The 57671-nt window shown below is 38.4% G+C and carries 56 protein-coding genes and 1 other annotated feature (1 of these 57 running past the window's edge); of the genes, 42 read left to right on the top strand and 14 right to left on the bottom strand.

Annotation, left to right across the window (positions count from 1 at the left end; translation table 11 throughout):
* Positions 1–193 carry the end of a hypothetical protein gene (locus tag ACTQ45_RS09740; protein WP_441752371.1) on the top strand. 917 nt of this gene lie to the left of the window's left edge, so the window shows 193 of its 1110 coding nt (coding positions 918–1110); the start codon falls outside the window, past its left edge; its stop codon occupies positions 191–193.
* A gap of 412 nt (positions 194–605) precedes the next feature.
* Here ACTQ45_RS09740 and ACTQ45_RS09735 read toward each other — a convergent pair whose 3' ends face one another.
* The gene (locus tag ACTQ45_RS09735; protein WP_441752370.1) at positions 606–986 is read right to left on the bottom strand and encodes a YbaN family protein; all 381 of its coding nucleotides are present in this window, start codon (positions 984–986) and stop codon (positions 606–608) included.
* Between the two features lie 190 nt (positions 987–1176).
* Between ACTQ45_RS09735 and ACTQ45_RS09730 the strand changes: the two genes are divergently transcribed.
* Complete coding sequence (locus tag ACTQ45_RS09730) at positions 1177–2343, top strand: hypothetical protein (protein ID WP_441752369.1); 1167 nt, start codon at positions 1177–1179, stop codon at positions 2341–2343.
* An 84-nt stretch (positions 2344–2427) separates the two neighbouring features.
* Here the strand turns inward: ACTQ45_RS09730 and ACTQ45_RS09725 are convergent, their stop codons facing one another.
* On the bottom strand, positions 2428–3123 hold the full coding sequence (locus ACTQ45_RS09725) for a YggS family pyridoxal phosphate-dependent enzyme (protein ID WP_441752368.1): 696 nt from the start codon (positions 3121–3123) through the stop codon (positions 2428–2430).
* Between the two features lie 213 nt (positions 3124–3336).
* Between ACTQ45_RS09725 and ACTQ45_RS09720 the strand changes: the two genes are divergently transcribed.
* A complete protein-coding gene (locus ACTQ45_RS09720; protein ID WP_441752367.1) occupies positions 3337–3783 on the top strand; it encodes a hypothetical protein in 447 nt (148 codons plus the stop codon).
* Between the two features lie 51 nt (positions 3784–3834).
* Here the strand turns inward: ACTQ45_RS09720 and ACTQ45_RS09715 are convergent, their stop codons facing one another.
* A complete protein-coding gene (locus ACTQ45_RS09715; RefSeq protein WP_441752366.1) occupies positions 3835–4509 on the bottom strand; it encodes a TMEM164-related integral membrane acyltransferase in 675 nt (224 codons plus the stop codon).
* A gap of 264 nt (positions 4510–4773) precedes the next feature.
* Between ACTQ45_RS09715 and ACTQ45_RS09710 the strand changes: the two genes are divergently transcribed.
* Complete coding sequence (locus ACTQ45_RS09710; protein ID WP_441752365.1) at positions 4774–5214, top strand: YtoQ family protein; 441 nt, start codon at positions 4774–4776, stop codon at positions 5212–5214.
* Between the two features lie 473 nt (positions 5215–5687).
* Here the strand turns inward: ACTQ45_RS09710 and ACTQ45_RS09705 are convergent, their stop codons facing one another.
* Positions 5688–5963, bottom strand: a complete 276-nt coding sequence (locus ACTQ45_RS09705) for a chorismate mutase (RefSeq protein ID WP_441752364.1) — start codon at positions 5961–5963, stop codon at positions 5688–5690.
* A 155-nt stretch (positions 5964–6118) separates the two neighbouring features.
* Here ACTQ45_RS09705 and ACTQ45_RS09700 point away from each other — a divergent pair, with 155 nt between their 5' ends.
* The 3 genes from ACTQ45_RS09700 (at position 6119) to ACTQ45_RS09690 (ending at position 9141) form a co-directional block, all read left to right on the top strand.
* The gene (locus ACTQ45_RS09700; RefSeq protein WP_441752363.1) at positions 6119–7525 is read left to right on the top strand and encodes an aldehyde dehydrogenase family protein; all 1407 of its coding nucleotides are present in this window, start codon (positions 6119–6121) and stop codon (positions 7523–7525) included.
* A gap of 30 nt (positions 7526–7555) precedes the next feature.
* On the top strand, positions 7556–8593 hold the full coding sequence (locus ACTQ45_RS09695) for a serine hydrolase domain-containing protein (protein WP_441763559.1): 1038 nt from the start codon (positions 7556–7558) through the stop codon (positions 8591–8593).
* Positions 8594–8655: 62 nt separating this feature from the next.
* Positions 8656–9141 carry a DUF1622 domain-containing protein gene (locus ACTQ45_RS09690; RefSeq protein WP_441763558.1) on the top strand — a complete coding sequence of 162 codons (486 nt, stop codon included), beginning with the start codon at positions 8656–8658 and terminating at the stop codon, positions 9139–9141.
* An 85-nt stretch (positions 9142–9226) separates the two neighbouring features.
* Here the strand turns inward: ACTQ45_RS09690 and ACTQ45_RS09685 are convergent, their stop codons facing one another.
* The gene (locus tag ACTQ45_RS09685; protein ID WP_441763557.1) at positions 9227–9424 is read right to left on the bottom strand and encodes a hypothetical protein; all 198 of its coding nucleotides are present in this window, start codon (positions 9422–9424) and stop codon (positions 9227–9229) included.
* A gap of 251 nt (positions 9425–9675) precedes the next feature.
* On the opposite strand from ACTQ45_RS09685, the gene ACTQ45_RS09680 reads away from it, so the two are divergent.
* From ACTQ45_RS09680 to ACTQ45_RS09665, 4 genes are all read left to right on the top strand, one after another.
* Positions 9676–10320 (top strand): DsbA family oxidoreductase, encoded by a 645-nt coding sequence (locus ACTQ45_RS09680; protein ID WP_441763556.1) that lies wholly within the window; start codon positions 9676–9678, stop codon positions 10318–10320.
* A gap of 26 nt (positions 10321–10346) precedes the next feature.
* The gene (locus tag ACTQ45_RS09675) at positions 10347–10940 is read left to right on the top strand and encodes an RDD family protein (RefSeq protein ID WP_441752358.1); all 594 of its coding nucleotides are present in this window, start codon (positions 10347–10349) and stop codon (positions 10938–10940) included.
* A 142-nt stretch (positions 10941–11082) separates the two neighbouring features.
* Positions 11083–11355 (top strand): hypothetical protein, encoded by a 273-nt coding sequence (locus ACTQ45_RS09670; protein ID WP_441752357.1) that lies wholly within the window; start codon positions 11083–11085, stop codon positions 11353–11355.
* 204 nt (positions 11356–11559) lie between these two features.
* The gene (locus tag ACTQ45_RS09665) at positions 11560–12960 is read left to right on the top strand and encodes a L,D-transpeptidase family protein (RefSeq protein WP_441763555.1); all 1401 of its coding nucleotides are present in this window, start codon (positions 11560–11562) and stop codon (positions 12958–12960) included.
* 104 nt (positions 12961–13064) lie between these two features.
* Here ACTQ45_RS09665 and ACTQ45_RS09660 read toward each other — a convergent pair whose 3' ends face one another.
* Positions 13065–14159: an FUSC family protein gene (locus tag ACTQ45_RS09660; protein ID WP_441763554.1), complete on the bottom strand. Its 1095-nt coding sequence runs from the start codon at positions 14157–14159 to the stop codon at positions 13065–13067.
* Positions 14160–14366: 207 nt separating this feature from the next.
* Between ACTQ45_RS09660 and ACTQ45_RS09655 the strand changes: the two genes are divergently transcribed.
* Positions 14367–14831 carry a Fur family transcriptional regulator gene (locus tag ACTQ45_RS09655; protein WP_441763553.1) on the top strand — a complete coding sequence of 155 codons (465 nt, stop codon included), beginning with the start codon at positions 14367–14369 and terminating at the stop codon, positions 14829–14831.
* Between the two features lie 143 nt (positions 14832–14974).
* Here the strand turns inward: ACTQ45_RS09655 and trpS are convergent, their stop codons facing one another.
* Positions 14975–15964, bottom strand: coding sequence for a tryptophan--tRNA ligase (trpS, locus tag ACTQ45_RS09650; RefSeq protein ID WP_441752353.1), 990 nt, complete (start codon positions 15962–15964; stop codon positions 14975–14977).
* Between the two features lie 450 nt (positions 15965–16414).
* On the opposite strand from trpS, the gene spxA reads away from it, so the two are divergent.
* From spxA to ACTQ45_RS09625, 5 genes are all read left to right on the top strand, one after another.
* Positions 16415–16813 carry a transcriptional regulator SpxA gene (spxA, locus tag ACTQ45_RS09645; protein ID WP_441752352.1) on the top strand — a complete coding sequence of 133 codons (399 nt, stop codon included), beginning with the start codon at positions 16415–16417 and terminating at the stop codon, positions 16811–16813.
* Positions 16814–17308: 495 nt separating this feature from the next.
* On the top strand, positions 17309–18052 hold the full coding sequence (locus ACTQ45_RS09640; protein ID WP_441763552.1) for an adaptor protein MecA: 744 nt from the start codon (positions 17309–17311) through the stop codon (positions 18050–18052).
* An 84-nt stretch (positions 18053–18136) separates the two neighbouring features.
* Entirely contained in the window at positions 18137–19252 is a 1116-nt protein-coding gene (locus ACTQ45_RS09635) for a competence protein CoiA (RefSeq protein ID WP_441763551.1), read from the top strand.
* 77 nt (positions 19253–19329) lie between these two features.
* Positions 19330–21138: an oligoendopeptidase F gene (pepF, locus tag ACTQ45_RS09630; RefSeq protein WP_441752349.1), complete on the top strand. Its 1809-nt coding sequence runs from the start codon at positions 19330–19332 to the stop codon at positions 21136–21138.
* 380 nt (positions 21139–21518) lie between these two features.
* Positions 21519–22847 (top strand): hypothetical protein, encoded by a 1329-nt coding sequence (locus ACTQ45_RS09625; RefSeq protein WP_441763550.1) that lies wholly within the window; start codon positions 21519–21521, stop codon positions 22845–22847.
* Positions 22848–22873: 26 nt separating this feature from the next.
* Here ACTQ45_RS09625 and trmB read toward each other — a convergent pair whose 3' ends face one another.
* The 3 genes from trmB to ACTQ45_RS09610 all read right to left on the bottom strand — a co-directional run bounded on the left by trmB (position 22874) and on the right by ACTQ45_RS09610 (position 24790).
* Positions 22874–23515, bottom strand: a complete 642-nt coding sequence (trmB, locus tag ACTQ45_RS09620; protein ID WP_441763549.1) for a tRNA (guanosine(46)-N7)-methyltransferase TrmB — start codon at positions 23513–23515, stop codon at positions 22874–22876.
* A gap of 29 nt (positions 23516–23544) precedes the next feature.
* Entirely contained in the window at positions 23545–24330 is a 786-nt protein-coding gene (locus tag ACTQ45_RS09615; RefSeq protein ID WP_441763548.1) for a phosphotransferase family protein, read from the bottom strand.
* A gap of 103 nt (positions 24331–24433) precedes the next feature.
* Positions 24434–24790, bottom strand: coding sequence for a hypothetical protein (locus ACTQ45_RS09610; protein ID WP_441752345.1), 357 nt, complete (start codon positions 24788–24790; stop codon positions 24434–24436).
* Positions 24791–25027: 237 nt separating this feature from the next.
* Here ACTQ45_RS09610 and pepA point away from each other — a divergent pair, with 237 nt between their 5' ends.
* From pepA to thrS, 12 genes are all read left to right on the top strand, one after another.
* Entirely contained in the window at positions 25028–26104 is a 1077-nt protein-coding gene (gene pepA, locus ACTQ45_RS09605) for a glutamyl aminopeptidase (RefSeq protein ID WP_441763547.1), read from the top strand.
* A gap of 67 nt (positions 26105–26171) precedes the next feature.
* Positions 26172–26798, top strand: a complete 627-nt coding sequence (gene ytpR, locus ACTQ45_RS09600; RefSeq protein ID WP_441763546.1) for a YtpR family tRNA-binding protein — start codon at positions 26172–26174, stop codon at positions 26796–26798.
* A 219-nt stretch (positions 26799–27017) separates the two neighbouring features.
* Positions 27018–27767, top strand: coding sequence for a hypothetical protein (locus tag ACTQ45_RS09595; protein ID WP_441763545.1), 750 nt, complete (start codon positions 27018–27020; stop codon positions 27765–27767).
* Between the two features lie 14 nt (positions 27768–27781).
* Positions 27782–29116 carry a UDP-N-acetylmuramate--L-alanine ligase gene (murC, locus tag ACTQ45_RS09590; protein ID WP_441752342.1) on the top strand — a complete coding sequence of 445 codons (1335 nt, stop codon included), beginning with the start codon at positions 27782–27784 and terminating at the stop codon, positions 29114–29116.
* Between the two features lie 81 nt (positions 29117–29197).
* Positions 29198–31864, top strand: a complete 2667-nt coding sequence (gene polA / locus ACTQ45_RS09585; RefSeq protein ID WP_441752341.1) for a DNA polymerase I — start codon at positions 29198–29200, stop codon at positions 31862–31864.
* A 126-nt stretch (positions 31865–31990) separates the two neighbouring features.
* Complete coding sequence (gene mutM / locus ACTQ45_RS09580) at positions 31991–32836, top strand: DNA-formamidopyrimidine glycosylase (protein WP_441752340.1); 846 nt, start codon at positions 31991–31993, stop codon at positions 32834–32836.
* Between the two features lie 11 nt (positions 32837–32847).
* On the top strand, positions 32848–33441 hold the full coding sequence (coaE, locus tag ACTQ45_RS09575) for a dephospho-CoA kinase (RefSeq protein WP_441752339.1): 594 nt from the start codon (positions 32848–32850) through the stop codon (positions 33439–33441).
* Positions 33442–33539: 98 nt separating this feature from the next.
* The gene (gene nrdR / locus ACTQ45_RS09570; RefSeq protein ID WP_441752337.1) at positions 33540–34106 is read left to right on the top strand and encodes a transcriptional regulator NrdR; all 567 of its coding nucleotides are present in this window, start codon (positions 33540–33542) and stop codon (positions 34104–34106) included.
* Positions 34090–35655 (top strand): hypothetical protein, encoded by a 1566-nt coding sequence (locus ACTQ45_RS09565; protein WP_441752335.1) that lies wholly within the window; start codon positions 34090–34092, stop codon positions 35653–35655. Before nrdR ends, ACTQ45_RS09565 begins: the two co-directional genes overlap by 17 nt.
* Complete coding sequence (dnaI, locus tag ACTQ45_RS09560; protein WP_441752333.1) at positions 35627–36544, top strand: primosomal protein DnaI; 918 nt, start codon at positions 35627–35629, stop codon at positions 36542–36544. The genes ACTQ45_RS09565 and dnaI overlap by 29 nt, the downstream gene beginning before the upstream one ends.
* A gap of 38 nt (positions 36545–36582) precedes the next feature.
* Positions 36583–36789 carry a hypothetical protein gene (locus tag ACTQ45_RS09555; protein ID WP_441752332.1) on the top strand — a complete coding sequence of 69 codons (207 nt, stop codon included), beginning with the start codon at positions 36583–36585 and terminating at the stop codon, positions 36787–36789.
* A gap of 373 nt (positions 36790–37162) precedes the next feature.
* On the top strand, positions 37163–39115 hold the full coding sequence (thrS, locus tag ACTQ45_RS09550) for a threonine--tRNA ligase (protein ID WP_441763544.1): 1953 nt from the start codon (positions 37163–37165) through the stop codon (positions 39113–39115).
* A 494-nt stretch (positions 39116–39609) separates the two neighbouring features.
* On the opposite strand, the gene ACTQ45_RS09545 is transcribed toward thrS, so the two are convergent.
* Positions 39610–40836: a D-alanyl-D-alanine carboxypeptidase family protein gene (locus tag ACTQ45_RS09545; RefSeq protein WP_441752328.1), complete on the bottom strand. Its 1227-nt coding sequence runs from the start codon at positions 40834–40836 to the stop codon at positions 39610–39612.
* A gap of 246 nt (positions 40837–41082) precedes the next feature.
* On the opposite strand from ACTQ45_RS09545, the gene ACTQ45_RS09540 reads away from it, so the two are divergent.
* From ACTQ45_RS09540 to ACTQ45_RS09510, 7 genes are all read left to right on the top strand, one after another.
* Positions 41083–42273, top strand: a complete 1191-nt coding sequence (locus ACTQ45_RS09540) for an O-antigen ligase family protein (RefSeq protein ID WP_441752326.1) — start codon at positions 41083–41085, stop codon at positions 42271–42273.
* 239 nt (positions 42274–42512) lie between these two features.
* Positions 42513–43037, top strand: a complete 525-nt coding sequence (infC, locus tag ACTQ45_RS09535; RefSeq protein ID WP_441752510.1) for a translation initiation factor IF-3 — start codon at positions 42513–42515, stop codon at positions 43035–43037.
* 61 nt (positions 43038–43098) lie between these two features.
* Positions 43099–43296: a 50S ribosomal protein L35 gene (gene rpmI, locus ACTQ45_RS09530; protein ID WP_441752325.1), complete on the top strand. Its 198-nt coding sequence runs from the start codon at positions 43099–43101 to the stop codon at positions 43294–43296.
* 30 nt (positions 43297–43326) lie between these two features.
* The gene (gene rplT / locus ACTQ45_RS09525; protein ID WP_441752324.1) at positions 43327–43683 is read left to right on the top strand and encodes a 50S ribosomal protein L20; all 357 of its coding nucleotides are present in this window, start codon (positions 43327–43329) and stop codon (positions 43681–43683) included.
* A gap of 181 nt (positions 43684–43864) precedes the next feature.
* Positions 43865–44551 carry an HD domain-containing protein gene (locus ACTQ45_RS09520; RefSeq protein ID WP_441752322.1) on the top strand — a complete coding sequence of 229 codons (687 nt, stop codon included), beginning with the start codon at positions 43865–43867 and terminating at the stop codon, positions 44549–44551.
* Between the two features lie 188 nt (positions 44552–44739).
* Entirely contained in the window at positions 44740–46473 is a 1734-nt protein-coding gene (locus tag ACTQ45_RS09515) for an ABC transporter ATP-binding protein (protein ID WP_441752320.1), read from the top strand.
* Between the two features lie 12 nt (positions 46474–46485).
* On the top strand, positions 46486–48252 hold the full coding sequence (locus ACTQ45_RS09510) for an ABC transporter ATP-binding protein (protein ID WP_441752318.1): 1767 nt from the start codon (positions 46486–46488) through the stop codon (positions 48250–48252).
* Between the two features lie 293 nt (positions 48253–48545).
* Here the strand turns inward: ACTQ45_RS09510 and ACTQ45_RS09505 are convergent, their stop codons facing one another.
* A complete protein-coding gene (locus tag ACTQ45_RS09505; protein ID WP_441752316.1) occupies positions 48546–49715 on the bottom strand; it encodes an aminotransferase class I/II-fold pyridoxal phosphate-dependent enzyme in 1170 nt (389 codons plus the stop codon).
* A 122-nt stretch (positions 49716–49837) separates the two neighbouring features.
* Positions 49838–50097, top strand: a binding site (T-box leader).
* 61 nt (positions 50098–50158) lie between these two features.
* Between ACTQ45_RS09505 and ACTQ45_RS09500 the strand changes: the two genes are divergently transcribed.
* Positions 50159–51052, top strand: a complete 894-nt coding sequence (locus ACTQ45_RS09500) for a MetQ/NlpA family ABC transporter substrate-binding protein (protein ID WP_441752314.1) — start codon at positions 50159–50161, stop codon at positions 51050–51052.
* Between the two features lie 99 nt (positions 51053–51151).
* Here the strand turns inward: ACTQ45_RS09500 and ACTQ45_RS09495 are convergent, their stop codons facing one another.
* Entirely contained in the window at positions 51152–51832 is a 681-nt protein-coding gene (locus tag ACTQ45_RS09495) for a DsbA family protein (protein WP_441752312.1), read from the bottom strand.
* A gap of 93 nt (positions 51833–51925) precedes the next feature.
* Positions 51926–52516, bottom strand: coding sequence for a CYTH domain-containing protein (locus ACTQ45_RS09490; protein ID WP_441752310.1), 591 nt, complete (start codon positions 52514–52516; stop codon positions 51926–51928).
* Between the two features lie 166 nt (positions 52517–52682).
* Here ACTQ45_RS09490 and ACTQ45_RS09485 point away from each other — a divergent pair, with 166 nt between their 5' ends.
* The 5 genes from ACTQ45_RS09485 (at position 52683) to mgtE (ending at position 57210) form a co-directional block, all read left to right on the top strand.
* The gene (locus ACTQ45_RS09485) at positions 52683–53318 is read left to right on the top strand and encodes a GTP pyrophosphokinase (protein ID WP_441752308.1); all 636 of its coding nucleotides are present in this window, start codon (positions 52683–52685) and stop codon (positions 53316–53318) included.
* 33 nt (positions 53319–53351) lie between these two features.
* Complete coding sequence (locus ACTQ45_RS09480; protein ID WP_441752306.1) at positions 53352–54209, top strand: NAD kinase; 858 nt, start codon at positions 53352–53354, stop codon at positions 54207–54209.
* Positions 54210–54284: 75 nt separating this feature from the next.
* Complete coding sequence (locus ACTQ45_RS09475; RefSeq protein ID WP_441752304.1) at positions 54285–54896, top strand: TlpA family protein disulfide reductase; 612 nt, start codon at positions 54285–54287, stop codon at positions 54894–54896.
* A 64-nt stretch (positions 54897–54960) separates the two neighbouring features.
* Positions 54961–55803, top strand: coding sequence for an RluA family pseudouridine synthase (locus ACTQ45_RS09470; RefSeq protein ID WP_441763543.1), 843 nt, complete (start codon positions 54961–54963; stop codon positions 55801–55803).
* Between the two features lie 39 nt (positions 55804–55842).
* On the top strand, positions 55843–57210 hold the full coding sequence (gene mgtE / locus ACTQ45_RS09465; RefSeq protein WP_441752300.1) for a magnesium transporter: 1368 nt from the start codon (positions 55843–55845) through the stop codon (positions 57208–57210).
* Positions 57211–57671 lie beyond the last annotated feature (461 nt).

The following is a 57671-nucleotide window of genomic DNA, read 5'->3' as shown; positions in this document are numbered from 1 at the left end:
CATGTATTTAGGCGTTGATGGTGATTATTTAGGTTTGGGCTCAGCTTTGTCCTACTTAATTTACGAGGCGATTGAAGCGCGTTCTGCCTATGCGGTGGCGGGATTGATTCATCAAGGCAAAGTGACTAAAAATTATGTATCGGATTTGCAGGCCTACCAACATCATTATGGTATTTATGAAAAGAAGATTTAGCGGTAGTTAGTTATAGGCGGATTCAGTTTGGAATGAGTCCGCTTTTAGCTTTTCTATTATTGGGAAGATGCAAGGAGATGGCTAGCAGTGCTTAGTAGTGACTAGCTAGAGACAAAACGTGTCACCACCCAACGATTGTTGGCACAAACAGTCATCAATTGTGCCAAGCAATCAGTGAGACACGTTCCAACTCTCGACTTATTGAACCAACCATACTGAACTGAGGCTGGTCGCTTGGGAGTGTCAAGCAAGTTACCTATTGGCAATAGTCGGTGGGATTGCAGGTCATCGCAAGTGGACACTTTTATCTTTCTTGCGAGAAATGCTGATTAAGCGCTTCAAATAAAAGGTTCAAACTTCCAAAAAAACAACCGGACTCACTTGATGTGAATCCGGTTGTTTTTGCTTATAGTTAGCTATGACTGTCTTCTTCTTTTTTATCGGGTATGACTGCAAATAACATGATTGTTAAGAAAATCATCAGGCCAAACACTAGCCATTTAACCCAAATAATCGGTGCGAGAAAGATGGACAGGCCCATTATTAAGTAAATTTGGATCATGATTTTGTACTTTTTAGCACGTGGAATCGCTCGGTGTTCTGCATAATCCCCCACGTAAAAATCGTAAATCTTCTGTTGCTTTAACCAGCCATAAAATTTATCAGAGCTACGGGCAAAGCAAAAGCCGGATAGTAATAGGAAGGGCGTGGTTGGTAGCACAGGAATTAAAGTCCCTATACTTCCTAATCCAAATGAAATAAAACCGAGTGACATAAATAATAGACGTTTCATTTTTACTTCCACACCTTTCTTTTTTTATCTTCTTGTTCATTATAGCACAAACCTTCGAGAAGATATATAAAATTTTATAAATGTTCTATTCTTTTTTGTATGTGTAAAGCCACCCACAACCGATATATGTGACAGAAACTAGTCAAAAGGTTATACTAATTGAAAAGACTAACTTTTACAGGAGGCAATAATGATAACTTATTTTCCGCAAAATAATTGGGAACCTTTTGTTTATCAACGTTTAAATGAGCTGATTGATACGTATCAGCAACCGCATGGCACGCCACATAATCAACAAGCTTACGTGGTGTTTGATTTCGACAATACGAGCGCAATCTCTGATGTTGAGGATAATCTGATGATTTATATGCTCAAGCATCTTCTTTACAAACTTTCGCCTCAAGATTTCTTGATGATTTTGACGAGTGGCCCCTTTGATTTTGATTTAGAGCTAGCACAAGGGCGTCCAGAATTGACACCGCGTAATCTAGCTTTGGATATTATCGAAAATTATCAGTGGCTCTATGACCATTATATTATGAATGAAGCCATGTCTTTAAATGAAGCCAAGGCAACGGATTACTACCGCGATTTTCAAGCAAAGCTTCGCTATTATTACAAGGCGGTGAATAAGCATTTCACACGTCAAGCGGGCGAACCCTGGGTTACTTACTGGTTCCAAGGCTACAGCCAAACTGAATTTATTGAGCTGTCTCGCCAAATGTTAGCCGAAGCACTTGAGCAACCTTTTGAACGTCACGTTTTCACAAGTAGTGAAGAACGACCTGGCCTGGCTGGCATGGTCGAGAGTCAATTTGTCTCAGGACTTGCCTTTCCTCAGGAACTTCGTGACTTATATAAGGCTCTACAAAGCCATCAGATTGCGATTTATGTGGTAAGTGCTAGTCCAATTGATTTAGTTCGCACAGCAGTTTTGGAGTTTGGCTTCAACGTTCCTTTCAACCAAATCATCGCCATGTGTTATGGCATTGATCATGACAGACACATTCGGGCTCAGATGGAAGCCGGTACGCACATCACCAAGGGAGCGGGCAAAACGGATGCGATTTTAAATCTGATCGCACCGCTACATGGCGACTCTCAACCGGTTGCTTTATTCGGTGACAGTATGGGCGATTACGATATGATGATGAACCTTAAAGGGGTGAGATTGAATGTGCTGTTTAACTGTCTGCTAGATGATGACACACGTTCAATCGTTGAACTTACTCACGGTCTGTACGGTCGACCTGATGCACAATTTGTTCTTCAAGGCCGTGATGAAAATGCTGGCCAATTACGACCTTCACCTAAAAGTATTGCTCTAGATAGCACACAAGAGCGCTTAATGTATTAATTTTTTGACACAATGCTCTTTAATACTAACTACACAATGTAAAAAAATCCTGTCACAGCCGATGGTCGGTGTGGCAGGATTTTTTTATAAGCCTTCGAAAAAGGCTGAACCGATTCTAACAATACTAGCGCCTTCAGCAATCGCGACTGGGAAGTCTTGGCTCATCCCCATACTCACTTCGTGACAAGGTGCATGGGCAAGTGATAAGTTTGCCATTTCTACTTGTAAACGTTTCAGTTCATTAAAGTAGATGTGCAAGTCTTCTTCTGAAGCGTCATAAGGCGCCATAGTCATTAATCCAACAACTTGAATTTTATCAAAGGTTGCAAGGGCTTCAAGTGTTTCTTTTAATGTCTCAGGTTCGAAACCCGCTTTACTTTCTTCACCACTCACATTGACTTGAACGAAACAGCGCACAGTTTCTTCTGCACGTTTTTGAATTTCTTTGGCAAGTGATAGGCGATCAAGCGAGTGTAAGTAATCAATCGTATTAATCATGGTCTTCACTTGGCGCGATTGTAGGCGACCGATGAAGTGCCATTCGATTGGCTCATTTAAGTCACTTAAGGCTGCTTGTTTTTCAATCAGTACATCGGATCGATTCTCACCAAAGGCTTTGACACCTAAATCAATTAAGTTCGCTATGATTTCAGGGGAAACTGTTTTGGTTACAGCAACAACTTTGATGTCATCTTTAGAACGTTTAGCAGCGTGTGTAGCTGCTTCAACTTGACTCATAATGGTTGCATGATTTTTTTGTAAGATGTTTTCTGTCGACATAAATTTCTCCTTCTTTAGATTCTATGACCTAGTATAGCATATTCCTCTTTTCTTGGGTTAGAAGGATTGGTATCCTATTTTGTGCAGAATAGACTATAAAACCAAATTTGTGACAATTGTAACAAAATAAATAAACTTTGTAGCTTTATTCACAATCATGTTCTATAATAAAGATGTAGTCAAGGGAGAACAGAAAATAAAGGAGAGATTATGATGGGAAGAAAAGTTACCGAATTTCGTTTTCACTTTCACAATGGTGGGGAATGGACAATCGCAATGGAACATATTGGAGATTTATGGATTAGACGTGTTTCAACAAGTATCGGCCGGATCAAAGGTGGCGATATTGTAGAAATTAATCCAGCTCAGGGTTTAAAAATTGAAATTTATCCCGATGCGGATACCTTCCAGTCTACCAGCATTAACCAAGGTGGTTTAGAAGCCGGGATGTTTGAAACGGTTGTGAAAAACGACGATATCGAATGGATGACCTTAGTTTGGGACGATGAAGAGAAAGAAGAAATTTATTTCCCATTTGAGCCTTCAACACCTGATAAGACAGATAACGTGTATATGACAGCTAAAGTAGGATCGAATGGTCACTTATACATTGTAATCCATCCAACTGACACTGTAGATGACGTTTACCCAGTTAAATAACTAAACGATACTGCAGCTAGACTCTTACGAGTGGGCTGCAGTTTTTTTAATTTACTGATTATACTGGCGGTCGACTCGGTTGAAAATTTGTTCGCCGATTTGAAATAACAAGAAGCTCACGACATAAACGCCGATTAAATATAACGGATCAGCCAGGTCTTTGAAAATTGGTTTATCTACGAGATAGAAATAATTCCCCTTAAGAATAGGATTTAAGAAAAAGACTATTATGACGTATAAGGATAACCAAGCATAGGCAATGTATTTATCTAGTGAGTGTAGTGTGACTTGATAGGCGATAATCATGTAAAAAGGCAATAGTAGGGTGATGACATGATTGGTTAAAAAGCTGACGCCTAATGGATGGTTAATTGGTTGAATATCCGTTGGAACCAGAAAACTTAACCAAGCAAATAAACTGAAATAGGCTATCACAGAAAATAATTTATGATTGTGAGTGATTAAGAAGATAATCCCTAGAATACTTGTAATCCTACTTAAGTGTAAAGGGAGGGAAGCTGAGAGCGAAAAAATGTCGAATACAATAAAGTATCCATAAAGTAAACATTGTTGTAAGAGGCTGATGAATAGGCTGATGGTCGTCAGTTTCCGTCTGTGTTGGCGGACTTTAATGGGATTTAAAAATAATAGTAAGCCGAAAAACGTTAAAATGCCTACATATAGTAAGTGATACTTTCCTAAGATGGTAATGGGAATATAATCCATAAGTTGCTCCTGTTAGTTTGATAATTATTTTTATCATATCAAAAAATGACAGAAAAAGGTAAGAAAGTAATTAACTTGGGTAAGAAGCTGGCTATGTTTGCAACTTAGTCGCAGGCTTGTTAACATTAGAAATGAGGTATAGTTGGCTTGAAGAGCGATTGATTTTAAGCCAATGTTTCTAGTGTTAGACAGTTTAGAGGTATTGTGGGTTAGCTTCGTAAAATAGTATCATTAATTTGAGAATAAAAATGGAGGAGATTGTATATGAAATTTGTTGTTTATTTAGCAGGTCAAATTCATGATAATTGGCGTGAAGAGTTGAAGGAACAAGTTATGAGAGCTGATTTACCATTTGAATTTGTTGCGCCTCAAACAAATCACGACTTATCAGATGCGATTGGTGAGCAAATTCTTGGGGAACAACCCGGTAAGTTCTACCGAGATGATGCGGCTTCAGCGATTAATAATTTCAGAACTGAAGTTCTAATGCAGAAGGCGGATATTGTGATCGCACTGTTTGGCGACAAATACCGTCAATGGAATACTGCGATGGATGCGTCGACGGCAATTAATTTAAATAAGCCACTCATTATAATTCGACCAGAAGAATTAATTCACTCATTAAAAGAATTATCGAATAAAGCTAACGTTACTGTTGAAACAATTGAACAAGCGGTAGCTGTGCTAAATTATTTAACTGAATAAGCCATTTAAAAAGCAAGAGCCTCACACCGAATTAAATAGTGTGAGGCTCTTTGCGTGGATTTTAATATCACTAGCTGCTCTTTAACCTCTGTCACGCATTAGTCCTTTGTCACAATTTATGGCGCAAGGATAACGCAACTTGTGGAAAGATAAAGGTGTCAGCCACTGCGTGTCTGACGATTTTATAAACACTCTGTCTCTACGAAATGTAGTGAGCTGGCGCGAACTCCCCTCTACCATCGTTATTGTCGGAGAGGGTAAGTGTTTGTCCCTGGTCGTGACGGCGATTTGCAGTTTTGCCCCTGGTCGTGACGGCGATTTGCAGTTTTGCCCCTGGTCGTGACGGCGAGGCGCAGTTTTGCCCCTGGTCGTGACGGCGAGTCGCAGTTTTACCCCTGGTCGTGACGGCGAGTCGCACTTTTCCTTGGCCGTAGAAACGAGCCCAGCCCCTCCATAACGAATCTTATCTAAGCTTAATCCTTTTTATTAGATAGCCATTCTTCTTGGTGTTGGCGAGAAAGACGCATAATTTCGGCATATAATGCTGCAACTTGGTCAGCTAGCAAAGGATCCTTAAGGTAACTTTGGACTTTTTCAATCACTAATTGTTCACGACTAGCATCAAGAACAGGTAATTGATTAGCTAGTTTTACACGGGCAACCTCCTCAACAGTACGTGTTCTTTTTTCAAATAAGCGGATAATTTCTCGATCAATTGCATCGATTTGTTGACGTTCTACTTCTAACATAAAATTAGCTCCCATCTTAAGTATTGGGGATAGTGTACCATAGTGTTATAGACTTAAGGAAGGCACAAGTCCCCTAATGTATTCTTCTATAAAAGAGAAGGCAGATTGATTGCGTCATTCTTTTGGATAAGAGATAATTAAAATGAGGTGATTTTATGAAACAATATCAAAATTATGTTAACGGGCAATGGCAGGATGCATTATCCAATGAATATAGCGAAGTGATTAATCCGGCAACTGAAGAAGTGATAGGAGAAGTTTCAAAGAGTAATCATGAGGATGTAGATCAAGCAGTCGAAGCAGCAAAACAGGCTTTCCCTGCTTGGAACCGTACGTCGATCGAAGAGCGTTCAGACTATGTTGAAAGAATTCTGTCAGGAATTGAAGCTCAACAACAACTACTAGCCGACACGATTGTTGCGGAATTAGGCTGTTCACAGACATTTTCGAACAATGTGCAAGTGCCATTGGCAATCAGTGAGATGCGAGCGACTTTAAATGATATCAAACATTATGACTTTGAAGAACAGCTTGATGATGCGACTGTTGTCAAAGAAGGAGCAGGAGTTGTGGCCTGCATTACCCCTTGGAACTATCCCTTAAATCAAATTCAACGTAAAATTACGCCGGCTCTATTGGCTGGCAATACAGTTGTTGTAAAACCAGCGAGTGATACCCCGATTACCGCTTTATTACTAGCGAGAATTGTTGATGCAGCCGGCTTACCGTCTGGAGTTTTTAACTTAATTACAGGAAGTGGAAGTGATGCCGGTGATTACTTAGCTGGTCATCCCGATGTGGCGATAGTTTCCTTTACAGGTTCAACAGATGTGGGGCAAGGACTCTATGCTAAAGCCAGTAGCACAATCAAGAAATTGGTACTGGAATTGGGCGGCAAGTCCGCTTTAATTTATTTACCAGGTGGTGATTTAAACTTAGCAGTAAAAAAATCCGTAGATACTGTGTTGAATAACCAAGGGCAAACCTGTGCGGCCTTGTCACGTCTGTTAGTGCCTGCCAATGAATATGATACAGTCATTAAAGCCTTGAAAACTTACTATGATGAAACAGTTGTTATTGGAGATCCAACTGATGATCGTACTATGGTTGGTCCGATGGTATCGAATCGCCAACGTCAAACAGTCCTCGATTATTTAGAAATTGCACATGAAGAAGGGGCTGAAGTATTAGTGGGCGGTCAAACGATTGAAAGAACAGGGTTTTACGTGGAGCCAACCATTCTCGTCAATGTAACCAACGATATGCGCATCGCGCGTGAAGAAATTTTCGGCCCAGTCTTAGTCGTGATTACTTACGACACTGTCGATGATGCGATTGAGATTGCCAATGATTCGCCTTATGGTTTATCTGGAGCTGTTGTAGGCCCGCCAGAACAGGCCCGCCGAGTTGCTAAGGAAATGAGAACCGGGAATGTTTACATTAATAATGGGGCACGCAATCCACGCGCGCCTTTTGGTGGCTATAAACAGTCAGGAATTGGCCGTGAAATCGGCTTGTACGGTGTTGAGGACTACGTTGAAATTAAAACCATTTTTGTTTAAAGTCCAAACAGAAAGGATGCCAAAATAGGAATGACAATACTTCGCCCAACACTTATCAATCAAATCTTTAAAAAATATTTAAAAAAAGCGCAAGTGCCCGAAGCAATATTATTTATAGAAGACTCAAAAGGCACTTTTACTCATCAAGCGAGGCAAGGTGAATTGACTATCGACCGTCCCTTCTTAGCGGCTAGCTTGACCAAAATGTTTGTAACTTGTCTGATATTACAGCTAGTTGAAGAGGAACGTCTCAATTTGACAGATGGATTAGTTTCTTATTTTGACCGGGGGACGTTAGAGGGTTTACATGTTTTCGAAGGTAAAGATTATAGTTTTGACTTGACGGTAGCGGATTTATTGTTTCAGACGAGTGGCTTGGCGGATAGCTATTTGGAGGGCCCGAGCAATTTTTCTAAGCGTTTAGTGAGCGAAGATTTTAGTGTGACGAATGAGGAAAGAATTCAATTAACGAAAAGCTTGAGTGCTCATTTCAAGCCAGGAACAACAGGCAAAGCGTTTTATGCCGACATTAATTTTAATTTGCTGGGTCAGCTGTTGGAAAACGTGTTGGAGCAACCATTAGCCATATTATTTAAGGAAAGAATTTGCCAGCCATTGGCTTTAAGTCAAACTTATTTAATAGAAAAAGATTCAGCTGAGTTGCCAAATGTTTACTTTGAACAGCAAGTATTGAATCGTCCGAGGTTTCTTGCCCAAGACGCTAGTAGTGGCTTAGTCACGACAGCCCGTGATTTAATGATTTTTCTTAAGGCTTTCTATACTGGTCAGCTATTTGACCCTAGAATTTTTAAAAGGCTTGAGAGTTACCATGAGTTGCAAGCGGATTGGGCTCCGATTCGTTATGGCGCCGGCTTTATGAAATTGCCATTAAGGAAACGGACGAAAGAGGGGCTTAAGCAAGTTGAGTTGTTGGGACATACGGGTTCGACTGGTGCTTTTGCTTTTTATTATCCGCAAGGCGACTTGTTTTTGGTTGGCACTTTACAACAAATGGCTCGTCCGGATTTATCGATCCGGATGTTGATGAATTTAGTGATGAAATTATAGTTGCATCTGTCTTTGTCACTTGGTATGCTTGCATCAAGAAAGAGTAAAGTAGGGTGATAAAGATGTTAGAATTATTGCGTTTTATCGAAGAGTCTTTCAGTCCAATTGTAGTACATGCGCTTGAACTTATCGGGATTTTTATGATTATCTTTGGTAGCGTCAAGGCCTTGATGATTTTCTTCAAAAGTGGAATGGATTTAAATAATTCACTTGTCAAGATTACACTTGGTGAAGCTTTAGCTTTGAGTTTAGAGTTTAAATTGGGCGCAGAGATTATTAAAACGGTCATTGTTCGCGATTTAAATGAATTAATCATACTTGCTTTTGTTGTCGTGCTGAGAATTGTTCTGACGCTCTTGATTCACTGGGAGGTTAAGCAAGCAATTATCACGGGGGATATTCAGCGCACTGATCAACCACTACAGAATGTTATCTACCGGAACAATGAAACGAAAGCTCCAGATCAAACATCCGCTGATACCAAGCCAAGGATTGCCCCTAATAACACAATAAGAAATAACACATCAAAAGAGACGCCAAAGGAATAATACTTCTGGCGTCTTTTCTTAATTCTTCATATATTTATGCCAGTAACGCGTGAGATTTTTCTTATCTTCAAGGTTAAAGTTTTAGTCAAGCTAAATCAATTGGAAAGTGGCATGGAAAGTTAATCGTCATTTTCCCATAGTTTAAACCAGATTGATCGAATGTGTCAGCAAACTGACGAACAGCTGACTCTTCAATAGAAGCAGCCAGATGTTTTCTCGTATGGTTAAAGCTGGTGCCATGAGCAACAAAGGCAAGGAAACTCCAAGCGATTCTTTCGCTCATATCCGGATAGTTAGTCTTTACCCCAATTAACACCTCTCGAGTAAATTGTTGAAGGTCGTTAAGTACTCTTCAACTGTTTCTATGGATACTATCCTTAGATTATAGTCAGTTCATTGTCTGCAATTTTGATGGTAAATTATAATGAAAGGATTAGTGCTCTTAGTCTGTCTGGTTGTACTTTCACTCAAATCTACATTATAATATTAGACAGGTTAATCATGGTGATAAATTTAAAGAACGGAAGTGTAAAAATGAACGTCACAATTTGGTCTGATTTCGTCTGTCCATTCTGCTATATTGGGGAAGCACATTTAGCGCAAGCCTTAGCGGAATTGGATTTTGGCGAACAAGTAGAAATTGACTATAAGAGTTTTTTATTAAATCCAGAAGCGAAATATGATGACAATAAAAGCTATCTACAATCATTAGCAGACGACAAAGGCATGCCGCTTGAACAAGCAAAGGAAATGACTCAGCGTGTAGTGGATATGGGACAAGCCGCTGGTTTGGCTATAGATTTTGAACAGGCTAAATATGCGCCAACTCAAGATGCTCACCGGGTCTTTCAATATGCTAAAGAAAACGGGAAAGGTAATGAGTATTTTGAGCGCTTTTACCAAGCTTACTTTACACAAGGTGAGAACTTAGGAGAAGCAGAAGTGATTGTAAAACTTTCGAAAGAAGTTGGTTTAGATGAAGAAGTTGTACGCTCAATCCTAGCATCCGAAGATTATCAAGACGCGTTTTATGCAGACATTCAACAAGCGCAAATGATTGGAGTCCAAGGTGTTCCGTTCTTTGTCTTAGCCAATAAATACGCCGTGTCAGGTGCACAACCCACTGAATTATTTAAAGAAGCTCTAACCCAAGCATGGCAAGAGCAAGCAGATGCCTAAATAAATGGAAAGTGAGGCGATGATTAATGAGCCATAAAGATACACTTGAAGCAGTGAGCGATCAAGTTGAAGATAGCCAAACACTTTTGGCACAAAATCCTATCAGCAAAAAGCAACGGTTGACAGAACTTTTAGTTGACTGGCTGATGATCTGTTTGTATTTGATTAGTCTTTTCCTAGTTATGTTAATTGTTAACTACTTTGTTTATGGTGAAGCTTTACCGGCTCAAGATGAACGGTATAGTCATTTAATCGCGACCTTTACGACGAGCGTACCCATCAGCTTAATTTTTGCTTGGTTAGATTATCGTTGGGCAGGCACACTAGGGAAGCGCTTCGCAGGCTTAACAGTTCGATTTAAAAAACTATCCTTCGGACGAAGCTTATTGCGAAATATTATTAAATTCTTACCGTGGCAGTTTGGACATATGGCTGTCATTCATTTTATGTTTGGAGAAATTGACGCCTTTGGCATCGTTAGTTATGGTCTGTCTGTGGGATTATTAGTCCTATTTTTGTATATGGGTTTGTACCGTTTGGATAAACGTCATCTTGCTGATTTAATCGCAGGTTCTCAAGTAGTTCAAGCGACGAATTCATCAGAGAAATCAGAGGGGTAATCTTGTTAGGACGGTGTTTGTTTACTGTTTGACAAGCAGGAATATCGATTGAAAATTAAGTTTTTTAAAAGCTAAACAATACTCTAGCTTTATCCTTTTGCAAGATGTATAATGCTTCTATTAATCTTATGAGGTGAATAGAATGAAACCGTGTAGAGTATTCGAGCCTAAAGAACCGATTAAAGCAATCAAGGACTTTTCTCGAGAGTTGCTTAAATATAAAAAACGCGAAGGACTGGATTTAACGATTATTAAAGAGTCGATGGAACCTGTTATCGAAATTGAAGGTAGACAATATGTCTGTCACTTAGGCGACGCTAATCTGGCTGAAACTGAAAATCCTTTTCAACGAGCATTTGGGATGATGAGTACAGTTAAAGAACGAAAGGTCGTCAAATTGAACTTAGTGAAATAGTTGAAAATTTTGAAAGAGTAGCTTAATTGCTACTCTTTTTATTCTCATAGGGGCTTTGTCATGGTAAAATGTGGTAAAATAGTGATTAACTTATGAATTAGACTGTTGATTTTCAAATAAGCCTTTCGAGTTTTGTGTGAAGGCGGTTGCTAATTAATGGAGTGATTTAATCGTGAGATTAGTGAGTATAAGGAGCAAGTGGATATGAACACAGAATTTATTAAAAAGCATATAAAATATGTTCTACCGGCAGTCGGTATCGGGATTTTCATTCTATTATATTTGCTTGGCATATGGTTTTTCCAATCGCACTTCGTCCCTAACACGAAGGTGGGTGCAATTAGCGTAAGCCAATTGACACTTGAAAATGCCCAAGCACATGTTCAAAAAGAATTAGAAGAACAGCAAGTGATGTTAACTGAAAATGAGCAAGAATTGGGGTATATTGAATTATCTCAACTCAATGTTCAATCAGATACAACAGCGATTTTACAGCAATTATTGGAGCAACAATCTGCAGCCAAATGGCCTGTTTATCTGTTTGCTTCACCACAATCGGTTGAGCAGTTGGATGAGTATGTAACGTTCGATTCGTCAATGATAGAAGGCTTGATGGCTAGTGTGGGTGTCAATAACAATGAGCGTACTGCCAGCGCTGATGCTTATATTGGGATTAGCGAAGCGGGCGTCTATCAAATTAAAGAAGAAGTATATGGTCAACAAATTTCTGCCACGTCATTTGAATCAGCATTAGAAAAGCAATTAGAAAATGGAAAGAATAGTCTCGATTTAGCTTCAGCTTACATTCAACCATTGGTGCGTCAGGATACAGCTGAGGTGACTGATTTACAAGCACGCTTGGATAAGATGCAAAATGTCGCTATAACGTTGAAATTAGATGGAGAATCGATTGTGATACCAAGTGATGAAATTGCGAGTTGGATTTTTGTTGATGAAAGTCAAGAACCACAAGTGAATGTAGAATTGATTGAAGATTATTTATACGGTTTAAATGAGACTTACGCTTCATTATTCAAAACACGTCAGTTTGAAAGTACATACCAAGGGACAGTCACATTGGAACCTGGGACTTATGGCTGGTATATTGATCGCTATACAGAAGCGGAGAATATAGCTGCCAATGTTTTAGCAGGTGAAGATGCGACACGTGAACCGGCGATTGGTGGAAGTGGTTATGGGGTAGATATCAGTGATGACATTGGTGCCTCATATGTTGAAGTGGATGTTTATCATCAGATGATGACCATTTATATTGAAGGCGAAGTTGCTTTGCAAACAGCTATTGTAACTGGAACGCCGGGCACCAATACAGTGCCAGGAACTTACCAAGTGTGGAACATGGAAGAAGAGAGTACTTTGGTCGGTTACAATCCACGAACTGAAATGGATTATGAACAGCCAGTTGATTACTGGATAGCATTTGATGATCAAGCACAAGGCATTCATGATGCGAACTGGCAATCTTCTTTTGGGGGCGAAGCATACTTGAGTAATGGTTCCCTAGGTTGTATCAATACACCGCCAGGTGTAATGCCAGATGTCTTTGAACTTGTTTATTATGGCATGCCTGTAGTTATTTTCTAAAGAATATAAGCACTAGCACATATGTTTTCATTTAATTATGAAAAAAGAAGCCAGTTTCGAGTGAACCGTTAGACGGTTGTACTCGAAACTGGCTTTTATTAGTATTAATTTCTTAGGTCATCGTGCGAGGTATCGTATTGCTGACCTTCGTTTTGCAATTTATAATTTCGGACCAGACGATTTAAGTTAGTCAATTTCTCTTCGTAAGTGAAACTAGCAGCCATGATATGAGTCACACCATTGGCTTCAAATTGATGATGTTCCTTCACTTCTTCTTGATGTTTTGCTTCAGAAAAGAACATATCTAAATAATCTTCTCGGTTTTCACGGTTCATTTCCATGTAGTTCACTGCTTCAGGGGGGACTTTACCATAGAATTTCATGATGATTTGTTCATGAGCAGTGAATAAGGTTTCGAGACGTTCACGGAAAATCGTACGAAATTCGTCAGGAAAGTCATGATAAATATGACTGTATTTGTGTAAGGTATCTAATAACTCGATGGCGCTTTGAGTCGTGCGTCCCATATGGCGGTAGATAACTAATTTACGTGCTCGAGCCACACGTTCTGATTTTGAAATAATCCATTCTTCACTAATCAGGCGGAATAATGTGTTGAATTGTCCCATTTGCTTTTTAGCCCATTGAAGATCACGATGTAAAATAGAAAAATCAGTATTCTTACGTAAGGTAGCTCGTAGTAAAAGTAGCACTTCGCTTGTTACTGATTCGAGTGTTTTGAAGAATTGAGCATCATGTTTAGGCGGATGGATGAGTAAGTTAATAACAAATGAAATCGAGACTCCGATGAATGTTTCCATTACACGAGCAAAGGCTGTCATGATATAATCAGGGTCTGTACTCAGCATAATAACAATAATTGTTACAATCGTTAATGGAATCACATCACTCAACTTTAAGCCATTCAGTACAGCGATTGCCAAAACGGCAGACACTCCGACGGCAATGGGGGAGTTACCAATTGCATAAATCAATAGGATGGCTAGCAAACCACCAATCGAGTTTGCTACTACACGACTGATAAATGTTTCAAAAGATTTTTTAACGGAAGGTTGAGTAGATAAACTTGCCGCAATACCGGCTAGGGCCCCACTACTGTCTGGAAACAATAAGATTGAGGCATAAATCGATAATGTTATGGCAAGACCGGTCTTAAGAACCCGTGCGCCAATTTTCATATGTATAAGCTCCTATGTCATTTAAATTTTATGGTTGCAAAAAAGAAAAATTCATTATACCTTATCATAAAACATCTACGAAAAAATTCAAGCATGTATCCTCAATTTAACATAAGTTTTATTCGATTAAGAGTTTGATTAGATATTGGAAATTTCGGATTGTTTGCTATAATGAAGATAAAGTAATTTGTGTAAGGAGGCGTTAGGATGACCAAGGAACATCCTCATAATCATGATTATTTGATAGAAGAAGTCATTCATGATTTAAAATTAAAAGGTATTCGAATAACACCACAACGTCATGCAATCTTGACCTACATGGTGAATAGTCATCGCCATCCGACAGTTGAAGAGATTTATCTAGATTTATTGCCAGATCATCCTGGAATGAGTCTAGCAACGGTTTACAATAACTTGCGAACTTTTGTTAATGAAGGTCTTGTCAAGGAGCTTAAGATATCTGGTTCAACCAGTCATTATGATTTCATTGCTCACGATCATCATCATGTGATTTGTGAGAATTGCGGTCGGATTACCGATTTTAATTTTGCAGAGATAAAGAAAGTTGAACAGGCTGCTCAATCACAAACAGGCTATCTCATTTATCATACAAACTTAGAGGTGCATGGACTCTGTCCAACTTGTCAATCGGCTATTCAATCGACACTTTAATATAGTTAATTGGTATAAAACTCTAAAACATCCTACAAGGTCTAGTAAAACTTACGATATTACTTTGAATCATATTCTGAAGGACGTTTTCCATCTAAAAAATCGCCTACTGCCATTAAGCAAGTAAGCGATTGGTTGATTTATTATGTGTAAGCTAGACCGATAGCTGTTTCCATACGAGCTAACGTGCGATTAGCTATTTCACTTGCCTTGGCAGCTCCTGTTGCCAAGATTTTATCTAATTCGTCACTTTCAAGTAATTCTGAATAACGTGTTTGAATTGGTTCGAGCACAGAAATCACTACTTCAGCTAAATCACCTTTAAACTTCCCGTATCCTTGCCCCTCGTAACGAGCCACAATGTCATCAATTGCTTCGTTGTTTAAAACAGAGTACATTTCTAATAAATTTGCGACGGCTGGTTGGTTGGCTTTGTCGTATTGAACGATGCCTAAAGAGTCAGTCACCGCACTTTTAATTTTCTTTGTAATTACGTTTGGTGTATCTAACATTGAAATATATGATTTAGGATTCGTGTCTGATTTACTCATTTTACTGGTTGGATCTTGTAAACTCATCACGCGACCGCCGGCTTTAGGAAAGATGCCTTCAGGTTTTACTAGTAGTTTTTTTCCGTAACGTGAGTTGAAACGGTCAACGAAATCACGTGTTAATTCAACGTGTTGTTTTTGGTCATCACCAACTGGAACGTATTGTGCATTATAGAGGACAATGTCTGCCACCATTAAAGGAGGGTAGACAAGTAAACCAGCACCGATGGATTCCTGTTTTGAAGACTTGTCTTTATATTGAGTCATCCTTTCTAATTCCCCAAGACCTGTATTGCACATTACAATCCATGCCGCTTGTGCATGTGCAGCAACATCAGATTGAACGAAAATCGTTGATTTCTCTGGATCGATCCCTAATGCAATATATAAGGCTGCTAGTTGACGCGTCATCAGTTTTAATTCTTTTGGATCTTGTTGAACTGTGATGGCATGTTGGTTGACGATACAATAAGTGGCATCGTAAGTGTCTTGCAATTCAGCAAAGCCACGCATTGCCCCAATATAATTGCCGATGGTTGGAATGCCAGAAGGCTGAACGCCTGAAAAAATAGTCGGTTTCATAAAATTACCTCGCTTCTAAATGATAAGAAATACTTAAGAATACATGAAATTTAATTCGAATTTTATATATTTTTAAAAGTTATTGATAATTCATTATAGCCTAAATTCGACTAAATGACAAAATAATTAGGCGTTTCTCATCATTTAAATATTTTATAATATACAAAAATTGACCTTCAATTAAATGATGGCAGAATTCAAATTATTGATTTGTTGTTGTCAAGACAAGTTGAACCTCTTGTGTGGCAATGCTATACTTTAAATCATAAAGCGAATAATATTGTGAAATGCTATACGGAGTGTACTGTTTAAGTTAGGATAGATTTTGAAAATTATTTTTATCCTTAAAGTCAGAATGCAACAATAAAGTAAGCAACACTTAGGAAAACGCACGTAATTTAGTTGAATAGAAGCTGGAAACATGTTCAAGAAAAGAAAGGAAGATCTTTTATGGTAACATTGTATATTACTCCTAGCTGCACGTCTTGTCGAAAAGCACGAGCGTGGTTGGAAGAACATTCCATTCCTTATGTAGAACGCAATATTTTCACTGAGCCATTATCTTTAACGGAAATCAAATCGATTTTACGAATGACCGAAGAAGGAACTGAGGATATTGTATCCACTCGTTCTAAGGCTTATTCTGAATTAGATGTTGAATTAAGTGAGCTGCCCCTTAATACTTTCTTTGAAATGGTTCAAACTCAACCAGGCCTATTACGCCGTCCGATTTTAATTGACGAGAAACGCCTTCAAATTGGTTTTAATGAAGATGAAATCCGTCGTTTCTTGCCACGTGAAGTACGTGCAAGAGAATTACAAAGAGCTCGCGCTTTAGTTAATGAGTAATTCTTAAGAGCTGACTTATATTGAATTTTATGAAGTGAGATTAAGCTTAGGCTTGGTCTCACTTCTTTGTGTATTTATAGGGTGCTGGCGATTGATGAAGGCGGGGATTGACGGTGGAAGCATGCGAACCGATTCATTACTAATAGCACGCTTCACGAGTCGCTAAACTTAAAGTCATTCAATATCGCAGCCTAGAACTGCGTAGATCAATTAATTAATTTAGTCTCTTTCCTGTAGGTTGAACTTAGCAACTTACAATCTTTTAGAATAACTAAAAATAAAAAAATAGGGTTTATTATAAAACAGAGGAAGTATTGTTTCTATCCCTTATAGCTTGCTTTCAGTCAGGATAGTCAAGTTAATATTAGAATTTGAAAGTAATCTGAATTACATCTTGAATTTATCTACCGAGAAGTGCTATGATAGGAAGACAATTAGTTTGTTTCTAGTCTGATTAGTTGTATAATAGATATAGAATCAATAGGGGGTGACGATATGGAAATGGAACGTATAAATGAAAATTTAATCAAGGTGATGATTGGCGTGGATGATTTAGAAGAGCGTGGAATTAATTTTCTCGATCTAATCGGAGATCAATCTAGCATCGAACAGTTCTTTTATTCAATTTTAGAAGAAGTAGATGTTGATAATCATTTCCACGAGTCAGAGGCGGTTACTTTTCAAGTAATGCCTAGTTCTGAAGGACTAGAGCTCTATATTAGCCGTACAAACCTAAACGAGATGGACGAATTCTGGGAAGATGAAGTGACAAAGCGTATTCGTAAACATAAAAACGAAAAGCGCAAACAAGCCCAAGAAGAGCAAAACAATGAGCAAGTTGAAAATGAAGAGCCTGAAGAAGTCAAAAGCAGCGATGAGGACAAACATATGACTCTATTAGACTTATTTAATCCTGAATATGCGAACAATGAAGATGATGCTGGAGAAATGATCTATGAAGACGAAGTAATTGTTTTCAATCAATTGGATGATTTTATCAAGATGGCGCGTGAATTGCCGACGGATAAGTTAGTTGCTAATTTATATCATATGAGTGAACGTTACTACTTAGTAGTGACCGAAGTGGATATGTCTATCAAAGAAGAAGCAGCTTACCATAAAGTATTAACAATGCTTGAATATGGCGAAACACACCATACTACTGAAGCTGTTTTAGCTGAACACGGAACGTTAATTCGAGATGGCGATGCTTTAGAATTTTTCGGGTTAAACTTCTAGTTTAAAAACTTATCAAAAATTTAACAATTAAAAAAGCATAATCCCCTCCTAAATGTGTATTTATACATAGGAGGGGATTTTTTTATGTACGCAGCCATTACAAGTGACGGTCAAATCATCTATGCCAATGAAATGAAAGAGACGGCTGAGCAGCCGACTTTTTATTGTCCGACTTGCCAACAAGTGCTCACTCACAAAATCAGTAGTACCGGCAAGGGTTACTTCAGTCATCTAACTAGTTGCCAGAATGATTTACCAGCAAGGCACACACAAGAGTCCGAAACCCATCTCACTGCCAAACGATTACTTCAAAACACTCTCGAAGCATCGGGCTATGCTGTCCAGATAGAACATCCAATCGAGATAGCTCAACAAATAGCAGATGTCTATTTATTAAATAGTCATTCTTTGACACCGCGCCAAGTGATTGAATTTCAAAGAGTCCCCATTGGGGCTGAGTTGATTCGTTCACGCACACAGAATTATCTTCAAGCTGTCGATAAGTGTACTTGGCTAATTGATGAAGAAGTATTTAAAGGAGGCTACCGTCAAACGTGGCTTCAAACGATGGTAGCCTATTCTAGTGTCCTAGGCTTTCACTGGCAAGCATTGAACGTTTCAAAACGAGAGTGGGTCATCAAATTTAAGATGCCGATCATTTATCAAGCGCATCGAATTCAATTGTCCGAGAAACGGTTAGACTTGGATGTTCCTTTATACAATGTCTGGGAGTTTCCTGAAAACTATGTGAATGACAAGGTTCACTATCCTTTATACCGACGACCACAGCGTCAATCGACCTATTATAGACAAATAAAGCAAATCATGACACAAAGCACCTACCAAAAAGCAATTCGTGATTTATACGCTAAAGGGGTTCTGTTACAAACTTTGCCTCAATGGATGGTGATGGAAAGATGGCAAATGCTTGTGTTTAAATCACCGGGCTGGCTTTGCCTGGCGTGGTGCTTCTATCTTATCAGTCAATGTGAACATGACTCATTTACCAAAACTGATTTAGAAAATGGCATCCATGCATTGGTTCAAGCAGGTCACTTAGTAATGGCGGACATGCCACTTATTGAAGAGGACCTTGTTTCTTTACTAGTACCAAGTCTCGTTAATCTGTTTCTTGAAAAAGAACTGATAGAAAGAGCTGGCTATCATCGCTGGAAATTACATACCAAAGTTCATAGCTAAAACGTTTTAAATTGGCTATCTGTGTGTTAAGATTATTTTGTAGTGAAAATTATGATAATTATCTTAGGAGGATGAGGATGTCTACTCAACAAATCATGACTCGTGACCAAGTCGAGGAAAAATACACTTGGGATTTAAGTGTGATGTACGCAGACGATGCAGCTTGGGAAGCTGATTTCGAATTATTACAAGAAAAATTACCTAAATTAAGTGCCGTTCAAGGCAGTTTGAGCGAAAGTTCGGATCAATTAGTTGGAGCAATTGAAGTGCTCTTGGATACGCAAAGAACCGTAAGTAACTTATATGTTTATGCTTCAATGAAAAATGACCAAGATCAAAACAACTCAACTTATCAAACACTGGATGCACGTGCTGGCCAATTGTATAGCCAATTTTCTCAAACAGTGTCTTTCTTTGAACCAGAATTACTTGCGATTGAGGAAGAAACACTTACTAAATGGTTAGAAGAAAACCCACGCTTAGCAGTTTATCGTCAGATGTTAGACGACAGAACGCGTTTTCGTGCCCATGTTTTATCAAAAGAAGAAGAGATGTTACTAGCCCAAGCAAGTGAAATTTTCGATGGAGCGACGAAAACTTTCGGTTTATTAAATAATGCAGATTTAGTTTTCCCATCGATTGAAGACGAGAAGGGTCAGAAAGTTCAATTAACCCATAGTTTATATGGGAAACTATTAGAAAGTTCAGATCGACGTGTGCGACGTGATACTTTCAAAGGTTTTTATCGTGTTTACGAACAATTCAAAAACACGATGGCTTCTGTTTTAAGTACTCAAATTAAAACAAATAACTATCAAGCAAAGGTGCGCCGCTTCGAATCAGCGCGTGCAGCAGCCTTATTCCAAAATAACATTCCAGAATCTGTTTACGATACATTGTTAGGAACGGTTGAAAATCGACTAGATTTATTACATCGCTATGTTAACTTACGTAAAGACTTATTGAATGTTGAAGACTTAGAAATGTACGATATGTACACACCGTTACTTGGTGAGGCACCGATTAACTTTACGTACGAAGAAGCCAAAGAAATCACACTGAAAGCTTTAGCGCCATTAGGTGAAGAATATGTCGGAATTATGCGAGAAGCCTTTGATGAGCGTTGGATTGATTTATTTGAAAACAAAGGCAAACGAAGCGGTGCCTATTCTTCAGGTACTTATGATAGCAAGCCATATATATTAATGAATTGGCAAGATAACGTTAATTGGTTATATACGCTTGTTCATGAATTGGGCCATAGTGCACATAGCTACTTAACGCATAAAAACCAAGAGTTTGTTTATGGTAACTATTCAATTTTCTTAGCAGAAATTGCGTCGACAACGAACGAAAACTTATTAACAAGCTATCTGTTAGAAACATACACTGAACCAAAGGTAAGATTGTATGTCTTGAATCATTTCTTAGATGGCTTAAAAGGAACGATGTTCCGTCAAACACAATTTGCTGAATTTGAGCACTTTATGTATGAATCTGATGCTAATGGTATTCCATTAACGCAACAATTTTTATCAGAAAATTATCAGAAAATGAATGCTAAATACTATGGTCCTGCTGTAAATTCAGACTCTGAGATTGCTTTAGAGTGGACGCGTATTCCGCATTTCTATTATAACTATTATGTATTCCAATATGCGACTGGTTTCGCTGCTGCGACAGCTTTCTCAGATAGAATTCTTGCTGGAGAAGAAGGCGCATTGGATAACTATTTAGGGTTCTTGAAGTCGGGTAATAGTCATTATGCCATTGACACAATGAAAATTGCTGGCCTTGATATGACACAAAGTGATTATATTGATGCTGCTTTAGATGTCTTTGCAGAGCGTCTAAATGAATTCGAAACATTATTAGCAAAACAATAAGCTTAATCGATTGAGTCTTTTCTCTCACATTAGCCAAACTATTGTTGCTTACAGTTTATATACTGTAAGTGAATGGACTGGTGATATGTGAGAGTTTTTATATTAAGTTGCAATCTTGGGTATTGAGATTAAATATGTCAACTAAATGATTGGGTCGATAGGTTTAAAAACAAAAATTGAAAGGATTCATTCAAGTTAACTCTCTTCTCTTATTCCACTGACCATTCCACATCTACCACTCATTTCAAGGTGACGATCCAAGAAATCGGAGGAGTTGGGAGAATATGTGAATTTTTTATGTTGAATTAAGCTCTAGCTTGAATCAAACGGTTAATCAGATATACTTATAGCTAACTACAAAATGATTAAGGGGTGATTGGATGAGAAATCGTTATGAGAATTTGAATTTGATTTTGCGTGGAATCTTATCGATTAGTCTCGCAATCGCCTTGTTTATCTTTCGCGAGCAAGTCATTATTTTCTTTACGCAAGTGATTATTGCTTTCCTATTTATCAATGGTGGTGCTAAATTTATGCAGGTGGTTATGTGGCAACGATCGAATAAGCAACTATCTCAAATTATTATGCAATTATTAGTGGCTTGTGCTCACTTAATGATAGCGTCTTGGCTACTGCTCGAACAAGATTTCACGACGGTATTCCTTGTAAAAGCCATTGGTTATTATCAATTATTGATGGCAGTAATCAATGTGATGTCTTATTTATTGATGGTAAATGATGGAGTGAAACACCACTTTGATATATTAATTAGAGCGACTATCCATTTATTCTTTGGTTTATCTAGTTTAGTTTTGCCGACCGCAGTGGATAGTACATTGATTAGGGTGGGGTGGTACTTCATTCTATTAGGCGTAGCGTCAATTATCGATGGCAGAGATGCAGCTAAACAAGCAGTTAGATCTGTCAGTCATAAGAGACGGTGGCGAATTGGGGCTCCGGTTATTTTTACCGTTCTTTTACCTGATACTTTGATTCGTAAATTTAATCAGTATTTTACCGTAGAAGGTGTGAGTCCGAATACTTCAGTAGCAATAGTTGAAGCGAATAGAAAGACTTATAATCAGTATAATGCCGAAGATTTAGAAGTGTTTATTCATGTAGGGAAAACTGGCTTTGACCGTGTAGGACATGTGGATATTAGTTATAAGAATCAGGTCTATTCTTATGGCAATCATGACATCGAGTCTCGAAAGGTCTTTGATTTGATTGGTGATGGGGTCTTATTCGTTGCAGATAAGTTTAAGTATATTGAATTCTGTATGAGTGAAGGATCGACGGTTTTTGTTTATGCGATTCGCTTATCAAGTCAACAGAAAATTGCATTAGAGGCAGAGTTAGAAAATTTAATGGCAGATACGCAAAGTTGGGAGTTAACTGAAGAGAGTCAAAGGCAAGATTACGTTGGGAAAATGCAGAAGGCAACTGAAGCGACGCTCTTTAAGTTTTCAAGAGGTAAGTTTAAGACTTATTTTGTCCTAGGGACGAATTGTGTTTTATTGGCAGATCAATTAATAGGCACTAGTGGTGTGGATATACTAGCTTTGAATGGGGTGTTGACTCCAGGGGCATATTTAGAATACTTTGAGCGTGAGTCTCAAAAGGAATGGTCCTTTATTTCGGCCAAGTTTATTATTAATGAAGGAATTTTTCGTGATAAGCAACAGAAAATAAAAAAAGAAGAGGCCTAGTGGCTTCTTCTTTTTTTTTTGATGATTTAATCTCGAAAAGCGGCTTCAAGACGGTAAATTCTTGACCCTCTGGATGAGAATTTTTCTTCGTATTCGGTCATGATGTTGCCTTCGTAACATGAGCGATGTAGGTCAAGCCATACTTGTTTGAAGAACATGCCGTATTCAGACATACTGGCGAGTGAAAATTCAAATAGGCCTTGGTTATCGGTCTTAAAGTGAATCTCACCTTTGGGTTTTAAAATGATTTGATATTGTTTTAAAAAATCAGAAGAGGTTAGGCGTCTTTTTTCATGACGTTTTTTAGGCCATGGGTCACTAAAGTTTAAGTAGACGCGGTCTAATTCACCTGGGCTGAAGTATTGAGATAAGTCTCGTCCGTCAGCATTCACAATTTGTAAGTTAGGTAATTGTGCTTCGATTTGTAATTCAAGCACAGAAATGATGACGCTAGTCTGTAATTCCATGCTGATGTAATTGATTTCTGGATGAGCTGCGGCCATTTCCACAATGAATTTACCTTTACCTGAACCTACTTCAAGATGAATCGGTTGCTCTTTAGCAAAGCGTGTTTGCCATTTGCCGATTAAGTCTTCCGGTTTTTCTGGAACGTATTGTGGGTATTCAGCTAATTTATCTTTTGCCCATGGTTTGTGTCTTAGACGCATTGTTCGGCTGACTCCTTGTCTATTGCTTGTTAATTTTGTTCGTAAATACTTTTTAGTAATAAGACGATCTCGTTCAATTTATGGTGACGATTTTCGTTGAAATATTGTTTGATTAAGAATAAACAGTTTAAAATACTATACCATCTCACACGTTTATAGAAACTTTCACTCATGTTAAAGTCATAAGCTTCGAACCATTCCATCCACTCGCTTGGTGTAAAGTATTGGACGAGTAGTAAAGTGATATCGCTTAATGGATCAGCTACACGGACGTTGTCCCAATCGACAAGATAAAGTTGTTCATCGGCTGAAACCAAAAAGTTGTTATGGTTTAAGTCGCCGTGACACACTACATAGTCTACTTGGTAAAAATCATCATCGATAGAGTCTTCAAGACTTTGGATAACTTGATTAAAATATTGATGGTTTTGAAGTGAGGGAGCTAAGTCGCTGAAATACAAATCAATTAAATCGAGTGGACGACACACTTTCCCATCTACAAAACGTAACATGTTCAATAAGTAAGTTGAATCATGGATATCTTTAATCAGTTTAATAACTGCTTCATCTGCCATATTGTCTTTTGTAAGTAATTCTCCTTCGGTCCAATCTTGAGCCGTTAGAATATCTCCAGAATAAGTTCTTTGTGTCCATCTTAATTTGGGAGTAATACCTGAAGCAGATAGTGCAGCGATGAAGGGAGAGGTATTACGTTTGAGAAAGACTTTCTCGTCACTTTTTACACCCATATATGCTCGGCCAGTATTCCCACCAATCGGGTGTAATTGCCAGTCTTCTTTCTCTTTAAATGCCATAATAGTGCTCCTTTCTTCATTTTTTAGAGTCTTGCCTTAATTAATCACGAAATTACATTGTATCACGCAAATGTGTAGGGTCAAGCCCTTTTGACATTAAAATTTAATGATATTGTTGTTTGACTGCATCATTTGCTATGACAAAGGTATCTAAAATGTCACCTGTGTAGATATCACAAGCGAATTGATACTGAACCAAACGATCTTGTTCAATGCGGCTAATCCCGCCAATATACACAAGTGGCTGGCTATCGAAGGTTTCATATTCTACGGCTTCGTAATCTATCCATGAGCCTTCAATCGGACCTTGTACAGAGAAAATACTGCGGACTTGATTTAAGACTTTCCCTGCATTCAACGCACGGTTTTCTTTATAGAAAGCAACACCTGCTGCACCGATTATGATTCCTGTGGCTACGAGTAAGGTATTTAATAGGTTGTTCGAACGATTATTTAACATGCTTACACTCCTTGTATGTACACTTAGTATCATACATTGTAACATTATTCAGTCTTTTCTGCGAAAAATAATGTAGTAGATTACAGTCTTCAAAAATTAAGAATCTATTAAAGACTTGAGAGCTATCTTAAACAGCAAAACATTGATTTTACAAGGGGTTTGTGTAAAAATGGAATAGATATACAGATGAATAATGTTGTTAAAAAGGAGGCGGCAGATTTATTCTGTCACATGCATATGGAAGATAAAACATTTAAATTAATTAAAGACTTAACGGAATTACAAGGTATCTCCGGTAATGAAGGCCGTGTTCGCCAATACTTAAAAGAACACATGACACCATTAGTAGATGAAGTGAACATTAGTGGTTTAGGGAATGTTTTTGGTGTGAAAAAAAATACCGACACAAATGCACCTAAGTTGATGTTAGCAGCACATATGGACGAAGTTGGTTTTATGGTTAGCCGTATTACCCAAAACGGTTCTTTAGCTGTTGTACCAATTGGTGGCTGGAATCCTTACAGTGTCTCAGCGCAGCGTTATACACTACAAACTCGCAAAGGAGACTATGTGTGTATTTCTAGTTCTGTAGCACCACATTTATTAAGAGGGGCTAAAGGAGACAGCAAGTTAAAAGTAGAAGATATTTTATTTGATGCAGGTTTTGTATCTGAAGAAGAAGCTTTAGAGTATGGCGTTCGTCCAGGCGATTCAATTGTGCCAGAGACTGAGACCGTTTATACGGCCAATAAGCAGAATATTATAGCGAAAGCTTGGGACAACCGTTATGGTTGTGCAGTGATGTTGGAAACATTACAAGCTGTAAAAGATGTAGCATTAGACTCTACTTTAATTGCTGGCGCGACTGTTCAAGAAGAAGTCGGTTTACGTGGCGTTAAAGGAGCGGTACATGAGTATCAACCAGATGTTTTCCTAGCGGTGGATTGTTCACCAGCAAATGATACAGAAGGTAAAAAAGATGAATTCGGTCAATTAGGCGAAGGCTTCTTATTACGTGTACAAGATCCTGGACATATCACTCATAAAGGCATGCGTGAATTTTTATTCGACACTGCACAAACGCACAACATCCCTTATCAATTCTTCTTCTCTAAAGGTGGAACGGATGCTGGGGCGGCTCATGTAATGAATGCCGGTGTGCCCAGTGCAGTCATCGGAGTAGCAGGACGTTACATTCACGGACACCAGACATTATTCAGAATTTCTGATTATGACGCAGCAAAAGAAATGGTTCAAAAAATAGTCACTACTTTTGACCGAACAACTTTAGAAACTATTCTTCAAAACAGTTAAGAAATGTAGTAGAATAGTAGAGCTATAGATAACAATCATTTTAAATCAAGGAAGGACTATATTATACATGTGGTTAGCTTTTTATAATCAACAAGCCGTTGGTGATGTTTTAATGTTAACAAGTGGATCAATTTCAGATGATCATGTTGTTACAAAATCAAATGGAGATGTCACACTTATCAAAGATCGTACAAACGACTCAGTCGTTGCGCTCAACCTTTTCAATATTTCTAAAACGTTAGAAATAGCGGGCAATGGCCTAGTAGCATTGAGTCAAGAACAAGCAGATAGTGTGAATGGATTAATTCAAGCAGCTGGTTTTGATGTGACAGTGGCTTTCGATAATTCACCTAAATTTGTCGTAGGTTACGTGGAAGAATGTGTCGCACATCAAGATAGCGATCATTTAAGCATTACTCAAACACGCGTAAGCGAAGATGAAGTCTTGCAAATTGTTTGTGGTGCTCGTAATATTGCAAAAGGTCAACACGTTTTGGTGGCTAAGCCAGGCGCAGTCATGCCTTCTGGTGCCATTATTTGGGCAGGTGCTTTACGTGGTGTTGAAAGCTTGGGCATGATTTGTTCAACTCGTGAACTAGGTTTAGCCTACCTGGAAGACTTGCCAGGGATCTGGGAACTGAGACCTCAGTTTGAAGCAGGCACTTCATTAAAAGATGTAGTGGCAGCTTACTAAGTCAATTGAATCAGGAAAGTGGTATGAATAAACACCATGATTCCAATTATTCTAAATAATCGATAATAGTTGAGCGACCACTACTGATTATGTAAGCGAGTCGTTTTAATGTTTAGTCATTGAAACGCCGATGTTTGTTATGAAGTCACACTGGTTTGCTCAAATGTATTTCGTGATAATGCTTTATAATATATTGGCACATCAAGAAGGGGGAAAACGATGACTGAATATGATGGACCTGCTTTTAACCAAAAGAAAGAATCACACTCATTAAAGAACCGTCGTTTTAATCAACTTTCTCAACGTGAATCTTCTAAAACATATTTTGAGCCTGCGATGAAAGAACGCAGAAAAGTGTTTCCGACAATATCAGACATGCCAAAGGCATCCAATAGGTCGGATCATCCGCTGCTTCCAACGCAACAAGCTAAAGAGGCAAGTGACCACGAAGCGATTGCTTCACAAATGGGTGTTAGAGAAAAACGACCAGAATATGAAGGTCAAGGGCAATCGTCGCAACAACAGACTCAACGTTCGACATTTGAACAAGCCAATCGTGCAACCCCACAAGCTGATTATGAAATCCCTTTTTTGAAGAACCATGAAAAGCAAATAAAAAAATTAAATCAAGCGTCTTTAGAAAACGCAATGAATGAAAGACAGACACAACCGATGAGTAAACCTGTTCAACCTAATCGACCAGCTCGAACGCTTGCAGAAACTTATCCACAACTTACAAAGACGCTAAAAGAGAACCAGCAAGAAACTATTGAAACATCTGTAAAGACATCGACGACGTATGACACAAGTGTGAAAGAAAAGCCATCGTCCAAGACTGTCTTTCAACCGACAGAACTTCCTAAACCTTATAAAGGTCATGAACGACGCAAAGAAGATGTGGAAGAAATAAGGGAGCTTGCGAAACGTTTGGTAAAAACGCGAGAGACGTTTTTGCTGTTTGAACATTAGGAGGAACAATTTACATGATTAACAAAAATACGACCTATCATTTTGTCGGCATTAAAGGCTCTGGTATGAGTGCCTTAGCTTTAATTCTTCACGGCGAAGGGTTTAAAGTTCAAGGAAGCGATATTGGGAAGTATTTCTTTACCCAACAAGAACTTGAAAACCAAAACATTAACATGTTGGAGTTTGATGCAGATAATATTCAAGCTGGTCAGACAATTATAGCAGGGAATGCTTTTGGAGACGACCATCCAGAGCTTGTTCGTGCGCGTGAATTAGATTTACCAATTTCACGCTACCATGACTTTATTGGAAATTTGATTTCACAATATACAAGTATTGCGGTAACAGGTTCTCATGGTAAAACATCGACAACAGGATTGTTATCACACACCCTTAAAAATTTAGCACCATTAAGTTATTTAATCGGTGATGGTACAGGTTATGGTGACGAATCGTCGACTTATTTTGCTTTAGAAGCTTGTGAATATCGTCGCCATTTCTTAGCTTATCAACCAGATTATACCATTATCACAAATATTGATTTTGATCACCCGGATTACTATCGTTCGATTGAAGATGTTTTCCAAGCCTTCCAAACATTTGCTATGCAAGCAAAAAAAGCGATTGTAGCATGTGGAGAAGATGACTATTTGCCAGATTTAAAAGCTGATGTGCCGATCTATTACTACGGTTTTAATGAAGCATTTGATGTATATGCAACGAAGATTGAACGGACAGTCGATGGTTCTGACTTTGATGTTGTCATCAAAGGTGAGCGCTTTGGTCGCTTCCATTTACCAGCTTATGGCGAACATAATATCTTAAATGCCTTAGCGATTATCACTGTTTTACAATTAGAAGGCTTCAAAGCAACAGATATTGCGGAACATTTAAAAACATTCAGTGGCGTGAAACGTCGTTTCTCAGTGAAGCAAGTTCATGACTTAACACTAATTGATGACTATGCTCACCATCCATCGGAAATACGTGCCACGATTGATGCTGCTAAACAAAAATACCCGAATCGTGAAGTGGTTGCTATATTCCAACCGCATACTTTTAGTCGTACGGTTGCTTTATTACATGAATTCGCTGAAGCGCTGAACTTAGCAGATGAAGTTTATTTAGTTGATATCTTTAATTCAGCCCGTGAGGCAGTTGGTGAAGTGACGATTCAGGATTTAGCTAACTTAATTAAAGATGATGTAGAGATTATTTCTAATGAACATTTATCACCTTTAATGAAATACCAAGATGCTGTCATCTTATTTATGGGAGCAGGGGACATTGACCAAATTGCTCGTCAATTTGAAACATCTTATGCTCAATTGAAACCTAATAAATTATAAAACTACAGGTCAACGATGGATAGTTCGAATATCTCGTTGGCCTTTTCGTGTCATCATGCTAAAAACGGAGGAGAATGTTTAATGACCAAGCGTAAAATAATGTTAATTGATGGAAGCAGCTTAGCTTTTAGAGCCTTTTATTCAATTTTGAATATTGAGAATTTTAAAAATAGAGCTGGCTTACATACGAACGCCTTATTCAGTTTCAATCGTATGTTAGATGATGTATTAAAAAGATTTGAACCGACGCATATTTTAGTAGCTTTTGATAGAAGTGAAATCACCTTTAGAACCGAAAAATACCAGGAATATAAAGGTGGCCGTCAAAAGACGCCAAGTGAATTTAAAGAACAAATGCCTTATTTTAGAGTATTACTCGATGCTTACGGCATCCGTCATTATGACATCTTGCGTTATGAAGCGGATGATGTCATTGGGACATTAGCCCATCAAGCAGCACCAGAAGATGAAGTTATTATCATTTCAGGAGATAAGGACTTAACTCAACTAGCGAGCGATAATACAACGGTATATATCACACGTAAAGGTGTCAGTGATTTGGAACCTTATACGCCAGATGTTATTCGTGAGAAATTTGATATTACACCTGAACAAATCATTGATATGAAAGGTTTAATGGGAGACAGTTCGGATAATTACCCTGGTATTACACGAATTGGTGAAAAAACAGCCCTTAAATTATTGCATCAATTTGGTTCAGTTGAGAATATGTACGAGAATTTAGATCAATTAAAACCTTCTAAAATGAAAGAAAACATTATCAATGACCGTGAACAAGCTTTCATGAGTAAGGATTTAGCAAGAATCTTACTTGAAACACCTATTGAGTTGACGATTGAGGACTTGACTTACAAGGGACGCAATGTTGACGATTTAATGGAATTTTATCGTCAAATGGAATTCAATGCGGCTTTGAAAGCACTTCAAGGTGAGATGACGGATACGACTATCTCACAAGAAGCCGCTGCCCAATTACCGCAATATGAAACATTACGTTTAGAAGAAATAAAAGCAGAGCATCTGCCTAAAAAAGCCGTCTTATACACTGAAATGCTAGAAGATAATTATCACTTCGGAAAAGTTGTTGGGGTCGCATGGTCTGATTTAGACACGCAAACACTTTATACTGCAACGGCTGAAGTAGCGTATGGTAGTGAACTATTCAAGGACTGGTTGGCATCGGCGGCTCACTCTAAGATAACTTTTGATAGTAAACGTGAACGTGTCATTGCTGCCATTAATGGCGCACAATTAGACGGGGTGACATTTGATACTTTAATCGCAACCTATTTAATTGATGTTCACAATGCTCAAGAGTTAACGGATATTGTGCGATTAGTCGATGTACCCAATATCGTTTTATACGATGAAGCTGTTTATGGAAAAGGGGCTAAAAAAGCAGTTCCGGAAGACCTAACAGTATTAGATCAACACTTAGCTAATAAAGTCATTACGATGGGTGAACTTGAAGCACCTTTAATTAAAAAACTGACTGATTTAGAAATGCTCGACTTATTCCATGAAATTGAAATGCCATTAGCACTCATCTTAGCTGAAATGGAAGTCCGAGGCATTGCGGTAAACCGTGAAGTCTTAGAGGTACGTAATGAACAAATGATTACCTTACTTAAGGAAATGGAATTAAGTATTCATGAACATGCTGGAGAGGCTTTCAACGTTAATTCACCTAAACAGTTAGGAACGATTCTGTTCGAAAAACTGAATTTACCCGTCATTAAGAAAACAAAAACGGGTTACAGTACAGCTGCAGATGTCTTGGATAAACTATTAGGCAGTCATCCAATTATTGCGGAAATTCTGGAATATCGCACCTTATCTAAACTACAAGGCACTTATTTAGCAGGTTTACCGCCTTATATTAAAGAGGACGGGAAAATACATACACGGTTTGTCCAGACTTTAACTCAAACAGGTCGTTTGAGTAGTACGGATCCTAACTTGCAGAATATTCCGATTCGTTTGGAAGAAGGGCGTAAAATCCGTCAAGCTTTTGTGCCATCTAAAGCTGATTGGCAACTATTTGGCGCTGACTATTCGCAAATCGAATTGCGCGTTTTAGCTCACATCAGTCAAGACGAACATATGATGCAAGCTTTTAAAGACGGCGAAGATATCCATGCTGCGACAGCCCGTCGTGTCTTTGGTCTGCCAGAAGATGAGCCAGTCAATAGTGACTATCGCCGCCAAGCCAAAGCCGTTAACTTCGGAATAGTCTATGGTATCAGTGATTATGGCTTGTCTCAAAACTTGGGCATCTCACGTCCGGAAGCGAAAAGTTTTATCGATCGCTACTTCGAGCAATATCCAGGGATTGAGAAGTTTATGAAAGAAGTTGTTGACCAAGCCAAAGAAGATGGTTATGTCACAACGATGTTCAATCGTCGCCGTTATTTACCAGATATCCATTCAAGCAACTTCAATTTACGTTCGTTTGCGGAAAGAACGGCTATTAACTCGCCGATTCAAGGGACCGCCGCTGATATCTTGAAGATTGCGATGGTTCAGTTGCGTGAAGTGATTCTGAAGGAAAATTTACAAGCGCGTCTCTTATTACAGGTGCATGATGAGTTAATCTTAGAAGCACCAGCTGAAGAAATTAGCCGTCTAGAAGAAATTGTTCCTCAAGTCATGGAACATGCGGTAGACTTGTTAGTGCCATTAAAGGTGGACTACAATAGTGGCAAAGACTGGTTTGAATTGAAATAATTAAATCTTCCCACTATGAACATAGAACCGCTATCCATCTGCTCATTAATGATAGGGAGCTGTCAGTGTCTGTTTTATCATTAATTACCAGTTAATGACTAATCGTTTAGAAAGGATTTGACCAGATTGCCAGAATTACCAGAAGTTGAAACAGTTCGTAAAGGATTAGCGCAACTAGTGATCGGTAAAACGATTGAGAGAGTGCATGTTTCATGGCCAAGGATTATTCGAACAGATGAGTCGCTCGAACAGTGGCAACATGAATTAATTGGCCAAACAATCGAAGGAATTGGTCGTCGGGGCAAATATTTAGTCTTTCAATTGAGTGACTATCTGTTGATTTCTCACTTACGTATGGAAGGGAAATATTTATATTATCCTGACGAAAACAGTTTACAAACAGAAATGGCCAAACATACGCACGTTCGTTACTACTTTACGGATGGTAGCCAATTACATTATCATGATGTCAGAAAGTTTGGACGCATTGAGCGACTAAAAACGGCTGACTTGGACACATATTTTTTAGAGAAAAAATTAGGGCCAGAACCGGTCGCGGATGAATTTCTATTAGAAATATTCCAAAAGCAACTGAGACTAATTAAAAAGGCCATTAAACCGGCTTTGTTGGAACAGAAATTGGTGGTCGGTTTAGGCAATATCTATGTCGATGAAACCTTATTCAGGTCGCGAATTCATCCGGGAACAGCAGCAAATCGCTTGAGCGAAGAACAAGTCAGTCTGTTACATCAAACGATTATGGCTGTCTTAGATGAGGCGATTGAAGCGGGGGGTTCAACGATTCGCTCCTATAAAAACTCACTCGGGGAAGCAGGGAGTTTTCAGCAAATTTTAATGGTTTATGGACGCCAGGATGAACCTTGTGTAGTCTGTGGGACACTGATTCATAAAATTCAATTTGCGCAAAGGGGAACACATTTTTGTCCTCATTGTCAAGTTATTGTGCAATAAGGAGGGATTACGTGCGTGTGATAGGATTAACTGGTGGGATTGCTACAGGAAAGTCGACGGTTTCAAATTATTTACTTTCCTTAGGTGTTCCTGTCATTGATGCAGATTTAATCTCACGAGAAGTTGTCGAACCGGGAACTCCCGGTTTGGAAAAACTGGTTCAAACCTTTGGCGCAGAGTTACTGAACCCGCAAGGACAGTTGAATCGACCAGTCTTAGCCCAAAAACTATTTGATAATGAAGAAGTTCGCAAGCAAGTCAATCAACTATTGCATCCGATAATTTATGAGACAATGTTTGAGCGAGTAGCGCGGTACCATTCAAATGGTGAGACACTTGTCGTGTTAGATATCCCTTTATTGTTTGAAACAATTGCTACAGACCGTTTTGATTCGATTTGGTTAGTCTATATTCCAGAGAAGATTCAATTGGAGCGTTTAAAAAAAAGAGATCAACTATCACAAGAAGCAGCGCAAGCCAGAATGGCTTCTCAATTATCGATTGAAGAGAAAAAGAAGTTAGCTGATGTGATCATCAACAATTCGGGTAGTATCGAAGAAACAAGAGAACAAGTACAGATGTTATTAAAGTCTATCAATAATTAAACTAAATCGCTCAAGCATGTTGTTTTCTAGCGAGTATTAGTTTAATAATTTCTAAGCTATGATAAAATAAAGATAAAGATTGAAAGGAGGCGATTGTATTGGAATGTCCGAAATGTAAGCATCAACAATCAAAAGTGATTGATTCAAGACCATATGATGATGGGACAGCCATTAGACGTCGACGAGAATGTTTAGAATGTGGCCACCGTTTTAATACTTATGAGCGTGTTGAGAAATCCCCATTGCTAGTTGTTAAACGTGATGGGACACGTGAGGAATTTAATCGTAATAAATTACTTAGAGGCATCGTCCGTTCTGCAGAGAAACGACCGATTAGCCGTGAGCAAATGGAGACTTTAGCCTCTCAAGTAGAAAATGCGATCCGTGATGTAACGGATAAAGAAATTGAAACGAAACGCATTGGCGAATTTGTGATGCCTTTATTAATGGAATTAGACGAGGTTAGTTATATTCGTTTCGCCAGTGTCTACCGTGAGTTTCAATCACGTGATATGTTCTTGAAAGAGTTAGAAGCGATGAAAAAAGCTGGTATTAATAGCGATAATCATTCATTGTCTGAATCCCATGTGGTGTCAGACCAATCAACAGAATCGCCGACCGATTCTGATAGATTGGAGAATGAGGCGAATGAGTCAGAAGATTAACCCACTACAACCTTTTTTAGTGAAACACCAATATAGTCTGGCACCTTTACAGATGCAAAGTTTAATGCAACTGTATCAGCCCATTGTCGGGTCATCAGCAATTAGCTTGTATTTAACCTTAATGAATCAACCCTTAGAAACAGCTAATCAAAGCCAAAGGATACTACATGCACAATTAATCCAAATTATGAATGTCGGTATCAAAGCGTGTGATGAGGGACGTCAACGGCTAGAAGCAGCAGGCTTATTAAGAACTTACCGCGACCGCACATCGCATACTGATTGGCGCTATCAAACCTTGTTGTATGAATTACAGCAACCACTTGATGTCAAGCAATTCCTTAGAAACCCACTCTTGAGTACGACCCTTTATAAGCAAATTGGAGACCAAAATTACTATCAATTACTTAGAATGTGGCAAGTTGAACCAATTGACGAAGACCAATATACGGAAATCACCGCTAATTTTGAAGATGTTTTCTATTATATTAATCGTGATGCAGATGAGGAAATTCAAGAGTCTGTTCAAGGGCGTCAATTTAAACAACAAAGCGCTGAAACAGAAGTATCTGCAACTCAAGAACATTTTGAATATGCGAAATTCTTACGTTATATTATGGCGGAAGGCGTTGAACATACTCAGTTGACTCAAGCTTTAAAGGAACAAGTCTTAAGCACGAGTCAAGTTTATGAATTGAATGAAGTCCAGATGACTCAAATCGTCTTATTGGCAATTAATGATGTGACGGACCAGATACAGTTGGATAAATTAAAAGACATTGCGGACAAGAAAACGTTCTTTGCGCAAAAACGTCAAGAAACAGCCTTTGCTCCAACGACAAATGCACAGAAAACGGTGTCATCTAATGATGAACAGGTACGTACTAACCAGACATTCCCTTATGAATATACGCAATCAGAACTTAAAGTGCGCCATGCGAATCTTAAAGAGACTTTCAAGCAGTTTTCGGATCAAGATATTCATATGATTGTTCTATGTGAACAAATGCCAAATGATACATTTTTAGAAAGAACTAAGCAAGCCAAAAATGGCTTCGCAACTGATAGTGAACAGTTCTATGTCCGAGATTTAGCAACTAAAACGACCTTAGCACCAGAAATTATTAACTTTTTAGTTTATTATCTTTTGGTTATTGAACGAAAAGACAGTGTCTATAAAGGCGATTTACAAAGAACTGCAAGTGAATGGCAACAACATAACATTCAGTCGACTGGTCATGCCTTAGAGTTTATACGTAATAAAGCCCAAATTCAAGAAACAAGACAAGCAAAAAATGCTAAGACTCAACCTTCAGGTGGTTATAATCGGAAATACCGTCGTCAAGAAGTGATTCCAGATTGGATGAAACAACAAGACCAACAGGTAGCGCAACAAGCGCAAACGTCAACGACACCTGCAACTAGTCAACCTCAAGCAGCTGCAACGACTGAGAACGAACAAGCCATTCGCGCGAGATTAAACAAATTATTCGGAGAGGATGTGAAGGGGAATGCAATCGATGCGTCACATGATGGAAAAGTACCTTAATCGACCGGAACATCAAGAAAGTTTTCGTAAAACTGTCAAAGAGATTCTGGAATTTGATGCTGTTCAAGACTTTGTGGATCAACACCAAAATGAATTATCCCAAGAAATGATTAGTAATAGTTTATCGAAATTAAATGAGTTTGTGATCGAAATGAAAGCTCAACGCCGTGGAGAACCTGGACAGAATCCCGGTTTTACACCTCAGTTATTTATTAATTCAAGCTACATTGATATTACATATGTCCCAACACAAGAGTATTATGATTACTCACAACGTCGTAAACGTCAAGCCTTATTGGATAACCGTATGATGTCTGCTGATGTGCGTCGCGCACGCTTGGCTGATGTTACCTTTGACACACCTAGGAAAGAAGCTCTAATGGAGGAAGTGGCGGATTTTGTCGAACAATATCGTCAAGCACCACTTTTAGCTAAAGGCTTGTATATTTATGGACCATTCGGGGTAGGGAAAACATTTCTATTGGGAGCTCTAGCTAACGAATTAGTCAAACAAAATGTAGGTGTCACGATGTTACACTATCCAACCTTCACAACTGAAATTAAGGGAACGATTTCTCTTAATACCACTCAAGCAACCTTAAACACTGTCAAAAAAGTAGCGATTCTAATACTTGATGATATTGGTGCCGAGTCGAACTCTGCCTGGTTGCGAGATGAAGTTTTGGCGGTTATTTTAGAATACAGAATGAAGGAATCACTAGCGACTTTCTTCACTTCAAACTTCAGTATGAATGATTTACAAACTCATTTATCTGAAAGTCGTGATGGCATTGAAAGAGTGAAAGCAAATCGTTTGATGGAACGGATTCGTTTCTTAGCCAAAGAAGTTGCATTGGACGGAGAAAACAGACGTCATCACGCTCAATAAAAATCTAAAGATGAAACAAATTGAAAGGATGGGGGAACTTGACACCTAGAGATGGCGAAGAGTATTTAAAAGAAAAACGGTTTATTATTGTACACTTAGTGATTGCATTAATGATTCAAATCATTGTGTTATTAGGTTATTATTTTAAAGAGAAACAGACAATATTAGCCTTTCCAATGATTTTAGGTATTTTAATGACAATTTCTGCTTTAGTTCGCATGAATCAGTTCGGAAAAAGAAGATAAGTTGAGAATTTGACTTGTTAATTTCTACGAAGCATGATATAACTTAACTATATTAAAAATAGGTAAATGAAGACAACATGTTAATCATATTTTGTCCACAGAGAGAGACGGGTGCTGCGACGTCTTACAAAGGATTATCATGACCCCTTCATATTATGTCATCCGGAAAGTCACTGACGATTAAGGATGAACGTTGACTGATGCGTTAGATCAGTAGAGGTTAAAGGGGCGAAGTCTCTTTTAACGAATTTTGGGTGGAACCACGTCAACATTTCACGTCCCATTGTCTGATACTTTGTATTGGACAGTGGGGCTTTTTTTTATTGAATGAGTATTGGCTGATGGTTGCAAGTGACTTATAGGAGGAATTCAAATGGAAAAAATTATTTTAACATTCCCAGACGGTAGTCAAAGAGAATACGATAAGGGAATTACAACTGAGGGTGTTGCGCAAGCAATTAGCAAGTCGCTTGGTAAAGCAGGCTTAGCGGGTAAATTTAACGGTGAGTTAGTCGATTATGTCCGTCCATTGGAAATAGATGGGACAATTGAAATTATCACTGAGAAGAGTGACGAGGCTTTACAAATTATGCGTCATTCAACTGCGCATTTATTGGCTCATGCGTTGACACGTTTATACCCAGAAATTCACTTTGGTGTAGGACCGGCCATCGATTCAGGTTTTTACTACGATACAGATAAAGAAGAACAAATTTCAGAAGAAGACTTGCCAAAAATTGAGAAAGAAATGAAACGAATTATTTCTCAAAACTACCCAATCGAGCGCCGTGAAGTATCACGCCAAGAGGCTTTAGAAATTTTTGCTGCAGATCCGTATAAAGTTGAGTTAATTGAGGCTTTACCAGCTGATGAGATCATTACAGTCTATCAACAAGAAGACTTTACTGATTTATGTCGCGGTGTCCATGTGCCTTCAACAGGTAAAATTAAAATCTTTAAATTGCTATCACTAGCTGGTGCGTACTGGCGCGGTAACTCAGATAATAAAATGATGCAACGTATTTACGGGACAGCTTTCTTCAAGCAAGCGGACTTAGATGACTTTTTACGCATGCGTGAAGAAGCTAAAGAAAGAGATCACCGTAAACTAGGTAAAGAGTTAGGCATCTTCATGATTTCTCAAGAAGCTGGTTCTGGCTTGCCTTTCTGGTTACCAAAAGGCGCAACTATTCGTACAGCCATCGAACGTTATATTATGGATAAAGAAATTGCTTTAGGTTATGACCATGTGTATACACCCATTATGGCCAAGACAGATTTATATAAAACATCTGGCCACTGGGCACATTATCAAGAAGATATGTTCCCACCAATGGACATGGGCGAAGGCGAAATGTTGGTATTACGTCCAATGAACTGCCCGCACCACATGTTAATCTATAAAAATGATGTTCATTCTTACCGTGAATTACCAATCCGTATTGCGGAATTAGGGATGATGCACCGTTATGAGAAATCAGGTGCCTTATCAGGTTTACAACGTGTACGTGAAATGACATTGAATGATGCACATATCTTTGTTCGTCAAGCTCAAATTAAAGATGAATTTAAACGCGTCTTGAAATTGGTTGCGGATGTTTATGATGACTTCAATATAACCGACTACCGTTTCCGTCTAAGCTACCGTGATCCAGCCGACAAAGAGAAGTACTTCGATGATGACGCTATGTGGGAGAAAGCAGAAGCAATGTTAAAAGAAGCGATGGACGAATTAGGCTTAGAGTATTTCGAAGCCATTGGAGAAGCGGCATTCTACGGACCTAAATTAGATGTTCAGTTTAAAACAGCGATTGGTTTAGAAGAGACAATGTCTACGGTTCAATTGGACTTTTTATTACCAGAGCGTTTCGATTTGACTTATATGGGTGAAGATGGGTTAGATAACCACCGTCCGGTCGTGATTCACCGTGGCGTTGTTTCAACGATGGAACGTTTCGTGGCTTACTTAATCGAAGAGTACAAAGGCGCTTTCCCAACGTGGTTAGCTCCAGTCCAAGCCGTGCTATTACCTGTTAACTTGGATGCTCATGGTGATAAAGTTGAAGAAATCTATCATGACTTAAAATCTAAGGGTTACCGCGTAGAAATGGACTTACGTAACGAAAAATTAGGTTACAAAATCCGTCAAGCGCAAACTTCAAAAGTACCTTACCAAATCGTAATTGGTGACGAAGAAGTTGAAAACGGCACAGTAAACATACGTCCTTATGGATCAAGTAAATCTGAAAGCTTAGCTTACACAGCTTTCATCGAACGATTAGCTGAAGATGTTGCTCGCAAGAGTCGTCCAGAAGAAGAAGCTTAAGTAAGTCATCTACTTACAGAAATCCAAATCTCATTGAGTTGAATTTGAGTCAAGCAAATGATGCGAAAAAAATTACATTAAACAAACAGACAACTTGTTAGAGCTGAAAATCAGCTGGGACAGTTTGTCTGTTTTTTTCGTGGACAGTGTTTGGATACTTGATGACGTCGAGTAGTGAAAGATAATGAAGGTAGCAGAGGACGAATTAGTTCTTTGGGTGTGAAAAAATTTGATGATCAAAGGAAGAGTTTGTGTAAGGGGAGTAATTAGGCGTTGGGATTGATAACGAGGAATCTTTTAGTGCAATGATTGAATTGTTTGAAGAAGATGTGGGTTTAATGTGTCGATTCGCCAAGTGAGTTAACACGTTAAAGGGGTTAACCTGTCGACTCAAATTGTGAGTTAATCCATTAAAATAATGCTAGATCATCCTGAACCACAAAAAAACAGTCTCTCGAATAGTTGCTCGAGAGACTGTTCTTATTAGAACGTAATTAATTAAACATGTTGAATAAATCACGCATGAAGTTTGTGACTGGAGAGTCACGGCGATTTTCTAATTCAATACCTTCTTCAGCCATTTCTGCTTGTGCTTCTTCCTCAGCAAGTTTTGCTAATTCAGCTTCACGTTCAGCACGCGTTAAGCGCTTGTTTGAAGGAAGACCTTCTAATTGATATAAATCAGGATAATCTAATAAAGCATCTAGTAAGATTTCCGTTTCCCAATACGTCGTTACATCAAGTCCATCTTCACGTGGGAAAAGCCCCATAACAACCGCAATTACTTCACGGCCATTCTCAGTACTTGTAGATACAAAGTTACGACCAGCTGCATCTGTCATACCAGATTTTAAACCAGTAATTCCTGCACGACCATAAGCTTGACCTTCTAATAATTGGTTTGACGTGTAGAATACTTGCTCTAATTCTGTGCCAGCAGCAAAGGTGTATTCATATTTGGAGGTGACTTCTAGTAAATGTGGAAATTCTTTTACAACGTATTGACTCATTAAGGCGACATCCACAGCGGACATTTTATTCTCGCTTGTTTCGTTTGAGCCATCGATCCATAATTCCTCAGGTAAGTACATGTTTGGAATGCCTGATACCGTATAAAATTCGAAGTCGGTAAAGCCCCATTCGGTTAACTGCTCGCGAATCGCTTGAACTGCAGCTTGTTCTGTACCATAAATTTCCCATAATAATGCTGATGTAGCATCGTTACCAGATAAGAACATGATTCCGTGGATTAAATCCTCCACGCTATATTCTTCGCCAGCGTATAGCCCTACAGCTGACATTTCTGGATTAAATGAGAAATAATCTTCAATTTCTTGAGGGATGGTTACCATTGTGTCTAATGAGAGTTTCCCTTCGTCAATTGCCTTATATACTAGGTAAACTGCCATAATTTTTGACATTGAAGCGATGGGGTAAGGGACATTCCCTTGTGTTTGTGCTAAAATTTTGTTTGTTTCAACATCGATGACAGCGTATGAACGCGCATCAATATTACTTGCATACCAATCAAGAAGTTCCTGTGGATATTCTTCAGGAATTTCAACAGGGTCATATTGAGTAGCCTCTTGAATATCTTGGGATAGGTTCGGTGTTTTCGAAATATTCTCAACTTGGGCTGAAACGGTTGTACCAACAGAAAGAACACTCATACTAACGAGTGAGCTTAACACCAAGTGTTTTAACTTTTGCTTTACTGACAAAACGTACGCCTCCTAAAATGAATTCTTTACTATTATAGCGAAAGATAAGTTTTTTTCCAAGTAATAGTCAAAGTTAAGAGTAATCTTAATATTTTTATTGAAATTAAATTCTGTTAAATTAAGAATTTCTGAAAGTTGATCTTAATTATTGGGCAAGTTGAGAAAATGTGCTAATATATGTTAATAACTTTAAATAAGGTGATTTAAAGAATAAATATCTGTGATATATTAAGGAGGGGTTAGACGATGGGATCATCTACAAAAGCTCTCAAGGATTTCTTAGCAGAGCACGATGTGATGATATTAGGGATAATTTCGGCATCAATCGTTATCCTTTTACCGTTTTTTATTGGAGCACCTATATTAATTGTCATTCTTGTCCATTTTTGTTGGCAAGATCGAGCTCAGTTAAAGCAAACAATTGAAAAACTCGGTTGGTTAGGTATTTTTATAGCCTATTCGATCATTGTCTCACTCATTAATCGAAATTGGATTGGCGTTTTAGCAACGATTGCGGTTGCTTTAATTGCACTCTTTTTCGTTTATTATCAGCGGAAATTAAATGCAGAGCTGTACGTTTTACTACTTAAGATTTTCTGTTGGGGGAGTATTCCTCTATCGCTAATGTCGATTTATCAGTATCTACTATATTCGTATACAAATGGTTATGATATGTTCTATATTTTTAAATACCATAACCCTCAAACACGGGCAGAGGCCACATTTTTCAATGCGAATTACTACGGTCTTTATTGTGTGTTCGTCGTAGTCATTGCAATGTATTTATTTAAAAGGAGTCATTTTAAACATACCAAACTATTATCAGTCATCGTTTTGGCATTGAATTCAATTAGTATTATTTTGACCGCTTCTAGGTGGTTAATACCTACAGTAGTGGTAGCTGTCGTTTGGTTAATTTATTTTTTAAACCGGAAGTATGCATTTATTGCGATAGGCGCTAGCGTGATTGCACTGGTAGGTTTAATGCTGAATCCTGACTTACTTCCAAGGTTGACAACCTTAGCTTATGCTTTTGAGGATCGCTTCGTTATTTGGGACACAGGTTGGAACATCTTCCTAACGGAACCTTTAATGGGTCGTGGGGCGATGAGTTACGTAAACTATTATTATCTATTTGTAGATGAAGGGAAAATGCACGCCCATCAGTTACTTATTGACACGCTCGCTAACTTTGGCATTTATGGCCTGATGATCTTGTGTGTGAGTTTTACGGGTTTCTTCAGACGCACGTTAGCAGCACTGCGTGATAAGAGTATTCGTGATGAAGTCGGTTTGATTACATGTTTTATAGTGATTGTCTTATTCCATGGTATTATGGATATGGCCATCTTCTGGTTACAAACAGGCTTTATATTTTTGGCTGTTGTGTCTGTACCGACCGACGTTTTAAAAAAAGTAGCCACAATCGATATATAATTTAATAAAGTCCTTGCATTCTGGTGGGCGGCATGGTATTCTATATTAGTTGAGACAACAAGTAGAGACATGCCGTTTCTCGCCAAGTGATGAATTGCTTGGCAAATAAACCTCTTTACCATACGATTAGTATGAGTATACGTTTATGCAGTTACGGCGAGTTTATTATTATAAACTGGCCTTTTTTATTTTGCCTTAAATCTATTTGTTTGATCATAATATAATGGAGGTGGAAATCTATCGTTAAGGAATTAATTATTAACGAAGACATCCGAGCACGTGAATTACGTGTAATTAGTGGAGATGGCGAGCAAATTGGAGTGAAGTCTCTAAGTGACGCCTTAACCATTGCGGAATCTTTCGGATTAGACTTAGTACTAATGTCACCCAATGCCAAACCACCCGTTGCAAAAATCATGGACTATGGAAAATATCGTTACGAAATGCAGAAAAAAGAAAAGGAGCAACGTAAAGCTCAGAAGATTGTTTCTGTAAAAGAGGTACGATTAAGTCCAACCATCGATGATCATGATTATCAAACTAAATTGCGTCAAGCGGTTAAGTTCTTAGAGAGTGGAGACAAAGTTAAAGCGAGTATTCGTTTTAGAGGTCGTGCCATTACTCATAAAGAGTTAGGGAAAGATGTCCTAGATGACTTTATCGATGATACGAAAGATCTTTCAACGGTCGAAGTAAGACCTAAAATGGAAGGACGCAGCATGTTCATCTTGCTAGCGCCAATCTCATCAAAAGATGCTGAATAAGCACTATCAATGTCACACTGTTTTACAATAGTATAACAGATACCAATCAGGAGGAATTATCATGCCAAAACAAAAAACTCACCGTGGACTAGCTAAACGTGTTAAGAAAACTGGTTCTGGTAAATTAAAACGTTCTAGAGCATTTACTAGTCACCGTTTCCACGGTAAAACTAAAAAACAACGTCGTCAATTACGTCAAGCATCTTTAGTTAGCGCTGGAGACTACAAACGTATTAAACAACAAGTCGCAGCACTATAATCGAACAACCATTTCAAGGAGGAATAAATCATGGCACGTGTTAAAGGTGGATACGTTACACGCCAACGTCGTAAACGTACAATTAAATTAGCAAAAGGTTATTATGGAGCGAAGAGCATCAGCTTCAAGATGGCAAAGCAACAAGTGATGAAGTCTTACACTTATGCTTACCGTGACCGTCGTCAGAAAAAACGTGACTTCCGTCGCTTATGGATTACACGTATTAACGCAGCAGCTCGTATGAACGGCTTAAGCTACAGCGTTTTAATGAACGGCTTAAACAAAGCAGGTATCGAAGTTAACCGTAAAATGTTAGCTGACTTAGCAGTTCACGATGCAACAGCATTTACTGCATTAACTGAACAAGCTAAAAAAGCGTTAGCTTAATTTTAAGCTAGCTATTATCCCTACTATATTATAAGTAGGGTTTTTTATTTTGTCTTTTGTCGGGCACTTATTCAGTCGAAAGCAGCTCTCATTAAATTGGCTGAAAAAGTATAAAGTTGATACCTCTTTATTTTCATATCTGTTAAACTGGTTACTGAACCATTGAAAGTGAGGGGATAAAGTGGAACAAGAATTCCTACTGAATGAATTAAGTGAAGCAGAAAATCAGGTGATTCAACGGACACAAGCCTTTGTATATACTTTGTTGAAAGACGATACAAGCGGCCATGATTGGTGGCATATTGCACGTGTCACGAAAATGACCATTCGATTAGCGCGTGAAGAAAAAGGGGCTAATCTCTTGACTTGTGTATTAGCTGCGCTGCTACATGACACAATCGATGATAAATTAGTAGAGAGTGAAGCAGTAGCGATTGCTAATGTTAAAGAATTTTTATTGACTTCAGGAGTTTGCGAAAGTCAGATGATGGCAATCATGGATATTATCACAAACATGTCATTTAAAGGCGGACTAAATAATGACTATCCCTTAAGTTTTGAAGGACAAATCGTCCAAGATGCCGACCGCTTGGATGCTATTGGTGCGATTGGAATTGCTCGAACGATTTATTATTCTGGTCATAAAGGGCGACCAATCCATAATCCAGCTATGAAGCCACGTGAAGATATGACATTAGAGGATTATCGTAGTGGTAATGATTCAGCAATTATGCATTTTTATGAAAAATTATTGAAATTGAAGGCTTTAATGAATACCTCAAGTGGCCGTCAAATAGCCATTAATCGTCACGATTATTTAGAAGACTTCCTGGACCAATTTTATCAAGAGTGGGAAGCAAAGCGTTAAATACAGTCATAAACAAACGATTAGCCAAAACATCCGAACAAGGTATCAGTCTTTAATAAAATCATAAACAAGTAGAGCTCTTGTTTGACTTTAACTAAGACACATTGATAGACTTGATTTGGAAACAAACTGGGGACGCTTGCGAGCGTTCCCCTTAACTATTTATTTTAAAGGAGGAGTTTAAAAACATGCAATATATTTGGAGCTATTTGAAGCAACACCCTAAATATTTGGTGATAAATCTAGTCATGGGCCTATCTTCAGTACTAATAAACCTAGGCTTACCTACCATCTTTGCTTATATGATTGATCAAGCAATTATCCCCAATGACACCAGTGCCTTATATCGACTCGGTGCACTGATGTTAGTGGTTATTGTGGCAGGCTTACTAGGACGTGTCATATTAACCTACGTGGCAAGTAAATTAACGACACTGATGATAAAGGATATGCGTAATGACCTTTTCGACAAAATACAACTCTTTTCGCATCACGAATACGAAAAAATTGGTGTATCCTCGCTCGTTACGCGAATGACAAACGATGCCTTTGTGTTAATGCAATTTGCTGAAATGTCTCTAAGACTCGGCGTTATTGCCCCGATGATGTTTGTGGGAAGCATCATAATGATCATCCTTACGGCACCATCACTCGCGTGGTTTATGCTAGCTGCCTTACCAATCCTAGCTTTAATGATTTATATCATCGCTAAAAAATCACGCCCACTATCTGAAAGTCAACAAACCTCTTTAGATAGTATTAACCAATATGCGCGTGAAAACTTAATGGGTTTACGTGTCATTCGAGCGTTCACTCGTGAAGATTATCAAGAAAAACGATTTAAAAATGAAGTTCAAAATTATGCCACTATTTCTGGGAATTTATTTAAATTGATGGGGGTAGCCTCTCCCTTATTCTTCCACATTATCATTTGGATGATTGTTTTAATATTCTGGTTTGCCTTAAAACCGATTGAAGCAGGTCAATTACAAGTAGGTAACTTAGTGGCTTTTATTGAATATTCCTTCCATGCCTTATTCTCATTCTTAATGTTTTCAAACCTATTTATGATGTTTCCTAGAATGTCAGTTTCAGCCAATCGTTTAGAAGAAATAATGGATATGCCTATTTCAATAGATCCTAATTTAGAAGGGATTACTGAAACTGAAACCAAAGGTTACTTAGAGTTTGATAATGTGACTTTTGCTTATCCTGGTGAAACAGAAAATCCTGTTTTACATAACATTAGTTTTAAAACGAAACCAGGAGAAATTATTGCCTTTATCGGAAGTACTGGTAGTGGTAAATCGACACTGGTCCAACTCATTCCACGTTTCTTTGATGTGACATTAGGGCGCATTTTAGTTGATGGTGTAGATGTTCGAAAATATAAATTAGATGCCTTACGTCAAAAAATTGGATTTATTCCTCAAAAGGCACTCTTATTTACTGGAACGATTGGTGATAATCTACGTTACGGTAAATACAGCGCGACAGAAGGTGAACTAGAAAGAGCAACAGATGTCGCTCAAGCGCAAGATTTTATTGAAAAGACTCAAGAACGTTACCGCTCTTTCTTAGCAGAAGGAGGTAATAACTTATCTGGTGGTCAAAAACAACGTTTGTCCATTGCTAGAGCTTTGGTCAAAAAACCAGATATTTACGTCTTTGATGATAGTTTCTCAGCGCTAGATTATAAAACAGATGCAGAATTACGTCGTCGATTAAAAGAAATTACGACCGAAGCAACTACTGTCATTGTGGCACAACGTGTTTCTTCAATTATGAATGCCGACCAAATTATCGTTTTAGATAAAGGTGAAATTGTGGGGCGTGGAACCCATGATGAATTATTGGCAACAAGCGAGATATACCGTTCAATTGCAGAGTCGCAAATCAAAAATGCATCGTTAGAAGAATAGGAGGCGGCGAATATGGAAACAAACAATGTTGTATCAAAAATTTGGCGCTATTTACGTCACTATAAAGTTTCTCTCTTCACGTCCTTTTTCATGATGTTAGTCTCAGTCCTTATGACGGTTATTGAGCCCTTCATGTTAGGTTTAGCCATTACTGAACTGACAAGTAATTTAGTCGATATGGCACGTGGGGTAGAAGGCGCTGGGATTAATTATGACTATATCTTCTGGATACTCGTTTTATATAGTCTAAGAGGTTTAGTTAATCAATTTACAACCTTTGGGTCGAATTACTTTATTACTGTCGCCGTTCAGAATATGGTCAGAGATTTAAGAAACGACATCATTCATAAAATTAACTTAATACCTGTATCCTATTATGACCGAAATCAATTCGGAAATATTCTGGGACGTATTACAAGTGACGTTGAGTCCGTTTCTAACGCGCTTCAACAAAGTCTCTTACAAATCGTAAACGCCATTTTATCGATTCTATTTGTGGCAGTTATGATGCTTTGGCTTAACTGGAAACTCGCGCTAGTGATTATGATTAGTATGCCCCTTTCATATTTAGTGGCACGTTACGTTGTCAATCTATCTCAAAAGTACTTTAAAGCTCAAGCCGATGCTTTAGGCAGACTGAACGGTTATGTGCAAGAAAGTTTCACAGGCTTTAACATTATAAAATTGTATAGCCGTGAACAACAATCGAGTAAAGATTTTCGTAAAATCACGGACGACTTACAAGATGTCGGCTTCAAAGCCAGTTTCTTATCAGGTTTGATGATGCCACTCGTGAGTGTTGTTTCTCACCTGACTTATTTACTCGTCGTGATTATCGGAGGTTTATTCACCATAGCTGGTCGTCTAACCTTGGGTAATTTACAGGCATTCACGCAATATGTTAACCAAGTCAATCAGCCGATCCAAATGATTTCACAATTATCTGGACCACTTCAAAGTGCCAGTGCAGCGATTAATCGTATTTACGAAGTGCTTGACCAAGAAGAAGAACCTAATGAGAAAACAACGAGTTTCACTCAGCCGGTAGAAGGTAGAGTAACCTTTGAAAACGTGTCATTCCAATATGTTGAAGACAAGCCGTTAATCCGTCACTTTAATGTTGAAGTGAATCCGGGGGAAATGGTGGCGATAGTTGGCCCGACAGGAGCAGGGAAAACGACGATGATAAACTTATTAATGCGTTTCTATGATGTCACAGATGGCGCAATTAAAGTTGACGGAGTGGATATACGAGACATTGCGCGTCAAGAACTACGCGAACAATTCGGTATGGTATTACAAGACGCTTGGTTATTCGAAGGCTCCATCAAAGAAAACTTACGCTTTGGTAACTTAAATGCGACGGATGAAGATATTGTCGAAGCTGGAAAAGCAGCTAACGTTGACCATTTTATACGCACATTACCTGGTGGCTATGATATGGAAATGAATCAAGAATCCTCGAATATTTCGCTAGGTCAAAAGCAATTATTGACAATTGCTCGAGCTTTACTATCTGATCCGAAGATATTGATTCTTGATGAAGCGACGAGTTCTGTTGATACGCGTTTAGAACAATTGATTCAAAAAGCAATGAGTCGTTTGATGGAAGGACGCACAAGTTTCGTCATTGCGCACCGTCTATCAACCATTCAAGAAGCAGATAAAATTCTAGTTATGGAAAACGGTCAAATTATTGAGCAAGGAAACCACCAAACATTGTTGGAGAAACAAGGTTTCTATTATGATTTATATCAAAGTCAATTTGCAAAAGATTAGCACGCTAGAAAGCCACTTCCGATCGGAAGTGGCTTTTTTTGATTATAAGAATCAATCGCTTCAAAACATTAACACACTGGAAGTTCGTCTAAATATCGCAAGAAATCCGCAAAGTCCTTAGGCTATTTCTTTTAACATGTTAACTGAATTTCCCAGTCAGCACGTTAAACGAACCCCTCCACTCAAAGCCAATATAACACAAGGAAGCATTGACTATATTCAATTCATCAAGTCTTCCAAGTTATTATATTGGGGAAGAATAAGACGACGCTCAGACAATGAAAACTTATAAATTACTTGATATACTGCTTTTTGAAAGCAGCTAATCGCTCTAAATATAGGCGTAAGTTATCTGTACTTGAGACATAACTCGTTCTAAAATAACCTTTACCTGCAGCGCCGAAAACTGAGCCTGGTGTTGTGGCGATGCGGCACTCTTCAGCAAGCGCAATACAAAATTCCACATCATTCCCTTGATACCATGTCGGGATTTTAGTAAATAAATAAAAGGCACCTGTCGCTCGTGCTGATTCAAAACCTAAAGCTTCCATTCCGGCGTATAACAAGTCACGACGCGCTTGATAAGAATGCTTCATTTCAAGAATTGCTTGGTCGCTTTCCTTGCTATAAGCTGCAATACTAGCGTATTGAACTTGAGTGGTTGGCGAAGTGACAACGGCTTGGTGTAATGCATAGAATACATCTAAAAGAGGGGCCGGTCCTGCTAGAAAGGCTGAACGCCAGCCGGTCATCGCATGAGATTTTGATGCACCATTAATTAGTAAAGTATGTTCAGGGATAAAACGCGCAATGGACACATGATCAGATTCATATGAAAACTCCGAGTAAACCTCGTCTGCAATCACAAATATTTCGTGAGCTTGAATAACCAGGGCAAGAGCTTCAATTTCTTGACTCGTATAAGTGACTCCTGTTGGATTAGTTGGGAAATTAAATACCAAGGCTTTGACACGGGGATTGACCGCAAGAGCCGATTCTAATTGAGCAGGCGTTAGTTTAAAACCACTTTCTGACACATCAATCGGCACCGTTTCTCCACCTGCTAAAAGGATTTGAGAATGATAAATCACGTAACTTGGATCTACTACAAGTACTTGATCGCCCGGATTCAATAGTCCAGTTAAGGATAAGTACAAGGCTTCTGTTGCTCCTGCAGTTACGATGATTTCATCCTCTGCTGAATAGGTCAATTGATATTTACGTTCAAGATAGTGGCTAATTTCTTGCCTTAATTCTAGAATACCACGAGAATGAGAGTAGAAACTCTGGTCTTGCTCGATGGAATGAATGGCAGCTTGTTTGATATTCATAGGGGTAGAAAAGTCAGGTTCTCCGATATTAAAAGCTAATAAATTATCTAAGTGGCTGATTCGGTCGCTAAAAGTTCGAATCGTGTTTTCTGGTGCGTGTTTAACATGACGATTAATATTACTATAATCCATAAATATGCTTCCTTTCCGACGTTAAATATTAGAACCAGTGTATCATATCAGAAGTTAAATTAAAATTAAATTAAAAAAGGGCTTGATTTATGTGAGTTTATGCTATATATTATATTTAAATCAAAAAAGCTTTGAAGTGGAAAGTAAATTTATAACATATCTTAGAGAGCTCGCGTCTGGTGAAAGCGAGTATAGGTGATAAATTGAAAATGGCCACTGAGCTGTCATTCTGAATGCTTAGTCAATAAGAATGAACGGATGCGACCGTTAAAATGCCCCAGTATAACAAGCTTCTTTATTATTGCGTACTGGATGAGGTTATAATAGTGATGTTATAACAAACTAAGGTGGTACCACGAGAATTTACGCTCTCGTCCTTTGCTAAGGGCGGGAGTTTTTTGCATTGTTTTGGAAATCAGATAACAAAAAGGGAGAAGATAAATATGAAAAAATTATTAACAAAATTAAGTGTCGTTGGTTTAGCAGCAAGTGTTTTTGTAGGAGCAAGTAGTATCACGCGTCTTTCTGCTCAGAGTGAATTCGAAGGAGAAACAGTGACCGTTGGCATCGTATCTGGACCAGCCGAAGATGTTTGGGATGTCGTAGTTGAGAAAGCAGCAGCTGATGGGATTGAGTTGGAGCTGGTATTATTTAATGATTATGTTCAACCAAATATTGCTTTAGCTGATGGTTCAATTAACTTGAACGCTTTCCAACACGTTGCCTTCTTAGAAAACTGGAATGAAGCAAACGAAGAAGAACTAACCCCTATCGGCTTCACTTTCGTTTCACCAATGGGGGCATATTCTGAGAAGATCTCTTCATTAGATGACTTGCAAGAAGGGGATACAGTTGCGATTCCTAACGACCCGACTAACGGTGGACGTGCCATTCTTGGCTTAGAAATTGCTGGTGTGATTGAAGTGGATGATGCAGCAGGCTATTTACCAACATTAGACGATATTACAGACAATCCAAAGAACCTCACATTTGAAGAATTAGACGCAGCGCAATTACCTTTAGTTTTACCTGACGTGGCAGCAGCCTTCATTAATTTAAATTTCGCCACAGATGCTGGTTTATCCTTAACGAAAGATGCAATATTTGTCGATGCTGATCATCCAGAACAATTGAGTGAAGCCTACCGTAACGTCATTGTGACACAAGCGGAAAATGTGGAAGAACCATTATTATTACAAATTGTTTCTTACTATCAATCAGTTGAAGTAGCACAAGCCTTATATGATACAACGAATAATGGCGACAAACCTGCCTGGGAAAATGCACCAGTAATAGGTGAAGACGGTGTCGAAGAGTCGTCCGAATCAGCAGAATAAACGATAGTTATTTAAAGAAAAAAGCCAGGACAATGCGTCCTGGCTTTTTTAGTGAAAAATCGACTACATTTTTTGGGAAAGTAGATGATTTTAATTTAATTAAAGTGTATTGTTTCTTAATAATGATAAATGTGGTTTGTGCGGTTTGCTTGTCTGATCTGCATGACAAGTTTCTTCCATCATATCGTCTAGTTGACTTAGAATATTCTGACAGGTGATTTTCCCATCAACGAGAAATCCATCAATACTATTCTCAAATACTACTAGGGATGGGGTTCTTTCAACTTGCATATCCACCGCAATCTTTTGATCATTTAAATATAATTGTCGGACGAAATCTGATTGGAAATCCTCTTGGAAAGTTTCTAAGTCAAGCCCTACTTCACGCACTAAATCATAGACAAATTCTTTAGTGAATAAGTCAAAGTCACCTTGAATATGTTGTTGCATTTTCATTAGAAAGATTCTACCTTTGCGTTTACCTTGCATCGAGGCGGCTTTATAAGCCAGAGACGCTTGATAAACAGTACGGTAGATTTGATTGCGCGTTTTTAGGTCGTTGACTGGTGCGCCTAAATGTTTCATAAATTCTGTGATGATTTTCTGATTATGGAAAGTCAGAATATGTATGTCTACTTTGGCGGCAATCATATTTACAGTTTTATTTAATTCTTGCTCCGCATAATAGCTTTTTCTGCCTAATGGATTAACAAATAGATAAAACTCAAATAGTCTGGGGATTCCATTTACCTGATATTCGACTTGATAATTAGGTAACATCTCGTATCCCTCCTTTACACATGTCGTATACCTCACTATCATAGTATCAAAAACATGGCCAATATACTACCGATATGCCTTTTGTACGTTTGATTATGAGTTTGTTTTAAAGTAATTAGCTGCACGACTCAACTTTGTCTCAGCTTGAAGTAATTTAATTCCAAAAGAATCTAAAAATGATTTAAAAGCGATTTGAGCGGGAACAAGCTGATCAGTTTCTAGTTCTAATTCATAATCAAACTGATCACCAAATTGACTCGCATCCAAGGCGAATTCTCCAAACTCTGCGGTAATTAACCAGCGTTGTGTTTGAATGTCATAAGTTTGTTTTAATTCATTTAACTCAATAGCTTGTTCTTTTAAAAAGTTTAACAGACCAACCTCTTGAATAAAATCGCTTGAAAGATTGCTGGGTGGTGAGAGTGGACGAGGATTGGGTTGGTGATACTCTAAAGATTGAAAAGCATTTTGTCGATGCTTGATGGTCCATACGCTGGAGTCAGCAAAATTTCTTAACCTTAAAGCAGCATCACAATGTTTTAATAATTGGTCATTGGTATCGTAGTAGGTATTATGTTGTCTCAAGTTTGGTTGAGAGTTGTCTAATTTCCAATGGTGAAGCAATGCATCAAATTGCTCCTTAGTGAGTAACACTTTTAGTTCTTGTTCTAATTCAACAGTCATGAGTCGAACCCTTTCTATTTGTCTCATTCTTTACACAAGTCAAAATTCTTTGCACTTAAGCTTATCATATTTCGGACAAAGTACATAATTATAAACAGAAGTGTGCTAAAATAGTGCTGTGAGTAACATAAATTATAGTCAAATACTAAGACCTGGGGTGAGATTTTTGTTAGCAGATGATTTTGTAGATGATTGGGAGGTATTCTTGGCACCTTATCAACAAGCCGTCGAAGAATTGAAATTAAAATTAAAGAATATTCGAAAGGAATATCATGCTCTCAATCGTCATGCTCCGATTGAATTTGTAACAGGACGAACCAAAACAAGAGAAAGTATTCTCGAAAAAATGCATGTACGAAATATTGAAGCAGAAGACATGTTAGATGGTGTTCAAGACATCGCTGGGATACGTATTATGTGTCAGTTCGTAGAAGATATCTATGAAGTGGCTAATTTACTGATGAATCGTAAAGATTTTAAAGTCATACTAATTCGCGATTATATTCAACATCGTAAACCAAGTGGTTATCGTTCGTATCATATGGTGTTAGAGTATCCTGTCCAAAGAGCGTCAGGAGAAGTGCCGGTGATTGTTGAAGTTCAAATCCGGACATTAGCGATGAATTTTTGGGCTACAATCGAACATTCTTTGAATTATAAATATAGTGGGGAATATCCTGATGCCATCTTAAATAGACTTGAAAGAGCGTCAGAAGCAGCTTTCTTATTAGATGAAGAGATGTCAGAAATACGCGAAGAAATACGCGAAGCCATTCAAATTTTCGATCGCCGTTATATGTAGTTTCACGCCTAGTGCGATGACTAAGGAGGAGCTATGGAAAAGAAAGTTTTAATTTATTCAAATGACAAGCCACAATCTTTAGAACTTAAAGAAGAATTGGTAAAGAAAATGAAAACGACCGCGATTAAAGTGGTTGGTAAGGATGAAGCACCTGATTATATTATTTCTATTGGTGGAGATGGGACATTACTCTCTGCTTTTCATGACTTCACCCATTCGGTCAATTCGGCGCGTTTTATTGGCATTCATACGGGCCATCTAGGTTTTTATACTGATTGGCAAAGTTTTGAGATAGATGAAGTGATTCAAGGTATTCTAGACTCTAAAGGTGAATCCGTTAGTTATCCTCTATTAAAAGTTGAAATGACATTAGAGGACGGTTCTAAAAAAACAAGGCTAGCACTAAATGAATTTTCTGTCCGTTCATTTAAAGGAACGATGGTATGTGAGGTCTATATTAAAGAGCACTTTTTTGAGACATTTCGAGGAGACGGGTTGTGTGTATCAACCCCAACAGGATCAACGGGTTTAAATAAATCCTTAGGTGGCGCTGTGATTCATCCTCGATTAGATGCGATTCAATTAACGGAAATGGCCTCTGTCAATAACCGAGTGTATCGAACCTTAAGTTCTCCAATCATTATCCCGAGAGATGAATGGTTTCAGTTATATGTAGAAGCTGAAGAAAAGGAATTTGGTATGTCGATTGATAATATGACATTTAATCATTTGCCAGTTAAGAGCATTCGTATTCAATTAGCAGCAGAACGTATTCGTTTTGCTAGCTTTAGACATATGCATTATTGGGACCGAGTGGAAAACTCCTTCATCGGTCGCAAACAAGGGCGTCAACAAGGGCAACCCAGTGGTAGCCTGAATTACCTTAAATAATACCGTTTGTAACGTGATCAAATGATGTCATCAAGAGTTTTATGATTTTAATAAAGAGAGTTTGGAGAGTGTTGAATGAAGAAAGCTTTGGTTAAATTAGTGGGTTTATCGAGCGTGTTAGTCGTTTTAACAGCTTGTAATCAATCACAAATGAATGAAGAGAGTGTATCTTCAGAAGAAACGGGAGCGGTAGAATCTGTCGAATTAGTTGAGCGCGAAGTGACTTTTGAAGACGGCACGCAATTATTAAGTTTAGACGAAGAAGAAAAGGCCGCAGTTTATGCCGAATTAGATGAGGTAGCTATTTATACAGGTGAGACGGATACGGCAGCTTACAGTCAATTAAAGCCTGTTGAGTCTGAAACAGCTTATGCAGAATTAATGGTTTCGACGAATAATACGCCGGCTATTGTTTATTTAGGCTTTGATGAGTGCCCTTTCTGTAAGGTTTTCTCGCCGAAAATCAATCAATTGGCGAGTGAATTAGGCGTAGAAATTCATTACTATAATACGAAAGAACGGGGTAATGATGCGACTTTCGCGGATGCCATGCAATTATATAACGTAGATACTGTACCACATGCCTTTATTGTTGAGGACGTAAAGGTAGCTAGCAAAGTAAATCACGAAAGCTCAATGGAAGAAATTGAAGCATTCTTATTAGAATTTGTAGATAAAACACAATAGAAAGTTTGGGAATTAGTTGGAGTTCAATTGGCAATATCAGGCGCAAACGCCTACGACTATTAAGTTGTTTTTAAGGCATTTAGATATTCCACGTGCTTTTACATCATGGGTAAAGTTTTCTGGAAGCATTCTGTTAAATCATCAAGCGGTGACAGTCAGACAGACTATTCAAGCGGGGGATTTATTAACATTGATTGCACCGGATGAATTGGGGCATGAAACAGTCGTGCCAGCACCTGATGGTGTAGAAGTGGTTTATGAAGACCGCGATGTCCTTGTGGTCAATAAACCAGTCGGTGTAGTGTCGATTCCGTCGGTGAAAAATCCGAGCGGATCGATGGCCAACCGTATACGTGGCTACTATGTTCAACATAATTACGCGGATCAAGTCATTCATATTGTGACTCGTTTAGACCGCGACACATCAGGCTTAATGTTGATTGCCAAGCACCGTTTGGCTCACGCTCTATTGGATCGTCAGATTCAAGCCCGTCAAATTAACAAAATATACTTTGCGATCAGCTCGCGTGCTGATTGGTTACCTCAGGGCTTAATCAGTGCTCCGATTGCTCGTGATGAAAATTCGATTATTACTCGTCGTGTGCATCACACGGGGAAAGTAGCTGAAACTGAATACTGGCTTGAGGAAGCATTGAAAGACAGCAGTTTATTGAAGCTACAATTACATACTGGACGGACGCATCAAATTAGAGTCCATATGAAACATTTGGGTGGCCCTTTATTAGGAGATGACTTATATGGTGGTCATTTACAGGCACCATTAACGCGTCAAGCGCTTCATTGCGGAGAGTTAAGTTTCAGGCAACCTTTTACGCAGGAGCCGATTATTGTGAAGCAGGATTTGCCTTCTGATATGCAAGAGTGGATTCTTTTACACCGTCAATGATATGATAGTAAGGTAATGATATAGTCAGGAGGTTCAAGCATGGAAGTATTTGAACGATCTTTCGAAGAAAATATTGAAATAATGCAACAATTACTCAGTGGAAATAGAATGACACGTTTTCGTACAGAGTATTTAGCTTTGCATTCATATGATCAAGCCAGAATATTTTTGGCGTTTGAACAAGAGTATCGCGAGAAAGTTTACCAATATCTTTCTCCTTCAGAATTGGCAAATGTCTTTGATGCAATAGAGACCGAGCAACATGAATACATGGATGCTTATTTTGAAGAGATGAATAATGCCTATGCGGCAGCTGTATTGGGCGATATGTATGCTGATAACGCGGTAGATATACTGAATAATTTAAAGAATCACGACTTGGTCAATGTATATATGCACTTGATGAAGCCGTCGAGTGCGCGAGAAATAAGTCAGTTAATCAATTACTTGGATGATACGGCTGGGTCGATTATGACGACTGAATTTGTATCGGTTCAAGAAGAGGACGATTTAAAGAGCGCCTATCAACATTTGAAAAGTGTTGCCAGTTCAGCAGAGACCATCTATTATGTGTACGTGGTCGATGAAAACCGTCGTTTAGTTGGGGTTATTTCTTTAAGAGATTTAATTGTTAACGAAGATTCTAAATTGATTAAAGATATAATGAACACGCGTGTGATTGCTGTTCAAGTAAACGATGATCAAGAAGAAGTCGCTAAGATGGTGATGGATTATAATTTACTTGCTTTACCAGTGGTTGGCTTTGACCAAGAGTTATTAGGCATTATTACGGTTGATGATATTATTGATGTTATTCAAGAAGAAGCCGATAGCGATTATTCTGGTTTAGCGGCTGTTAATGTTAATGTTGAACATGAGACACCATTCCATGCAGCGAAAAGTCGTCTGCCTTGGTTAATCACCCTACTGTTTCTAGGTTTAGGGACGGCTTCGTTAATTAGTCGTTATGAGGAAGTTATTGCGACGGCTAGTGTTTTATCTTCTTTTGTTACCTTAATTACAGGTACAGCAGGGAATGCAGGGACGCAATCATTAGCCGTTTCGGTTAGAAAATTAGCGAATAAATCAGAAGAGGATGAATTTTTTGGTTCTCTCGTCTTTGAGTTATTAACAGGTGTGATTACAGCTGTGATTGTCGGTATATCAATTGCCATTGTAGCTGGTTTTTGGAAGCAGAATTTCACGCTTGGTTTCGTCATCGGTATTGCGATGGCAGCAGCTATCATTGTGGCTAACTTGGCAGGAGCTTTAATTCCGAAATTAATGACTCGTTTAGGTTTTGATCCGGCAGTTGCGAGTGGTCCCTTTATTTCTACACTAAGTGATTTAACGTCAGTTTTGATATACTTCTCAATTGCGTCACTATTTTTAGAAAAACTAGTTTAATAAATAAAACGCCTGACGGCTCACCATTAGTGGCTGTCAGGCGTTTTTATGCATAAGAGTAGGAAGACTTGAAGTTGGTAAAAGGTGAGAAGCGAGAGTGCGTTAGAGTCTAGGTTTGCAGCTTAACTATCGACGTTAATTGTTCCACTCGCGATTTGAGTGGTCACATTGAAAATCTAACGTGCCCACTCATCTTCTGAGTGGGACAATTAAAAGGGGATTTAAAGGAAATCGGCTTGAATTAGCCCCGAAAATTAAACTTTCCATTTAATAATACACGCTCTAGGTTAACTTTCGACTCTAATTGTTCCACTCGCGATTTGAGTGGTCACATTAAAAATCTAACGTGCCCACTCATCTTCTGAGTGGGACAATTAAAAGGTAATTTAATGGAAATTGGCTTAAATTAGCCCCGAAAATTAAACTTTCCATTTAATAATACACGCTCTAGGTTAACTTTC

This window comes from Fundicoccus sp. Sow4_D5 (genome assembly GCF_052116365.1).
GTDB lineage: Bacteria > Bacillota > Bacilli > Lactobacillales > Aerococcaceae > Fundicoccus.
This window is presented reverse-complemented; position numbering and strand designations above follow the sequence as displayed.

Bases quoted from the DNA above. Each gene is read 5' to 3' on its own strand.
- ACTQ45_RS09710 (WP_441752365.1), top strand. From the start codon at position 4,774: ATGAAATTTGTTGTTTATTTAGCAGGTCAAATTCATGATAATTGGCGT.
- rpmI (WP_441752325.1), top strand. From the start codon at position 43,099: ATGCCAAAACAAAAAACTCACCGTGGACTAGCTAAACGTGTTAAGAAA.
- dnaI (WP_441752333.1), top strand. From the start codon at position 35,627: ATGCGTCACATGATGGAAAAGTACCTTAATCGACCGGAACATCAAGAA.
- ACTQ45_RS09505 (WP_441752316.1), bottom strand. From the start codon at position 49,715: ATGGATTATAGTAATATTAATCGTCATGTTAAACACGCACCAGAAAAC.
- ACTQ45_RS09595 (WP_441763545.1), top strand. From the start codon at position 27,018: ATGACTGAATATGATGGACCTGCTTTTAACCAAAAGAAAGAATCACAC.
- thrS (WP_441763544.1), top strand. From the start codon at position 37,163: ATGGAAAAAATTATTTTAACATTCCCAGACGGTAGTCAAAGAGAATAC.
- ACTQ45_RS09635 (WP_441763551.1), top strand. From the start codon at position 18,137: ATGTACGCAGCCATTACAAGTGACGGTCAAATCATCTATGCCAATGAA.
- ACTQ45_RS09715 (WP_441752366.1), bottom strand. From the start codon at position 4,509: ATGGATTATATTCCCATTACCATCTTAGGAAAGTATCACTTACTATAT.
- pepF (WP_441752349.1), top strand. From the start codon at position 19,330: ATGTCTACTCAACAAATCATGACTCGTGACCAAGTCGAGGAAAAATAC.
- ACTQ45_RS09475 (WP_441752304.1), top strand. From the start codon at position 54,285: ATGAAGAAAGCTTTGGTTAAATTAGTGGGTTTATCGAGCGTGTTAGTC.
- ACTQ45_RS09705 (WP_441752364.1), bottom strand. From the start codon at position 5,963: ATGTTAGAAGTAGAACGTCAACAAATCGATGCAATTGATCGAGAAATT.
- trpS (WP_441752353.1), bottom strand. From the start codon at position 15,964: ATGAAACCGACTATTTTTTCAGGCGTTCAGCCTTCTGGCATTCCAACC.
- ACTQ45_RS09720 (WP_441752367.1), top strand. From the start codon at position 3,337: ATGGGAAGAAAAGTTACCGAATTTCGTTTTCACTTTCACAATGGTGGG.
- ytpR (WP_441763546.1), top strand. From the start codon at position 26,172: ATGTGGTTAGCTTTTTATAATCAACAAGCCGTTGGTGATGTTTTAATG.
- ACTQ45_RS09655 (WP_441763553.1), top strand. From the start codon at position 14,367: ATGACCAAGGAACATCCTCATAATCATGATTATTTGATAGAAGAAGTC.
- ACTQ45_RS09510 (WP_441752318.1), top strand. From the start codon at position 46,486: ATGGAAACAAACAATGTTGTATCAAAAATTTGGCGCTATTTACGTCAC.
- ACTQ45_RS09730 (WP_441752369.1), top strand. From the start codon at position 1,177: ATGATAACTTATTTTCCGCAAAATAATTGGGAACCTTTTGTTTATCAA.
- ACTQ45_RS09685 (WP_441763557.1), bottom strand. From the start codon at position 9,424: ATGAGCGAAAGAATCGCTTGGAGTTTCCTTGCCTTTGTTGCTCATGGC.
- ACTQ45_RS09615 (WP_441763548.1), bottom strand. From the start codon at position 24,330: ATGGCATTTAAAGAGAAAGAAGACTGGCAATTACACCCGATTGGTGGG.
- ACTQ45_RS09735 (WP_441752370.1), bottom strand. From the start codon at position 986: ATGAAACGTCTATTATTTATGTCACTCGGTTTTATTTCATTTGGATTA.
- ACTQ45_RS09675 (WP_441752358.1), top strand. From the start codon at position 10,347: ATGAGCCATAAAGATACACTTGAAGCAGTGAGCGATCAAGTTGAAGAT.
- ACTQ45_RS09495 (WP_441752312.1), bottom strand. From the start codon at position 51,832: ATGTTACCTAATTATCAAGTCGAATATCAGGTAAATGGAATCCCCAGA.
- ACTQ45_RS09565 (WP_441752335.1), top strand. From the start codon at position 34,090: ATGAGTCAGAAGATTAACCCACTACAACCTTTTTTAGTGAAACACCAA.
- ACTQ45_RS09680 (WP_441763556.1), top strand. From the start codon at position 9,676: ATGAACGTCACAATTTGGTCTGATTTCGTCTGTCCATTCTGCTATATT.
- ACTQ45_RS09540 (WP_441752326.1), top strand. From the start codon at position 41,083: ATGGGATCATCTACAAAAGCTCTCAAGGATTTCTTAGCAGAGCACGAT.
- ACTQ45_RS09660 (WP_441763554.1), bottom strand. From the start codon at position 14,159: ATGAAAATTGGCGCACGGGTTCTTAAGACCGGTCTTGCCATAACATTA.
- ACTQ45_RS09515 (WP_441752320.1), top strand. From the start codon at position 44,740: ATGCAATATATTTGGAGCTATTTGAAGCAACACCCTAAATATTTGGTG.
- spxA (WP_441752352.1), top strand. From the start codon at position 16,415: ATGGTAACATTGTATATTACTCCTAGCTGCACGTCTTGTCGAAAAGCA.
- mgtE (WP_441752300.1), top strand. From the start codon at position 55,843: ATGGAAGTATTTGAACGATCTTTCGAAGAAAATATTGAAATAATGCAA.
- ACTQ45_RS09625 (WP_441763550.1), top strand. From the start codon at position 21,519: ATGAGAAATCGTTATGAGAATTTGAATTTGATTTTGCGTGGAATCTTA.
- ACTQ45_RS09490 (WP_441752310.1), bottom strand. From the start codon at position 52,516: ATGACTGTTGAATTAGAACAAGAACTAAAAGTGTTACTCACTAAGGAG.
- ACTQ45_RS09665 (WP_441763555.1), top strand. From the start codon at position 11,560: ATGAACACAGAATTTATTAAAAAGCATATAAAATATGTTCTACCGGCA.
- ACTQ45_RS09670 (WP_441752357.1), top strand. From the start codon at position 11,083: ATGAAACCGTGTAGAGTATTCGAGCCTAAAGAACCGATTAAAGCAATC.
- trmB (WP_441763549.1), bottom strand. From the start codon at position 23,515: ATGCGTCTAAGACACAAACCATGGGCAAAAGATAAATTAGCTGAATAC.
- ACTQ45_RS09695 (WP_441763559.1), top strand. From the start codon at position 7,556: ATGACAATACTTCGCCCAACACTTATCAATCAAATCTTTAAAAAATAT.
- ACTQ45_RS09610 (WP_441752345.1), bottom strand. From the start codon at position 24,790: ATGTTAAATAATCGTTCGAACAACCTATTAAATACCTTACTCGTAGCC.
- pepA (WP_441763547.1), top strand. From the start codon at position 25,028: ATGGAAGATAAAACATTTAAATTAATTAAAGACTTAACGGAATTACAA.
- ACTQ45_RS09700 (WP_441752363.1), top strand. From the start codon at position 6,119: ATGAAACAATATCAAAATTATGTTAACGGGCAATGGCAGGATGCATTA.
- ACTQ45_RS09725 (WP_441752368.1), bottom strand. From the start codon at position 3,123: ATGTCGACAGAAAACATCTTACAAAAAAATCATGCAACCATTATGAGT.
- ACTQ45_RS09500 (WP_441752314.1), top strand. From the start codon at position 50,159: ATGAAAAAATTATTAACAAAATTAAGTGTCGTTGGTTTAGCAGCAAGT.
- ACTQ45_RS09640 (WP_441763552.1), top strand. From the start codon at position 17,309: ATGGAAATGGAACGTATAAATGAAAATTTAATCAAGGTGATGATTGGC.
- ACTQ45_RS09690 (WP_441763558.1), top strand. From the start codon at position 8,656: ATGTTAGAATTATTGCGTTTTATCGAAGAGTCTTTCAGTCCAATTGTA.
- ACTQ45_RS09480 (WP_441752306.1), top strand. From the start codon at position 53,352: ATGGAAAAGAAAGTTTTAATTTATTCAAATGACAAGCCACAATCTTTA.
- polA (WP_441752341.1), top strand. From the start codon at position 29,198: ATGACCAAGCGTAAAATAATGTTAATTGATGGAAGCAGCTTAGCTTTT.
- murC (WP_441752342.1), top strand. From the start codon at position 27,782: ATGATTAACAAAAATACGACCTATCATTTTGTCGGCATTAAAGGCTCT.
- rplT (WP_441752324.1), top strand. From the start codon at position 43,327: ATGGCACGTGTTAAAGGTGGATACGTTACACGCCAACGTCGTAAACGT.